Source organism: Nocardia speluncae NBRC 108251, from assembly GCF_001613245.1.
Lineage (GTDB): Bacteria > Actinomycetota > Actinomycetes > Mycobacteriales > Mycobacteriaceae > Nocardia > Nocardia speluncae.
This window is the reverse complement of the sequence record NZ_BDBZ01000013.1, coordinates 115343-172610: the sequence shown is the minus strand read 5'-3', so window position 1 is coordinate 172610 and position 57268 is coordinate 115343. Positions and strand designations below refer to the sequence as shown.

General features: G+C 67.1%; 53 protein-coding genes (2 of these 53 cut by a window edge). 23 read left to right on the top strand and 30 right to left on the bottom strand.

Annotation, left to right across the window (positions count from 1 at the left end; translation table 11 throughout):
- A protein-coding gene (locus NS6_RS14975) for a zinc-dependent alcohol dehydrogenase family protein (RefSeq protein ID WP_068042072.1) crosses the window boundary here: on the top strand, positions 1–463 show its 3' portion. Its footprint begins 560 nt before the window's first position; only the last 463 of its 1023 coding nucleotides appear in the window; the start codon falls outside the window, past its left edge; its stop codon occupies positions 461–463.
- Between the two features lie 105 nt (positions 464–568).
- Here the strand turns inward: NS6_RS14975 and NS6_RS14970 are convergent, their stop codons facing one another.
- Both NS6_RS14970 and NS6_RS14965 read right to left on the bottom strand, forming a co-directional pair.
- Positions 569–835, bottom strand: a complete 267-nt coding sequence (locus NS6_RS14970) for a DUF5984 family protein (RefSeq protein WP_247610716.1) — start codon at positions 833–835, stop codon at positions 569–571.
- Positions 836–902: 67 nt separating this feature from the next.
- Positions 903–1508 carry a TetR/AcrR family transcriptional regulator gene (locus NS6_RS14965; protein WP_068042066.1) on the bottom strand — a complete coding sequence of 202 codons (606 nt, stop codon included), beginning with the start codon at positions 1506–1508 and terminating at the stop codon, positions 903–905.
- Positions 1509–1660: 152 nt separating this feature from the next.
- Between NS6_RS14965 and NS6_RS35860 the strand changes: the two genes are divergently transcribed.
- The 4 genes from NS6_RS35860 to NS6_RS14940 all read left to right on the top strand — a co-directional run bounded on the left by NS6_RS35860 (position 1661) and on the right by NS6_RS14940 (position 6025).
- Positions 1661–3496, top strand: a complete 1836-nt coding sequence (locus NS6_RS35860; RefSeq protein ID WP_245669349.1) for an ABC-F family ATP-binding cassette domain-containing protein — start codon at positions 1661–1663, stop codon at positions 3494–3496.
- 110 nt (positions 3497–3606) lie between these two features.
- A complete protein-coding gene (locus tag NS6_RS14950) occupies positions 3607–4212 on the top strand; it encodes a CatB-related O-acetyltransferase (protein ID WP_068042293.1) in 606 nt (201 codons plus the stop codon).
- Between the two features lie 48 nt (positions 4213–4260).
- A complete protein-coding gene (locus NS6_RS14945) occupies positions 4261–5037 on the top strand; it encodes an MFS transporter (RefSeq protein ID WP_157112766.1) in 777 nt (258 codons plus the stop codon).
- Positions 5038–5164: 127 nt separating this feature from the next.
- Positions 5165–6025: a helix-turn-helix transcriptional regulator gene (locus tag NS6_RS14940; protein ID WP_068042060.1), complete on the top strand. Its 861-nt coding sequence runs from the start codon at positions 5165–5167 to the stop codon at positions 6023–6025.
- On the opposite strand, the gene NS6_RS14935 is transcribed toward NS6_RS14940, so the two are convergent.
- The 3 genes from NS6_RS14935 to NS6_RS14925 form a co-directional block, all read right to left on the bottom strand.
- Positions 6006–7199, bottom strand: a complete 1194-nt coding sequence (locus NS6_RS14935; RefSeq protein ID WP_068042057.1) for an MFS transporter — start codon at positions 7197–7199, stop codon at positions 6006–6008. The two genes, NS6_RS14940 and NS6_RS14935, sit on opposite strands and share 20 nt — an antisense overlap.
- Before the next feature lie 251 nt (positions 7200–7450).
- Positions 7451–8599: a methyltransferase gene (locus NS6_RS14930; RefSeq protein WP_068042054.1), complete on the bottom strand. Its 1149-nt coding sequence runs from the start codon at positions 8597–8599 to the stop codon at positions 7451–7453.
- Between the two features lie 96 nt (positions 8600–8695).
- Positions 8696–9343, bottom strand: a complete 648-nt coding sequence (locus NS6_RS14925; protein WP_068042052.1) for a MerR family transcriptional regulator — start codon at positions 9341–9343, stop codon at positions 8696–8698.
- A 117-nt stretch (positions 9344–9460) separates the two neighbouring features.
- Between NS6_RS14925 and NS6_RS14920 the strand changes: the two genes are divergently transcribed.
- From NS6_RS14920 to NS6_RS14905, 4 genes are read left to right on the top strand one after another with little or no spacing between them, the layout of a single operon-like run.
- Positions 9461–10282: a class I SAM-dependent methyltransferase gene (locus tag NS6_RS14920; RefSeq protein ID WP_068042048.1), complete on the top strand. Its 822-nt coding sequence runs from the start codon at positions 9461–9463 to the stop codon at positions 10280–10282.
- A 15-nt stretch (positions 10283–10297) separates the two neighbouring features.
- Positions 10298–11242 (top strand): hypothetical protein, encoded by a 945-nt coding sequence (locus NS6_RS14915; RefSeq protein ID WP_068042045.1) that lies wholly within the window; start codon positions 10298–10300, stop codon positions 11240–11242.
- Positions 11239–11685, top strand: a complete 447-nt coding sequence (locus NS6_RS14910; RefSeq protein ID WP_068042042.1) for an ABA4-like family protein — start codon at positions 11239–11241, stop codon at positions 11683–11685. Before NS6_RS14915 ends, NS6_RS14910 begins: the two co-directional genes overlap by 4 nt.
- Before the next feature lie 40 nt (positions 11686–11725).
- Positions 11726–12115 (top strand): VOC family protein, encoded by a 390-nt coding sequence (locus tag NS6_RS14905; RefSeq protein ID WP_068042291.1) that lies wholly within the window; start codon positions 11726–11728, stop codon positions 12113–12115.
- 174 nt (positions 12116–12289) lie between these two features.
- Here NS6_RS14905 and NS6_RS14900 read toward each other — a convergent pair whose 3' ends face one another.
- Complete coding sequence (locus NS6_RS14900; RefSeq protein ID WP_084471061.1) at positions 12290–12511, bottom strand: glycine zipper domain-containing protein; 222 nt, start codon at positions 12509–12511, stop codon at positions 12290–12292.
- A gap of 10 nt (positions 12512–12521) precedes the next feature.
- Positions 12522–13499 carry a GlxA family transcriptional regulator gene (locus tag NS6_RS14895; RefSeq protein ID WP_068042038.1) on the bottom strand — a complete coding sequence of 326 codons (978 nt, stop codon included), beginning with the start codon at positions 13497–13499 and terminating at the stop codon, positions 12522–12524.
- Positions 13500–13634: 135 nt separating this feature from the next.
- Here NS6_RS14895 and NS6_RS14890 point away from each other — a divergent pair, with 135 nt between their 5' ends.
- Positions 13635–14282, top strand: coding sequence for an isochorismatase family protein (locus NS6_RS14890; protein WP_068042036.1), 648 nt, complete (start codon positions 13635–13637; stop codon positions 14280–14282).
- Positions 14283–14336: 54 nt separating this feature from the next.
- Here NS6_RS14890 and NS6_RS14885 read toward each other — a convergent pair whose 3' ends face one another.
- Positions 14337–15038: a DUF6882 domain-containing protein gene (locus NS6_RS14885; RefSeq protein WP_218024269.1), complete on the bottom strand. Its 702-nt coding sequence runs from the start codon at positions 15036–15038 to the stop codon at positions 14337–14339.
- A 211-nt stretch (positions 15039–15249) separates the two neighbouring features.
- Between NS6_RS14885 and NS6_RS14880 the strand changes: the two genes are divergently transcribed.
- The 4 genes from NS6_RS14880 to NS6_RS14865 all read left to right on the top strand — a co-directional run bounded on the left by NS6_RS14880 (position 15250) and on the right by NS6_RS14865 (position 18549).
- The gene (locus tag NS6_RS14880) at positions 15250–16071 is read left to right on the top strand and encodes an SH3-like domain-containing protein (protein ID WP_157112765.1); all 822 of its coding nucleotides are present in this window, start codon (positions 15250–15252) and stop codon (positions 16069–16071) included.
- Between the two features lie 30 nt (positions 16072–16101).
- Complete coding sequence (gene scnC / locus NS6_RS14875; RefSeq protein WP_068042027.1) at positions 16102–16824, top strand: thiocyanate hydrolase subunit gamma; 723 nt, start codon at positions 16102–16104, stop codon at positions 16822–16824.
- Positions 16825–16842: 18 nt separating this feature from the next.
- Positions 16843–17238, top strand: a complete 396-nt coding sequence (locus NS6_RS14870; protein ID WP_068042024.1) for a thiocyanate hydrolase — start codon at positions 16843–16845, stop codon at positions 17236–17238.
- Between the two features lie 183 nt (positions 17239–17421).
- The gene (locus NS6_RS14865) at positions 17422–18549 is read left to right on the top strand and encodes a serine hydrolase domain-containing protein (protein WP_068042022.1); all 1128 of its coding nucleotides are present in this window, start codon (positions 17422–17424) and stop codon (positions 18547–18549) included.
- A 127-nt stretch (positions 18550–18676) separates the two neighbouring features.
- Here the strand turns inward: NS6_RS14865 and NS6_RS14860 are convergent, their stop codons facing one another.
- From NS6_RS14860 to NS6_RS14845, 4 genes are all read right to left on the bottom strand, one after another.
- A complete protein-coding gene (locus NS6_RS14860) occupies positions 18677–19774 on the bottom strand; it encodes an RDD family protein (RefSeq protein ID WP_068042016.1) in 1098 nt (365 codons plus the stop codon).
- Positions 19771–20031, bottom strand: a complete 261-nt coding sequence (locus tag NS6_RS14855; RefSeq protein ID WP_157112764.1) for a hypothetical protein — start codon at positions 20029–20031, stop codon at positions 19771–19773. Before NS6_RS14855 ends, NS6_RS14860 begins: the two co-directional genes overlap by 4 nt.
- Positions 20032–20338: 307 nt before the next feature.
- The gene (locus NS6_RS14850) at positions 20339–20674 is read right to left on the bottom strand and encodes a hypothetical protein (protein WP_068042010.1); all 336 of its coding nucleotides are present in this window, start codon (positions 20672–20674) and stop codon (positions 20339–20341) included.
- Positions 20675–20982: 308 nt separating this feature from the next.
- A complete protein-coding gene (locus NS6_RS14845; protein WP_068042007.1) occupies positions 20983–21855 on the bottom strand; it encodes an oxidoreductase in 873 nt (290 codons plus the stop codon).
- Positions 21856–22015: 160 nt separating this feature from the next.
- Between NS6_RS14845 and NS6_RS14840 the strand changes: the two genes are divergently transcribed.
- Positions 22016–22897: a phosphotransferase enzyme family protein gene (locus NS6_RS14840; RefSeq protein WP_068042005.1), complete on the top strand. Its 882-nt coding sequence runs from the start codon at positions 22016–22018 to the stop codon at positions 22895–22897.
- A 168-nt stretch (positions 22898–23065) separates the two neighbouring features.
- Here the strand turns inward: NS6_RS14840 and NS6_RS14835 are convergent, their stop codons facing one another.
- From NS6_RS14835 to NS6_RS14815, 5 genes are all read right to left on the bottom strand, one after another.
- Positions 23066–24202: a Fic family protein gene (locus NS6_RS14835; protein WP_068042002.1), complete on the bottom strand. Its 1137-nt coding sequence runs from the start codon at positions 24200–24202 to the stop codon at positions 23066–23068.
- Between the two features lie 98 nt (positions 24203–24300).
- Positions 24301–25665 carry a magnesium transporter gene (gene mgtE, locus NS6_RS14830; protein WP_068042000.1) on the bottom strand — a complete coding sequence of 455 codons (1365 nt, stop codon included), beginning with the start codon at positions 25663–25665 and terminating at the stop codon, positions 24301–24303.
- 298 nt (positions 25666–25963) lie between these two features.
- Positions 25964–26497, bottom strand: a complete 534-nt coding sequence (locus NS6_RS14825; protein WP_068042288.1) for a hypothetical protein — start codon at positions 26495–26497, stop codon at positions 25964–25966.
- Positions 26498–26551: 54 nt separating this feature from the next.
- Positions 26552–27175, bottom strand: coding sequence for a hypothetical protein (locus tag NS6_RS14820; RefSeq protein ID WP_068041997.1), 624 nt, complete (start codon positions 27173–27175; stop codon positions 26552–26554).
- Entirely contained in the window at positions 27172–27969 is a 798-nt protein-coding gene (locus NS6_RS14815; RefSeq protein ID WP_068041994.1) for a MerR family transcriptional regulator, read from the bottom strand. The genes NS6_RS14820 and NS6_RS14815 overlap by 4 nt, the downstream gene beginning before the upstream one ends.
- A gap of 231 nt (positions 27970–28200) precedes the next feature.
- On the opposite strand from NS6_RS14815, the gene NS6_RS14810 reads away from it, so the two are divergent.
- On the top strand, positions 28201–29193 hold the full coding sequence (locus NS6_RS14810) for an LLM class F420-dependent oxidoreductase (protein WP_068041990.1): 993 nt from the start codon (positions 28201–28203) through the stop codon (positions 29191–29193).
- Positions 29194–29209: 16 nt separating this feature from the next.
- Here the strand turns inward: NS6_RS14810 and NS6_RS14805 are convergent, their stop codons facing one another.
- Complete coding sequence (locus NS6_RS14805) at positions 29210–39484, bottom strand: non-ribosomal peptide synthetase (RefSeq protein ID WP_084471060.1); 10275 nt, start codon at positions 39482–39484, stop codon at positions 29210–29212.
- 175 nt (positions 39485–39659) lie between these two features.
- The gene (locus NS6_RS14795; RefSeq protein WP_068041979.1) at positions 39660–40169 is read right to left on the bottom strand and encodes a carboxymuconolactone decarboxylase family protein; all 510 of its coding nucleotides are present in this window, start codon (positions 40167–40169) and stop codon (positions 39660–39662) included.
- A gap of 76 nt (positions 40170–40245) precedes the next feature.
- On the opposite strand from NS6_RS14795, the gene NS6_RS14790 reads away from it, so the two are divergent.
- Positions 40246–40728, top strand: a complete 483-nt coding sequence (locus NS6_RS14790; protein WP_068041976.1) for a MarR family winged helix-turn-helix transcriptional regulator — start codon at positions 40246–40248, stop codon at positions 40726–40728.
- A gap of 115 nt (positions 40729–40843) precedes the next feature.
- Here the strand turns inward: NS6_RS14790 and nrdE are convergent, their stop codons facing one another.
- From nrdE to NS6_RS14770, 4 genes are all read right to left on the bottom strand, one after another.
- Entirely contained in the window at positions 40844–44230 is a 3387-nt protein-coding gene (nrdE, locus tag NS6_RS14785) for a class 1b ribonucleoside-diphosphate reductase subunit alpha (protein WP_084471059.1), read from the bottom strand.
- A complete protein-coding gene (nrdI, locus tag NS6_RS14780) occupies positions 44227–44679 on the bottom strand; it encodes a class Ib ribonucleoside-diphosphate reductase assembly flavoprotein NrdI (RefSeq protein ID WP_068041973.1) in 453 nt (150 codons plus the stop codon). The genes nrdE and nrdI overlap by 4 nt, the downstream gene beginning before the upstream one ends.
- 114 nt (positions 44680–44793) lie before the next feature.
- Positions 44794–45024 carry a glutaredoxin-like protein NrdH gene (gene nrdH, locus NS6_RS14775; RefSeq protein ID WP_068041970.1) on the bottom strand — a complete coding sequence of 77 codons (231 nt, stop codon included), beginning with the start codon at positions 45022–45024 and terminating at the stop codon, positions 44794–44796.
- Positions 45025–45638: 614 nt separating this feature from the next.
- Positions 45639–46208 (bottom strand): NAD(P)H-dependent oxidoreductase, encoded by a 570-nt coding sequence (locus tag NS6_RS14770; RefSeq protein ID WP_068042281.1) that lies wholly within the window; start codon positions 46206–46208, stop codon positions 45639–45641.
- Positions 46209–46399: 191 nt separating this feature from the next.
- Between NS6_RS14770 and NS6_RS14765 the strand changes: the two genes are divergently transcribed.
- Positions 46400–47023, top strand: a complete 624-nt coding sequence (locus tag NS6_RS14765) for a TetR/AcrR family transcriptional regulator (RefSeq protein ID WP_068042279.1) — start codon at positions 46400–46402, stop codon at positions 47021–47023.
- A gap of 11 nt (positions 47024–47034) precedes the next feature.
- The gene (nadE, locus tag NS6_RS14760; protein WP_068041967.1) at positions 47035–47859 is read left to right on the top strand and encodes an NAD(+) synthase; all 825 of its coding nucleotides are present in this window, start codon (positions 47035–47037) and stop codon (positions 47857–47859) included.
- 36 nt (positions 47860–47895) lie between these two features.
- On the opposite strand, the gene NS6_RS14755 is transcribed toward nadE, so the two are convergent.
- From NS6_RS14755 to moaA, 4 genes are all read right to left on the bottom strand, one after another.
- Entirely contained in the window at positions 47896–49179 is a 1284-nt protein-coding gene (locus NS6_RS14755) for an RNA polymerase sigma factor (RefSeq protein ID WP_068041964.1), read from the bottom strand.
- A gap of 191 nt (positions 49180–49370) precedes the next feature.
- The gene (locus NS6_RS14750; RefSeq protein WP_068041961.1) at positions 49371–50084 is read right to left on the bottom strand and encodes a YciI family protein; all 714 of its coding nucleotides are present in this window, start codon (positions 50082–50084) and stop codon (positions 49371–49373) included.
- 232 nt (positions 50085–50316) lie between these two features.
- Positions 50317–50559 (bottom strand): MoaD/ThiS family protein, encoded by a 243-nt coding sequence (locus NS6_RS14745; RefSeq protein ID WP_068041958.1) that lies wholly within the window; start codon positions 50557–50559, stop codon positions 50317–50319.
- Entirely contained in the window at positions 50552–51610 is a 1059-nt protein-coding gene (gene moaA / locus NS6_RS14740; RefSeq protein WP_068041956.1) for a GTP 3',8-cyclase MoaA, read from the bottom strand. Before moaA ends, NS6_RS14745 begins: the two co-directional genes overlap by 8 nt.
- 154 nt (positions 51611–51764) lie before the next feature.
- On the opposite strand from moaA, the gene NS6_RS14735 reads away from it, so the two are divergent.
- The 3 genes from NS6_RS14735 to NS6_RS14720 are packed head-to-tail and all read left to right on the top strand — an operon-like array spanning position 51765 to position 54782.
- Positions 51765–52988 carry a molybdopterin molybdotransferase MoeA gene (locus tag NS6_RS14735; RefSeq protein ID WP_068041953.1) on the top strand — a complete coding sequence of 408 codons (1224 nt, stop codon included), beginning with the start codon at positions 51765–51767 and terminating at the stop codon, positions 52986–52988.
- Positions 52985–54334 carry a bifunctional molybdenum cofactor biosynthesis protein MoaC/MoaB gene (moaCB, locus tag NS6_RS33890; protein ID WP_084471056.1) on the top strand — a complete coding sequence of 450 codons (1350 nt, stop codon included), beginning with the start codon at positions 52985–52987 and terminating at the stop codon, positions 54332–54334. Before NS6_RS14735 ends, moaCB begins: the two co-directional genes overlap by 4 nt.
- A complete protein-coding gene (locus NS6_RS14720) occupies positions 54327–54782 on the top strand; it encodes a molybdenum cofactor biosynthesis protein MoaE (protein ID WP_068041950.1) in 456 nt (151 codons plus the stop codon). Before moaCB ends, NS6_RS14720 begins: the two co-directional genes overlap by 8 nt.
- A gap of 7 nt (positions 54783–54789) precedes the next feature.
- Here the strand turns inward: NS6_RS14720 and NS6_RS14715 are convergent, their stop codons facing one another.
- A complete protein-coding gene (locus NS6_RS14715) occupies positions 54790–55833 on the bottom strand; it encodes a CobW family GTP-binding protein (protein WP_068041946.1) in 1044 nt (347 codons plus the stop codon).
- 236 nt (positions 55834–56069) lie between these two features.
- Here NS6_RS14715 and NS6_RS14710 point away from each other — a divergent pair, with 236 nt between their 5' ends.
- Positions 56070–56438 (top strand): Rv1352/Rv1906c domain-containing protein, encoded by a 369-nt coding sequence (locus tag NS6_RS14710; protein ID WP_068041943.1) that lies wholly within the window; start codon positions 56070–56072, stop codon positions 56436–56438.
- 64 nt (positions 56439–56502) lie between these two features.
- On the opposite strand, the gene NS6_RS14705 is transcribed toward NS6_RS14710, so the two are convergent.
- Positions 56503–56964, bottom strand: a complete 462-nt coding sequence (locus tag NS6_RS14705; RefSeq protein WP_084471055.1) for a PaaI family thioesterase — start codon at positions 56962–56964, stop codon at positions 56503–56505.
- A 21-nt stretch (positions 56965–56985) separates the two neighbouring features.
- On the bottom strand, positions 56986–57268 hold the end of the coding sequence (locus NS6_RS14700; RefSeq protein WP_168443488.1) for an MFS transporter. Its footprint extends 1025 nt past the window's final position; only the last 283 of its 1308 coding nucleotides appear in the window; its start codon lies off the right edge, out of view; it ends in the stop codon at positions 56986–56988.

Below are 57268 nucleotides of genomic sequence, written 5' to 3'. Positions count from 1 at the left end.
CGGCGCCGACCGGATCATCGCCATGAGCCGCCACGCCGACCGGCAAGCACTGGCTCGCAGGTTCGGCGCCACCGATATCGTCGAGGAACGCGGTAAAGCGGGAGTCGCGAAGATCAAGGAACTCACCGGCGGGCTCGGTGCGCATTCGACCATCGAGGCGGTGGGCACCCAGGAGTCGATGATGCAGGCCATCCGCGCGACCCGCCCCGGCGGGCACGTCGGTTATGTCGGCGTCGCCCACGATGTACAACTCGACGGAATGCAGTTGTTCTTCTCCAGCGTGCACCTGCACGGCGGCCCCGCCCCGGTACGCCGTTTCCTACCCGAACTGATCGATCTCATCGTCCGCGGCGATATCGACCCCGGCGAGGTCTTCGACCTCACGCTCCCGCTGGAGCAGGCCGCCGAGGGCTACCGGGCAATGGATGAACGCCGCGCCATCAAGGTCCTGCTGACCGTCTGACACTTCGGCCGCCCCGGCGGATCCTGTGATACGGCGCATCGGCACGTCGTACAGGTACCGATCGAATACGCGCTTGCCCTTCGCGGTGGGGGCGAGATGCGGGGATCACCCCGAACGCGGAAGCAGCATCGACGCACCGGACCGGACCGCATCCCAATCGGTGCCGACTTCGAGTGCCAGTGCCCGCGACAACCAGGTCCGCCGTTCGGCGTGCTCGCGGTACAGGCCGGGAAGATCGATCGAGACCCCGGTAGGCGGGCCGGTGGCGGCGATACCGTCCACCCGTTCCTGCATGACTTCGAACAGGCTTCGGTCGAACTCCGTCACCGCGGCGACGAATTCCTCGGTGAGCACCGAGGCTCGGCCGGACAGCGGTGCGGTGAATCACACCATGAGGAAACTCGATCGGCACACAGGTGTCGACCCGGTGTACGAACAGCTACCGCGGTGAGGTGAAGGCTCCGGCGCGGCCGGCAACAGTGGCGGTGTGGGCGGCACGGTCGGGGAGGCCGGGGTCGGGTGGGGTGCGGAGGAGCACGAGCTGGTGGTACAGGGGGGCGGTAGCGGCGATGAGGAGGGCGCGGGGGTCGGTGCGGGGTGGGAGCTCACCGCGGCGCAGAGCTCGTTCGACGATGATCTCGGATTGGGCGTAGCGGTCCTCCCAGAGTTGTTGCAGGGCCCGAGCTGCCTCTTCCGAACGGAACGACACCGCGACCAGCGCCGCCGCGATCGAGGGTTGCTCGGTGAACGATTCCTGGATTTCGGCGTTCAGCACCGCCAGGTCGCCGCGGAGGGAGCCGGTATCGCGGGGGTGCCAGTCGATATCGGCGGCTGCGGCGAAGAGGTCGGCGATGAGGCCGCCGGTATCGCGCCAGCGGCGGTACACCGTGGTGCGGTGCACGCCGGCGCGGGCGGCGACTGTATCGACGGTGAGGGCGTCGTAGCCGTGTTCGGTGAGTTCGGCGCGCACGGCGTCGAGGACCTGTTCGCGGATGCGGGCGGTGCGGCCGCCGGGACGCGGGCGGGGCCTGGCGGGTGGGTTCATCGTCGGTATCCGGTTGCTCGAATGGGTAGTGCCGTGGCATCATCCTAATGCAACTGTTGTCGCACTAGTGAGGGTGCCGATGTTCTTCCGAAGTGTTTCTCCGGTCCTGCGGTCGGTGGTGGCCGTGTCCTCGAATACTTCGGAGTTCCTGTATGCCCACACAGATCACCGCACTCGCGGTCAGCAAATCCTTCCACGGCCGGCTCGTACTCGACGGGGTCACATGCACGCTCGGCGCGGGTGAACGCACCGGGATCATCGGGGAGAACGGGTCCGGTAAATCCACGCTGCTGCGCCTGATCGCCGGGCGGGAACAGCCCGACCACGGTGCAATCGTCGTCGACGCCGAGGGCGGTATCGGCTACCTCGCCCAGGACGAAGAGTTACCGGCACAGCTGACGGTCCAGCAGATCATCGATCGGGCGTTGCACGAGCTGCGCCGGATCGAAGCACGGATGCGCCAGCTGGAAGACGGGATGGCCGCGGGAGACGACTCGGGGTTGGCCGAATACGGCAACCTGTCGACTGTTTTCGAACTGCGTGGTGGTTACGATGCCGACGCCCGGGTGGAACGGGCCCTGCACGGACTCGGCTTGGGACTGGTCTCCCGGGGACGTACCGTCGCCGGGCTGTCCGGCGGCGAACAGGTCCGCTTGCGGCTGGCTGCCCTGCTCGCGGCCGCGCCCGAGGTACTGCTGCTGGACGAGCCGACCAATCACCTCGACGATAACGCCCTGACCTGGCTGGAAGAGCATCTGCGGACCCGCCGGGGCACGACGGTGGCGGTCTCGCACGACCGGGTCTTCCTCGAACGCGTCACCACTACCTTGCTGGAGGTTGACGCGGACCGCCGGTGCGTGATCCGCTACGGCAACGGCTACCAGGGCTTTCGGGCCGAAAAGGCCGCGGCCCGGCAGCGGTGGGTGCAGGCGTATACGCAGTGGCACTCCGATACCGAACGGCTGCGCGAAACCATCGCGACCACGGCCCGCCGGGTTGCCCCGGGGCGGGCAATGAAGGACAACAACAAGATGGCCTACGACCGGGCAGGCGGGCGGGTTCAGCAGTCCCTGGCCGGCCGGGTCCGCAATGCCGAGGAACGACTACGCCGCCTCTTGGATGATCCCGTACCGCCACCTCCGGAACCATTGCGGTTCACCGCCGCCCCGTGGGCAGCGGGGGAACGGGCCACCGTGCCGGGCACGCGGCCCGGCACCACACCCGACAGGACGGACCGCACTGTGCTCGACGGCACACCGGGCACGTCGCTCGGGCGAACCCCGAACGATGTGCCGGACGGAGCGCAAGGCGACACATTCGAAGAGCCGTCGGTCGGCCTACTACCAGAGCGGCCGCACCGCGACCCGCGCGAGAAGCCGCCGAACACCGGGCCGAGGTGGGCGCAAGACGCCGTGCTACAGGCCACCGGTATCGGCATCGCCGGCAGACTGTTCCCCACGAGTGTTGCCGTCGCGGCGGGTGAGCGCGTGCTGATCACCGGACCGAACGGCGCCGGTAAAACCACGCTGCTCCGGGTGCTGGCCGGTGAACTCGAACCGGACAGCGGAACGGTCACGCGGAGCGGCCGTATCGGTTATCTCGCACAGGAACCCCGGACCGGCGATCCCGGCCGTACGTTGCTGGCCGCTTTCGCGCACGACCGCGCGGGCCTGGCCGACGAGCATGCCGAGCGGCTACTCACCCTCGGCCTTTTCACCCGCGCCCAGCTCACGACCCGGGTCGGCGACCTGTCCACCGGCCAGCGGCAGCGGCTGGCGCTGGCCCGGCTGGTCACCGAGCCGGTGGCGGCGCTACTGCTCGACGAACCCACCAACCACCTCTCCCCCGGCCTCGTCGAAGATCTGGAGACCGCCCTGACCGATTACCCGGGCGCGCTCGTGATCGTCAGCCACGACCGCCGGCTACGCGACCGGTGGCGGGGTGCCCACCTGACTCTGCGCGCAGCCTCGCCCGCCGGAGTTTCCTGACCCCGAATCGCCAGCGGTACAACACAGCCCTCGAACACCCTTCCCGAAGGAGTTCCGCATTGACCGACACCCCCGCCCCTGTTCCGGCCGACCCCACCGTCCTGCACCCCATGCCCGGCCAACCGCGGGTCGTGTTGCTGAAACCGCTGGTCGCCTCACCACTGATCGAAGTCGGCGAGTTCTCCTACTACGACGACCCCGACGACCCCACCGCCTTCGAAACCCGTAACGTCCTCTACCACTACGGCCCGGAAAAACTGATCATCGGAAAATTCTGTGCTCTGGGCACCGGGGTCCGGTTCATCATGAACGGCGCCAACCACCGCATGGACGGCCCCTCGACTTTCCCGTTCCCCACCATGGGCGGCTCGTGGTCGCAGCATTTCGACCTGATCACCGATCTGCCGGGCCGCGGGGACACCGTGGTCGGCAATGATGTCTGGTTCGGTAACGGCACGACGGTGATGCCCGGCGCCCGGATCGGCCACGGCGCGATCGTCAGCACCGGCTCGGTGGTGACCGGTGACGTGCCCGATTACGGGATCGTCGGTGGTAATCCGGCCAGGCTCATCCGGAAACGCTTCAGCGACAGCGATATCGCCCGGCTGCTCACGGTCGCCTGGTGGGATTGGCCGCTCGACCACCTCACCGAGCACATCCGCATCATCATGTCGGGCGATATCGCCGGTCTCGAGGCCGCAGCACCACCGGGTTGAGAAGCGCTCACCCCGCGCCGGACGACCGAGGGGGACTATCGTGAACGGATGGCCGCGTTACCGCCTACGGGGAATCACCTGAGCTCCGAGGCAGATCTGCCCTGGTGGATGCTGATCGGACCCGGAATCGGGACGATCACAGGCTTGTTCATGCTCACCTCTGTGTACGAGCCCGGCCGGCTGTCACACATGATGGTGGAATTCGGCTTGCTGCCCCGGGACTTCTTGTTGATGGGCGTCCTTCCGTATCTGATCGCCGCGGCGGTGACGTTCGCGCTCGGTTTCCTTCTCGGCGGCCGCTTTCCGACGGCGCTCGTGCTTCCCGCGCTCGGCGTGATGGTCGTCGGTGTGCTTCTCACGTCGTTCGCCACTGGTGGCGCGATGCTGCTCGCCGGGCGGGCGATCAGCGGACTCGGCGCGGGCGTCGTGGTGGGAGTCACCGTCGCGGTGGTGCGGCGCATTCGGGGACCACGGGCTGCCGGGGCCACTGTGGTGGCAGTTCTCGGCGTCCTGGCCGCGGTCGCCGCACCGTTCGTCAATCGTGCGATATCGGAGATGCTCAGCTTCCGGTTGGCGCACCTGGCGACGGTGCTCTTCCTGCTAGCCGCGATACTCGCCGGTGCCGTCAGCGGAATGGCCCGAGCTGCTGGTGCGGGCCGCACCGCCCGGCCCGCACCGTACGGAATGCCCTACCCGTCGCCTCCGCCGTACCCGGCTCCACAGAATCCGGTAGCCCGGTATCCGGCTCCGCAGTACCCGGCTCCGCAGTACCCGGTAGCCCAGCATCCCGCGGCACAGTATCCGCCCCAGCCCCCGGGCCACTGAACCGCGGCAACGACTCCGGCCACCCACTATCCGCACAGTTCCCTCGGGTCGCTGCCCTTCGCCGATACCGCACAACCGCCCGGCTACCGTGGATCAGGCAAGATCGGCATCGAGAAGGACGTGCACAGTGACACTGGTCGATCCGGGCCCGGGGGGTATCGATGAGGTTCTGGCCGATCTGCGGTGGAAATTCGTCCAACGCGACGTAATCGAGCTGGAGCCGGGTCGATGGCAGTTCCTGCCGGGTGAACCGAGTGCGCTGATCGTCGCCGAGGGCCTGGTCCGGCTCGAAGGGCCGGACGAACCGGAGGACCTCGCGCACGGGGATTTCCTGTTCCTCCCGCACACCGGCCGTTTCGCCCTCAACGCCCTGTCGGAAGCCCGGGTACTGCGGGTTCAGCTCGCACCGGTCATCGCGGGCAGCGCCATGGCGGCACTGCCGCCGCGGGTGTTGCTGACCGGGTTCACCCGGCATGCCCCACTGGCCGCGACGATGATGCAGCACCTCGTCGAGGAATGCCCCGACCCGCACGGCGTACAAGGCGACCGGGTGTCCACCCTGATCGCGTCGATGGCGATCGAATCCTGGCACGATCGCGGCTGCGCCCCGAAGAGATGGCTGCTGCGCGTGAACGAGCCGGGAATTGCGCGGGCGGTGGCTGCCATGCACGCCGCCCCCGGGCAAGACTGGACCGTGGCGGCGCTCGCGCGGGTCGCGTTGGCGTCGAGATCCGGGTTCGCGGCCCGGTTCCAGGCGGCAACCGGCCTCACCCCGGGGCGCTATTTGACAAAACTGCGGATCGAGCGGGCTCAGCGATTCTTGGCCGAACAGGAGATTTCGGTGGGTTCGCTCGCCCGGCAGCTCGGTTACCGGTCCGAAACCGCGTTCGGGCGGGCGTTTCGCCGGCACACGGGCCGCACACCGTCGCAGTGGCGGCGGGCGGCCCGGGGGCCGGAGGTGGAGCCGGCTACCTCGGCGCCCGGCTGAGCGCGATCCGGATCAGGGTGCCGCCGATCACCGCCGCGGCCGCGGCCAGAAGGTAGGTCGCGACGAGTCCGATACCGTCCACACCGCGGCCGCCGACCGCGGAGCCGAGGATGATTGCGAGCTGGAAACCGCCGACTACCAATCCACTTCCGGCCTCCACGCGGTCCGGCAGCATACGGGTAACCCAGACCTGCACAAGGTTCAGGACGCCGCCGAACGCGGCACCCCACAGCACCGTTGCCAGGTAGCCCAGCGGTGGGAAGACATCGGCGACGGTGATCGCGATGAGCGACACCCCGATGGCCGCCGGTATCGTCGGCAGCAGCACACTCAACTGCCGGTCGGCCAGTGCGCCTATTGCGAAGTTTCCGATCACCCCACCGATTCCGAATACTGCGAGCAATACCGCGATCATCGCCGGTCCGGCACCCAGCAGCTCGGCGAATGCCGGACGCACATAGGTGAACCCTGCGACATGTCCGCCGATCGCGGCGACCACACCGACCAGGCCCAGCACCACTCCCGGCGCACGCGATGCGCTTCCCATCACCGACCGGCCGATTCCGGGTGTCGGCGCGATCGGTGGCAGGACCAGGCGGACGGCGACGGCGGTGATCACTGTGAGTCCCGCCGCGACCGCGAAAGCGGTTCGCCATCCGGCCACGGTACTGACCAGCACGCCGAGCGGTACACCGGCCACTGTCGCAATGGTGGTTCCGGCGTTCACGATCATCATCGCCTTGCCGAGCCTGGCCGCGGGCACCAGTTGCGACGCAATCACCAAAGCCATCGACCAGTAGCCGCCGACGGCGACTCCGAGGAGGAGCCGGGCGATCAGCAGCAGGAAAATATTCGGTGCCACGGCGACCACGATGTTGGAGACCGCGGCGGCGACCGTAAGCGCCACCAGCAGCGTGCGCCGGTCGACTCTGGGGAACAGCGAACTCAGCCCGAGGGCCGCTAGGAGGGCGGTCAGCGCGGTAGCGCTCACCGACAGTCCGACGATGCCCTCGGCAACGTTCAAATCGCCGGCGAGCGCGGTCAATACGCCGGGCGGCAGAAATTCGGCGGTTACCAGGGAGAAGCTGCCGAGGAACATGATGAACAGGGCGGGCCACGCCCGCCGGGTCGATTCCGGTGTTGCCGCGCCGGGCGGCACAGTGCTTGTTGTCATGCCCGATGCAACAAGCGAGCAGCGCCGGGCACGCGACCGAAACGCCACAGCAACCGACTCGGACGCCACGGTTGTGCCGTGGAACGTGTGGGGCGGCACCGCGGACCGGCCGATACGCTGGAACGCCGCTGCGCCGTCACCGGCGCCGTGCCGAGGATCCCGGATCCCGGGCAGCTCATCGGCACCGAATCGCCGGTTACGGGAAACGCACGTCGCGCTCGTCTCCGTGCGTGCCGCTCCACGGCACCTGCTCAGTCCGGCACCAGCCTCCACAGGGAGGTGATTTCCTGCCGCCGGGCTTCGTGGAGTGGGTCGGCGGCGTCGGTGGCGCGCGGATGCTGCGGTGACGTGTCGTAGCGGTCGGCGACGCGGAGTCCGGCCTCGGCTATCTGTGTGCGGAGTTCGTCGCGGGTTCGCAGGCCGAGGCGTTCGGCGAGATCGGACAGGATGAGCCAGCCCTCGCCGCCGGGGGTGAGGTGATCCGGGAGTCCGCGCAGGAAGCGTCGCAGCATATCGGAGTTGTGGTCGTAGATGCCCAGTTCGAGGGCGGAGGTCGGCCGGGCGGGGAGCCAGGGCGGGTTACATATGACCAGGTCGGCGCGGCCGTCGGGCCACAGGTCGGCTTCGACGACCCGCGCCCGGTCCGCGACGCCGAGGCGGTGCAGGTTCGCGCGGGCACAGCGCACCGCACGCGGGTTGATATCGGTGGCCACCACCCGGGAACCGCGCTGGGCGAGGACGGCAGCGAGCACACCGGTGCCGGTGCCGAGATCGAATACCCGTGGCTGTCCGGCCCCCGCCGGCAGTGGTGCACGGGCGACCAGGTCGATGTATTCACCGCGGACCGGCGAGAAGACGCCGTAGTCCGGGTGGATGCGTGCGCCCAGCGCAGGTATCTCCACACCTCGTAGATGCCATTGGTGGGCGCTGAGCACGCCGAGCAGTTCCGGTAGCGATACGCAGACCCGTTCGGTGCCACCGGCGGCCGGGCCGTCCGAGGCGGTACCGTACGCGTGCTCGCAGGCCGGCCGAACCTCCGGCGCCCGGCGCAGCCTCAGCTCGTATCCGGGCTCCAGTACCACCAGCACTCTGCCGAGCAGTTCGGCGCGCGCCGACCGTTCAGCGCGTTGGCTCTCGAAGAGCGACGCCAGATCACTTCCGGTCACCGCGGCACGCGGATTGCGTTGCCGGCGACGTTCCAGAGCTCGGATGAGCTGGCGGGCATTGTGGAAATCACCCCGCCACAACAGCCCTGTCTCCGCCTTGGCAAGGCGGTGGGCGGCATTCGCGGTGGTGCGGTCGTCGATGACGACGATGCGGGCGGGTGCGGGGGATGCGTTCTCGGAATGCCAGCGCGCCGAGAATGCCGACTCGTTCTCGGTCCAGTCGATGGTGGTCATGTCGTACTCCTGTGGGAACGAAGGTGCCTCGGGTCGGCATCGTTTCGATGCAGGAGTGGGCGGGGAACTACCGGCGGCTTCGCGCTCGGTTCGGCCCTACTGCGCGACATCACGCCCGGTTTCGGCCAGCAGGTCCTGGGACACATGTTCCTGAGCGAGGCGGCGCAGTGCCGCCAACATCGTATCGCCGAGAATCGTTCCGACGATGGCGGTTTCGGTCATCCGTTCGATGGTCGGCTCGCCGCGCACCAGTCCGATGTCGGTGGTGGCGATCAGTTCGGCGGCCACGGCGTATTCGTCCATCGCGGCGACCACATCGGTGTGGCCGAGTTGGCGGAGTGCGGCGCAGACGTCGATGAGCGTGTGGAGCGCCGGGCTTCCGTCGGTAATCTTCCATTCCCGCCGGCTCAGCAGCGCCGTCACGTCGGCGGCGGCGCCCTGCAACTCGCTTTCCCCCACCGACGAGCGGCGACCACCCATGGCATAGAACACTGCTCCGAGCGATTCGCGGACCGATGTTGTCTCGGCATCGAGCATGGCGAGCAGCTCTTTGGTTGTCTCTATCGAAACCCCGCCGATATCGATGAGTGCCCGGATGAGCCGGAGTCGGGTCACATGGTCTTCGCTGTAATCGACCTGGTTGTGCCGGATGCGGACACCGGCCGGCAGCAGACCTTCGCGCACGTAGTACTTGATCGTCGCGACAGGGACGCCGCTGGTGCGACTGAGTTCGGCGATCCGCATGGGGCTCCTCGGGTCGAGGTATTGACAGCTGGCAACGACGCTGACAATACTAGCGGCTGATAGTGCAACTATCGATAGTGTGACTAACACATACGACACCCTGGGAGCCATGAGCCCGTGACCACAGAACCCACCGCCCTCGACGCCGTCGCCACCACGGCCCGGCTCACAGCCGCGCTGCGTGCCGCCGAATCGGAACGACCCGATCGCCTGTTCCTGGATCCGTTCGCCGCGCGCCTGGCGGGTGCGGCCGGAGCGAAACTGCTCGACGAGCTCGATATGCGGGACAGTCCGATAATCCCCGTCCGCACCCGGTTCTTCGACGATGCCGTCACCGAAATCGCCGCCGGCGGAATACGGCAGTTCGTGATCGCGGCCGCAGGCATGGACACCCGCGCCTACCGGCTCGACTTCCCGGTCGATACAGTGCTTTTCGAACTGGACCGGCCGAACCTGCTGCACCTGAAGGTCGATCTCCTGGACCGAACCGCCGCCGAGGTCACCCTGCGCCCCATCGGCGTCGATCTCGCCGCCGACTTCTCCGGCGCACTCGACGAGGCCGGTTTCCAGGCCGGCGAGCCCACCTGCTGGCTCGCCGAAGGACTCACCCCCTACCTCACCGAACCGGACGTACACCGGCTACTCGACCGGATCTCCGAACTCTCGGCTCCCGGAAGTCGGCTGCTCATCGATTTCGTCGGCACGTCCCTGCTCGAATCGCCGGCGATGCGCCCCATGCTCGACCGTCTCACCGAACGCGATATGACGTGGCAATACGGCACCGAAGAACCAGAAGCGCTCCTCCGCACGCGCGGGTGGGACGCGACGGTGACCCGGCTCGGCACCGCCGGCACCATGCTGGGCCGCTGGCCGTTCCCGGATGCGCCGCGCGGTACACCCGGTGTTCCGCAGGGCTACCTCGTCCACGCCACGTTATAGGTCCCGGAGTCAACCATGAACGTTCTACGGCTGCATCGTCCGCTCATGCTGCTCGCCGCCGTAATGGCCGTGCTCGTAGTGTTCGCACTGGGTGGGATTCTGGTCGACGATCGGATCCTCACCGGCATTCCTGTCTGGGCGAAAGTCGCAAAGTTCGCCCTCTCGGTCCTCATCTACGCACTCACCTGGGCGTGGCTGATCGGCCAGCTCACCCGGTGGCGTCGCACTGCCTGGCGGGCGGCCACAGTCGCGGCGGCAGGGCTCGGAATCGAGCTGATCGTCATCGTCATCCAAGTTGTGCGCGGCACAACCAGCCATTTCAATTTCACCACCCCGCTGAACTCGGCACTGTGGGAATTGATGGGCGCCTCGATCATCGTGGTCTGGATCGCCACGCTCGTTGTCTCCCTGACGTTGTTCCGTAACCCGATACCCGATTCCGCCCGCAATGCCGCGATTCGCTACGGCGCGATGATTTCCTTGCTCGGCGCCGCGCTGGGCTTGCTGATGGTCGCTCCTACCCAGGATCAGCGCGATACGCGAAGCTCCATCCGCGGCGCGCATACCGTCGGTGCGGCCGACGGCGGACCGGGCGTCCCATTACTCGGATGGAGCACCGCGGGAGGCGATCTGCGGATACCGCATTTTCTCGGCATGCACGCGATCCAGCTGCTGCCCTTCGCCGTACTCGCACTGGAGTACGGCGCCCGCAGGTTCGCGGCCCTGAACTCGGAAACCTTGCGAGCCGGCCTGATTCGGATCGGTGCCGCCACCTACATCGCCGGGCTTGCCGTGCTCACCTGGCAGGCACTTCGCGGTCAGTCGGTATTCCGTCCGGATCCGGTCACCCTCGCCGCAGCAGGTTTCGTACTCATCTGCGCCGCGTCCGCCTCCGTATCGATCATCCGGCGGCGCCTTGCCGAACCACGACAACCCATCTCGGTCGGAGCAACACCATGATCCAGCACCTGTTCGACATCACTTTCCTCACCGCGGCTCCTTTTTGGGCCCTGATGATCCTGGCCCCACGCTGGCACAGAACGCGCACCCTCGTCGCTTCACCCCTGATCTGCCTGCCTGCGCTCGCGATCTACGCGATCCTGGCCCTCCCCCGGCTCGCCACGTTCTTCCCCGCCCTCGCCGACCCGAATCTGCCCGGACTCCAGGATTTCCTCGGGAGCAGCGCGGGCGCCGCGGTGGCCTGGGCACATTTCGTCGCGTTCGACTTGTTCATGGGCCGCTGGATCTATTTCGACAGCCGGGAACGCGGCATCCCTCCCGCCCTCATCTCGGTACTACTGGTCGGCACGATCTTCTTCGCGCCCCTCGGTGTACTGATCTATCTGCTCATCCGATACTCGCGATCACCACGGCAGGCACCGGAGCCCGTCCTGGCCGGTTGACCTGGCCCCGTCCCGACCGTTCCATATGAAGGAGCCGAAAATGCTTACTGTTCAACCCATCCGCTATGTCTCCGATGTCGAAGCGTGCCGCAAGTTCTATACCGGTCTCGGCTTGGTCTGCCGACCCGAAGCCCACCTGGATGTATGGGCCCAGCTCGCCGCCGACGCCGGCGCTGTCGGTATCCACGATTTCCGAGTATCCAAGGCGCGTCCCGCGGGTTCGGTGGAGCTGGCCTTCGTCACCGACGAAAAGCTGGAGGTCCTTGCGCAACGATTGCGCGAACTGGACTACGACTACGAGATCTTCGACGAAGACTTCGGGCGCAGCCTGCGCGTCGTGGACCCGGACGGGGTGACGATCCAGATCCAGGAGATAGATATGGGCGTGGCCACCGCGTCCGCCGCCGCTCTCGACGGCCGCCAGGACTGAGTCCCCGGCCCGGCCACACCGGATACCCGCAACGGTCCGGTGGCGCCGGGTTCCCGCTCGGGGCTTTGGATGGCAAATCGGGCGGACCCCCATCGAAACGCCCGATACCGGGTCATCGAATGTGGGGTACCGCCGTTGTTCCGAGCTATGGAAGGACCACTGTACCGAGAACGTTCAGCTGTCGACCTCGGGTTTGTCCCGGTCGCCGGGCGCGTTGTCGCCGGAATCGCCCTGCATCGCCAGGCCGAACGAAATTCCGATCGCGACGCCGATCCCGGCACCGATGGCGAGGTTGCCGAGCGCGACCCCGACGGCCACGCCGATCGCCAGCCCGATCGCCAGCCCGGCGCCCATACCGCCCCTCAGGGGACCATTGCGCTTCGCAGGACCGACCATGGCCCCGATGCTACGTGCCGGGTTCACGAGGACGAACCGCCGTACCGGCGGTGAAGCGCCGACGGTAGGCGGTGGGGGTCGTGCCGAACGCGGCATCGAAGTTCTGCCGGAAGGTGACCGCACTGCCGAATCCACATGCTGTAGCGAGGTTTTCGATACTCCAGTCGGTGGTTTCCAGGAGCGTGCGCGCTTCGTCGAGGCGGCGTTCGAGGATCCAGCGGGCCGGTGTTGTGCCGGTGGCCTGCCGGAATTGCCGGACAAAACTGCGCCGGCTCATTCGTGCCTGTTCTGCCAGCTTGTCGACGGTGAGCGGCTGGTCCAGCCTGGCCAGGGCCCAGTCCAGCACCTCCCCGAGCGCATTCCCGGTGGCGGGCCGGGCCAGCGGTCGTTCGATGTACTGCGCCTGCCCGCCTTCGCGGTGCGGTGCCACGACCAGCGACCGCGCCACCCGGGTCGCGGCGGCGGCGCCGAGGTGGGTGCGGACCAGGTGCAGGCAGGCGTCGAGGGCGGCCGCGGTGCCGGCCGAGGTGAGGACATCGCCGTGATCGATGTAGAGGACCGAGGTATCCACCCGGACCCCGGGGCGGCGCTCGGCCAGCAGCGGCATCGCCGTCCAATGGGTGACGGCCGCGCGCCCGTCGAGCAGGCCCGCGTCGGCGAGCGGGAACGCACCCAGGCACAGACCGGCGATCGTCGCACCGCGCCCGTGCGCCGCCGCGAGCTGTTCACGCAGTTCGGGAGCGGCCGGCGCGGGCGGTAGCGACCAGGACGGAACGATCACGATATCGGCGTCGGCGACGATCTCGGGGCCGGCGATATTGCCGATCGGATATCCCTCGACCGTACGGATCGAATCACCGTCCGCCGACCACAGCCGGGTTTCCCAGTCGGTGGCGAGTCCGAGGCGGGTCACCTCGCCGAACACCATCAACGGCACGGACAGGTGGAACATGGTGATGTCGTCGAAGGTGTGGACAGCGATTCGCATACCGGCTCCCGTTGTGGCCTGATCTCATCGAAAGTATGCATTCGTGCCACTCACGGATCATCGCCGGGGGGCGAACAATCGAGTAGGACGCCCTCCCGGCGTACGAGTCCCGATCTTCCGAGGAGCACAATCCCCATGACGAACCCCCGCCGCGCCCTCATCGTCGTCGATGTCCAGCAGGAATACTTCGCGGGACCGCTCGAGATCCAATTCCCGCCGCGCGACGAATCACTCGCCAATATCGTCGGCGCGATGGACGCCGCCGGTGCCCATGACATTCCCGTGGTCGTAGTCCAGCACCGGAGCCCCGCCGGCGCCCCGGCCTTCGTGGAGGGCACCCCCGGCTGGGCCCTGCATCCCGCCATCGAGGAACGCACCGCAACGGCGAGCAAACATCTTCACAAGCAGTACAGCAGCGTTTTCGCCGGCACCGACCTCGTGGAATGGCTGCGCGCCCGCGAGGTCGATACCGTCACCATCGTCGGCTACATGACCAACAACTGCGATCTCGGGACCGCGGTGGAAGCGGAGGGGCACGGCTTCACCGCGGAGATCCTTTCGGACGCCACCGGCGCTGTCCACCTGGCCAACGAGGCCGGGCGGGTTTCGGCAGCGGATCTGCATTCGACGCTGATGGTGCTGTTGCAATCGAACTACGCGGCGGTCGGCACGACGGCCGAATGGATCGAAAGCCTGCGCTCCGGCACCCCCTCGAGCAGAAGCGACCTGGTCACTTCGGCGATCGCGGGCCGCTCGGCCGCCACACCCGTGACCAGCGCCTGACCCCGACGCCGCCGTGGACGAAATATTCCGCGCCCGGTTACGCCACTGGCGCTATCAGGATCCTCGCACGCTCAATTCGAGCGAGGCCGCCACACCGTGCTCGTCGAATCCGATCGTCCCGGCGAGGACGGGCGAGTCGACCATCAACCGGCTTTCGTCGGGCGAGAACGCCGGATTCAGGCCGCGTAGCGAAAGGTAACTGTTCAGCGCGCGGCGGTGGTCGTGCAGCGCCAGGCCGGACAGTCCCTCGGTCAGGGTCCGCATGACCCGCGGCCCCTCGACCGGCGGGACCCGGAAATCAGGATGCTCGACGAGAAAAGCGGCGCGGGTCCCGTCGTCGCCGGCCGGGCCCTGATAGCCGGTCCAACGGCCGGTGACGGCCTTGGCCGCTTCGGTCTGCACAGCCGCGACCTGAAACGGCTCCGGCTGGTCGAAGGGGAGGCTGTCGAAGGGGAGTTCCGGGGCGGACAGTTCGCCGATCTCGTGCTCGACACCGAACTCCCGGACGGTCGCCGCAAGCGCGGCCACCGATTCCGGGAACCCGGACCGATTCGCCCACGACCACAGCCACGAATCCGGGCCGGGTGCCGCGGTCCCCAGAAAATGGAAGTCGGTGCATTCGATGCTGCCGTGCTCGGTATCGAATGTGAAAGCCCGGGTTTGCAGGTTCACCTGCCACGAGTGCTCGCCGAGCACGTCGGCCAGATGCAACTGGTGTTCGAGAGAGAGGAAGGCGGCGTCGTCCAGGAGGTTCACAAAGGCAGGTGTAGGGCGCACCTCGAGCAGCCTAGTTTGTTGCGGGGCATGAGGTCGGCGACCGCCGGGGACGCCGTTCCCGAGGACGTCCGGGCGAACGTCGATACCGCATAACGACGGAGTCGGAGATTTGATGGATTCGAAACCGGGAAACCCGGCCTGCCCCCATTAAGGTTGGTGTCGGCCTACCCACCTCAGGGAGATGGTTAACATGGCAAATTCGGTCATGGACGACTACGTCAGCCAATTGCGCGTAGCGCTACATCAGCTCCGCGATTGGCCCTACCCCGATCAGATAGATCACGAACTCTTCCGCGCATTCATGAAAACCCCGCACGATGTGGGCGGCGAACCCGACGCACCGGCTGTCTTCGAGGACAAAGAAGAAGAGGTCTGGGAGCTCAATACGTTCGTCACCTGCGAAGTGCTCGGCTGGCGAGGTATCTGGACGTCCGAGGAACGCCGGCGGATCGGGAACGTCGATATCGGGCGGACACAGTATCTCGGATTTCCCTATTACGGCCGCTGGGTGCTCGCCATTGCCCGCTGTCTCATCGACAAACGGCATATCACGCTGCGCGAACTGCTCGAACGCACCCAGGAGGTCCGGGAGCGGTACGCAGGCCGGCCCGGCCCGTTGGAAGCGGCACCACGTAGCACCGGGGACGGCACCGGCGTCACCCGCAATATCCATCACCGGGATGCGGTCGGTTTCGGCGACCCCCAATGCTTCGCCGGGAAAGCGGATACTCCCCGGTTCGCGGTCGGTGACCAGGTCTCGGTGCGTGAACTTCCGACAATCTTCTACACCCGCACCCAGGAGTATCTGCGCGGAAAAACGGGCACCGTCGTCAAAGTGTCCTACGAAAGCCCGATACCAGAGGACGAGGCGTTCGACCGCGAGGATCGGCGGCCCGAATGGTTCTACATCGTGCGCTTCGATATGACAGAGCTGTGGGACCCGTACCGCGGGTGCGCCGACGACACTTTGCAAGCGGAAATATCGGAACCCTGGCTTCGGCCGATCTCGTAGACCCCGCGGCACCTCGATGAAAGGAACACGATGAGCGGGATATCGAACGAAGGTGAAAACGACGCAGCTCCCCGGCACGCAGCACCGATGGTCGAGGAGGTCACCGATTTCGAAGTGCTCGAAATCGCGCTACGCGAGCTGGCGATCGAGAAGGGATTGTTCACCGCCGAGGATCACCGCCGGTACACGGAGTATTTCGAGCAACTGGGACCGGCGCCGGGCGCCCGGTTCGTCGCCAAGGCGTGGTCGGACCCCGATTTCAAGCAGCTCGCGCTGGAAGACCCCATCACCGCCTGCCACGAAGTCGGCATCGACTGGCTGAAGCCGACCGGGTTCGGGACGCCCAGCGATTTCACCGCGCTACACATCCTCGAGAACACACCCACGCTGCATCACGTGGTCTGTTGCAGCCTGTGCTCCTGCTACCCCCGCCCGCTGCTCGGAAATTCACCCGAGTGGTATCGGACGCCGAACTACCGCCGCCGGCTCGTCCGCTGGCCGCGTCAGGTGCTCGCCGAGTTCGGCCTCTACCTCACCGAGGACGTCCGGATCCGAGTCGAGGATTCCAATTCCAAGCACCGGTTCATGGTGCTACCGGTGCGGCCGGACGGTACGCAAGGATGGAACGAGGAGCAGCTCACGGAGATCGTGACCCGTGACTGCCTGATCGGGGTCGCCCTGCCCAAGCCCGGAAGAACCGCGGATCTGGATCGCCCGGTCCATGCCGCGGTCCATCCGGCGCAGAACTACTGACCGACCGGAGGACAACAGATGCCAATGGACCAGGACGTCACGCGGATCCGAGTTCGGCTGCTGGAGCAGATGATCACCCGGGGGCAGGTGTGGTCACGGATGGCCGATAAGTACGGTGTCGAGAACCCCTCTCCTCCTTGGAAATCGAGCCTGGACGGCGTGTGCGATGCCCTCGATCGGGAAGGAAACGCGCTACCGCTACTCACCCGGCGTGACGAGGAGGATCGTCTCACCGGGGAGGTGTATCCGGCGCTGCCCTTCCCGGAGAATCAGCTCGTCGCGCTGGCACATTCGTTGATCGCCAGGAATGTCATCGACGAAGCCGAGCTGGCCGACCATATCGCGGAGGTCCGGGCCCGGCTGGAAGCCGACGGTACCGCCGTAGCCGCGAGCGCCGGTTCGGCACGCAGATAGGTGACCGGGCCGGCGTCGGAACCCCCGGTGGTGGAATCCGCCGGTAGCGGCCCGACGCCGGCCGGGCACACCAGCGAGCGACTTCGTTCCTGCAGACATCCGCTCCTGTCGTACTCTGGTGCCACCCCCATGCCGTACTCCGGTCCGGTGCGCGCGCCGGTTGCTGGTTTCTACTGTCCATTCATGCGTATACAGGCTGTCGCCGCCTCGATCTGTGCCGCCGCCGTGTTGCTCACCGCCTGCGGCACGTCCGGGGATCACTCCACTGCACCCGTGGTATCCGCCGCACGCGTGCACAGTGTGCAAGCAGACCTTGATTCAGCAGTCGATTCAGGTGCTGTAGGTGCCATTGCCACACTCACCGAAGGTGACTCCGAAACGGTATCGGCCTCAGGAGTCGCCGATATCAGTACCCGATCACCGATGCCTGCCGACCGGCCGCAGCATGTCCGGGTCGGCAGCGTCACCAAAACATTTACCGCCGCAATCGTTTTGCAACTCGCGGCGGAACACAGAGTCGAGCTCGATCGTCCGATCGCCGCTTACCTGCCCGGCCTGTTCAGCGGCGACAGCGTGAACGGACAGGCCATCACCGTCCGCCAGATCCTGGGCCACCGAAGTGGACTGCCCGAACTGACCGGTTCTCCTGGAGACAGTGAGTACCGTGCCGCGCACGATGGCCGCACGTTCGACCCGGACCAGGTGATTGCAGAGGCGTTGCGCAATCCCGCGCAGTTCGCGCCCGGCACACGGTTCGAATACACCAACACCAATTATCTCGTCGCCGGCCGGCTGATCGAAATGGTGACGGGCCACCGCTACTCCGATGAGCTACGCGACCGTATCACCGCGCCGCTCAACCTGTCCGGCACCTATCTGCCGGCTACCGGTGAAACCGGTCTGCGCGCACCACACCCCATCGGATACCGGGCCATCGACGGCGTAATCACAGACGTCACCCGCATAGAACCGTCGCTGCCGTGGAGTGCGGGCGCGCTCGTCAGCACCGGTGCCGACCTGAACCGCTTCTACACCGCCCTGTCGGCCGGGCAGGTGGTCCCGCAACCTCAGCTGGAACAGATGCTGGACGGTGTGGACATGGGCAACGGGGACGGCATGTTCTACGGTCTCGGCCTCGGATACACCGAGCTACCGTGCGGGGCGCAATTCATCGGGCACAACGGCGGGATCTTCGGCTTTTCCGCGCTCACCGGCGCCACCTCGGCAGGGCGGGCTGTCACCCTCTCCTACACCGGGACACCCGCCGAATCCGATAGCCGCAGCCGGCTCACCCACGCCCTGTGCGACTGATTCGCAAGCGGCACTCTGGCCGATCACCACAGACGGGGCTACGGCGGTGCCATCACACACTCGCAGCACTCCGGACGGCCCGCGAGGGCCTGGCAACGCTGCCGCGCCGGTGGCATCCAGAAACCCGTCATTCCCGTCCTTCACGGCCGGTTCCGTCGAGTCGAGTGTCGATCGACCCCACCGATCCCGCGATCGCCATCCCACCCGGAACGCCGTGCCGAATCGCCGGAAGCAGATATCTCTTCGGCTCGTCCGGGCCGGGTACATCCGAGAATGTCACCACGCACAGCGGTAACGCGGCAGACAGGTAGAGCCCCATGAACCACGCTCCTGTCAGCCTCCCGAACGTAGGGAACCCGAGTGTCTCCGGGTCGATCGCGCACAGGCCGAATACCGCCTTACCGAGCGTGGTGTGGGCCACGGATTGGAGCAATACCCGGTTGATGAACGAGGCACCGGCCCAGGCTCCGAGAAACGGGAGTACTACTCGGCCGATATCGAAATCGAGAGCGATCAGCGCTTGTGCCGACGTCGGCTTTGCCGCAGCGATGCCAACAGCCACTCCGCATCCGAGATGGACCAGTAGATCCAGGCAGAATGCGGCCGTTCGTCTGGTACGTCCTGGTCGGAGGTGCGGAGGTAGGTCCAGCGGAAGTTGGGGCTTCTTCGGTTTCGGCACGACCCCAGAACTTCTTATGGGCGAGCCGAAGACATAGAGCGGATATGAGCCACCGGGGCGAGCGATCACACCTCGGCGCAGCGGATCGCCCGCGAACCACACATGGGTCGCTTTCTCGTCCACGACCGCGCGGCGCTGCGAACCCGAACTGCTGATGGTGAGCCGGGAGATCGGTGTGTCCTGCGCGTCGCGCAATACGATCGTCTCCGTCGGGTTGCACTCGTAATCGACTCGCCACACGACCCATGGATGGGTTCGCAGAATGCGCTCGATCCGGCGTTTGCGCCACATGTAGAACGAGAGCACGGGGCCGAGGCAGAACAGCAGGATACAGAGCATCACCCCGAAATCGGCCGTGCGGCGCATCAGGGCCGGATACTCGGGATCGCCGAGTTCTATGCAGAGAACGACGCCGGGAACAGCGAACACTGCGCCGAGCAGCCCGAACCAGAGCAAGACAAGCCGACCGAACCCATTGCCGCCCACCGCAGCTGATGTGTCGGGGTACGAGATCGCCGGCGCCGGCGTATCAGTCGAAGCGTTCATAGTCTCAGGGAGGTGTTCGTGACACCGTTGACGGTGCCGGGCCGGAAAGCAACAGAACGGGCCGCATCGAAGACCATCCGCCTGTATTGCGGGCCTTCGGTGACGAAACTCGTCGAGAGTTGGATCGCGGCGAGGGCCTCCCCCTTATCGGATGGCACCAGCGCTTCCAGTTGATAAACCTCGGCCGGACCGCCGGATGAAGGCAGCCCTTCGATCGCGGGAGCCGGTAACTCCGCCACACGCTCGGTGACCAGCATCGGCCTACCGTCCACATCGCCGAACCAAGAATCGCTTTTCTCCTCGGAAGCGGATCTCGACTCGATCAGATGAGCGAGCATCAGGCGAGGGTTTCCTTTCTCGCCGTCGGTTACGCATACCGCGAGTGTGGAGGTGACCGTCGCTCCACCGGTGGACAGATGGCGGCCGATACCGCAGTTCTGGTCAGGACCGCGTTCGTATCTCGAATAGCCGTAGCCGCCGCATCGATCCGTGTACGCAGCTGATCGACATCCGTCGGGAGACCGGGAACTGGGTTGAAACCTAGTTTGGGATAAGGGTTTTCGGTCACAGATCGGTAATCTGGACGGTCGGCCGGCTGGAAATGGCATTGCCCGTCTCTCCGAGTGCCGCGGCCACCGCATCATCGAGCTGCCGGTAGGCATTCGCGCAGGCCGTGATGCCATCGGCTGTTACCGCGGCCGCGTCACCGATCCGCTCGATACCGAACTTCCATCGTGTCCGAAAGCTGTCTGCGGCATCGTTGAGCTCGGTCGTACCGATATCACCATGCCCGTCTTCGGCCATCGATGCCATCGCGTCCGTGAGTACCTGCTCGGCACCACGCACCGACTGGGCTGCCTTGTCGAGCAGGTCGATGTCCACCTGCAGCGGCGAAGTCATATCTCCCCTTCCCCCTACCGCCAGATCGCCCAGACGCTACCGGCGCTGAATAACCCTTGCAAGCCATTCGCTTGTCCGCGGATGCTGCCGTCTCCGATACCCGGTGTATGACGGTCGATCCTGGTCGACTTCACCGCACAACTCCTCGCCGGACTCGTCCGGCGAGGAGTTCAGAAGATGGTGCATGCCAGAGGCACTCCCCTGGACGGTGTTCCTGCCCCTGCACCGGCAGGTCCCGGAGGATAAGACCGAATCGGGGCAAGCGGACAGCACCACCGCGGCCGCAGCCGGTAATCGATGCCCGAGCTCTACTCGGCGATCCCATCCAGGGCAGCGAGATCGGCAGCGGAAAGCGCGATAGCCGCGCCGGCGACGTTCTCCCGGAGATGAGCCACCGACGAAGTCCCGGGAATCAACAGGATATTCGGGGACCGCTGGAGCAACCAGGCCAGAGCGACCGCCATCGGCGTCGTATTCAAGCGAGTTGCGACGGCGGAAAGCGCCGAGGATTGCAGTGGGTTGAAGCCGCCGAGCGGGAAGAACGGAACGTAGGCGATGTTCTCGCGTGCCAGACGGTCGATCAGCGCATCGTCGTGCCGGTGCGCGAGATTGTACATGTTCTGCACACAGACGATCGGGGCGATCTGCTGCGCCTCGGCCACCTGCTCGGCAGTCGCGTTGCTCACGCCCAAGTGACGAATCACGCCTTCGCGCTGGAGATCGGCCAACGTCTCGAAGGCTTCGGCGATCGAACCCGGCACCGTCCCTTCGGCGTCGCCGAGCCGGAGGTTCACCAAGTCCAGAACATCGAGCCCCAGGGTTTCCAGGTTTTCCCCGACCTGGCGGCGCAGCTCGTTCGGTTGCCGTGCCGGCGGCCATCCGCCCTGCTCGTCGCGGTTCGCGCCGACCTTCGTCGCGATGTGCAAGCCGTCCGGATACGGTTGCAGGGCTTCACGAATCAGCTGGTTGGTGATGGCGGGTCCGTAAGCGGCGCTCGTATCGATGTGGGTGATCCCGAGATCGGCCACTTCACGCAGCACCGCCAGCGCCCCATCACGATCTGCCGGTGGACCCATCGCCCAGGGGCCTGCCAATTGCATCGCCCCATACCCGAACCTCGCGACGGTGAGATCCCCCGATGTCCAGGTTCCGCCGGGCAGTGTTGCCGGTTTGACGGTCACGCGTATCAACCTTCCTCGTGGTGTCCGGGGCGTTTCCGCCCCCTGGCCAGTGTCGGGCAGCGGGCGCCTGGAAAGAAGAAGGCACCTCGAGGTGCCTAACGCACCACCGCGGGTGACAAATCGGTTGCCCCCGGTCATCGGTGTCTGTACTGGTTGCTGTGTGGTGTACACCGATATTCCGCTGACCGACAATATTCTGGACACCGTCGCCGCCGAGTGGGGGCATCGTGGCGCCGGCGAGCGGCTGCACGGCGGCGAGGAGTCGGCGGCCTACCGGATCGGCGAGGTCGTGGTACGGATCGGCTCGCTCGGCCGCGATCCGGCCGAGATCGAATGGTGCAACACGGTCGCCGCGACCGCAGCGCGTTCGGTCCCCGAGGCCATCGCGCCGCTGCCCCGCGCCGATGGCTCCACGGTCACCGTGGTGGCCGGCCACCCGATCACTGTGTGGCCGCTGGCCCGCGGGCAGTGGGTCGACAGCGAAGACCCTATCCAGTCCGCCGAGGCCGCGCGTCTCCTCGCCCGGCTACACCGCGCGCTCGCCACATACCGGCCACCACCCCGGCCGGTGCGATCGTTCCTCGAGATCGGGCTCGACGGCACCCCGTCGGCGCATCTGCCCGACCCCGATCTCGACCGCTGGCTCGCGGAGTTCACCCGCACCACCCGACATCAGCCCCTGCACGGCGACTACTACGCGGGTAATCTCCTGTGCCACAACGGACACGTAACCACCGTGCTCGACTGGGACGAGGCGCTGATCGGCCCTCCTGAACTCGAACTCGCCTCGGCAGCATTGGAATTCACCGACGAAGTCCGAGGCGACCTCACTCGCGCCCGGACCTTCGTCGCCGCATATCACGCCGAGAGCGGCACGGCAGGTGAACTCGACGACCTGACCATCAGCCAGCTCATGCGGCATCGGCTACGCCGCGAGGCCGCCTACTTCGACATCGCCGTCGCGCGCGGAGTCGAACACGACGAAGACGATCACGAATACCATCGCCGGCGACTGGCGGCGTTCCACCACTTCCGGCCCTGACCGAAACCTACCGGTCGGCCGCGAGCGCGGTAGCAATGATTTCCGCGCTGCCGGCGTGCAGAGCCTGGGCCGCGGTCTTGCCGGTCGCCGCCAGATAGGCGTCGACCAGCCTGTTGCCGGTCGAGTATCCCCGCTCCGGCCCGCGTTCCCGGCCGTCCTGCTGCTCTTCTATGACCTGACCGCCGTGACGCGACCGGCCAGGTCATAGGAGGTACTGCGGCCGCCCGAATTCGAACGTTCCAGCACACCGAGCTCTACCAGTTCGTTGATATCTCGCAGCGCGGTGTCCTGTGAGCATTTGGTGATGACCGCCCATTTACGAGTGGTGAGCTTGCCGTCGAACCCTTCCAGCAGCCGGTTCAGCATCGCGGTCTGGCGGTCGTTCAGCTGTGCCGGTTGTTGCTGCCGCCAGAAACGGGATTTCAGGAGAACCTTGTCGACCGTTCCGTCCGAATGGTGAATGGCGCGACGCAAAGTCTCCAGGAACCAGAGGAGCCACGCCGTCACATCGAGAGTGCCCTTTTGGGTGCGCTCCAGGATTCGGTAGTACGCCGCGCGATCACGTTGGATCTGGGCGGAGAGGCTGTAGAAACGCCGCGAACTGTGGTCTGCGCGGGCCAACCACAGATCACCGAGGGCTCGGGCGATGCGTCCGTTTCCGTCGTCGAACGGATGCACGGTCACGAACCACAGATGCGCCAAACCTGCTTTGACGAGCGCGGGTTCGGCGGCATCGGCATCCACCCACGCCAGGAATCCCCGCATCTCGGCATCCAGCCGGGCGGCGGGCGGGGCTTCGAAATGTACGCGCTCCCGGCCGTAACCGCCGGACACCACCTGCATCGGACCGGCGGAGTCGGTGCGCCAGGCGCCGATGGTGAGCCGGGTTCTGCCGGAGTATCCGGTCGGGAAAAGCGCGGCATGCCAGCTGAACAACCGTTCCGCCGTGATCGGGCGGTCGCGGTGGGTGGTGGCGTCGAGGACCATCTCGACGACACCGTCCACATGCCGGTCGGCAGGAGCAAGCGCCCCGATATCCACACCCAGGTGCCGCGCCAGCGAAGAACGGACAGAAGCGGCGTCCAGTAACTCCCCCTCGATCTCGCTGGTCTTGATGACATCCTGGGTCAGCACGGACAAGCTCGCTTCGTCCTGAACAGCTTCGGGGGTCTCGGCCAGGCGCCCCAGCAGGCGCCCCTGCAGGTGAGCGACCTCGGCAAGTGGGCCTACCAGCCGCTCGGCGTCATATTCGAAGGCCGGCCAATCGGCATGCTGCCAGATGTACCTGCGGTATCCGGGTGCCATGCGGTGATAATACCGTCTATTCACCGCATATTATGCGGCGAATAGACGATCGCGGTATCCGAAGGCAAGTTTGTGGGTTCGACGAGCGAACCCTCCGCTCAAATCCCCAGGACGAGTTTCGCGGTGGTGAAGTAGATGATCAGCCCGGTCGCGTCCACCAGGGTGGTGACCATCGGCGCCGATACCACTGCCGGGTCGATACGCAACCGCTTGGCCAGCAGCGGCATGGTGCCGCCGATGGTGGCGGCCCAGGCGCAGATCAGGATCAGCGTGATCCCGACGACCACCGCGACCTTCGGGCCCACGAACAGACCCCCGATCACCAGACCGACAACCGACAGCATCCCGCCCAGCACCAGGCCCACCCGGCATTCGCGCCAGATCACCTGGAGCAAGTCGCCGCCGCGGACCTCCCCCACCGCGACCGCGCGCACACAGGCGGTGGCGGCCTGGGCGCCGGCGTTACCGCCGGCACCGATCAACAGCGGAATGAACAGTGCCAGCTGGGCCGCCTGCTCGAGTGTGGCCTCGAAGAAACCGGTCACGCTGACCGTGAGGGTCGCGGCGACCAGCAGCAGCATGAGCCACAGCGCGCGGTAGCGGGCGAGCTGGAAAACGCCCGCCGCCATGTAGTGGCCCTCCCACGGCGCCGAACCGGCCTGCTTGGCGACGTCCTCGCTGTCGGCCGCTTCGATGACCTCGACGGCGTCGTCGATGGTGAGCAGCCCCACCAGCCGGTCCTCGCTGTCGACGACCGGCAGGTTGATGTCGTTGGTCTCCCGCATCAGGCGCGCGGCCTTCTCCGCCGAATCGGTGGCGCGGACGAACGCGGGTTCGGTGACCACCAGGTCTGCGACCATCGTGTCGGGGCCGGTGAGCACCAGTTCCCGCAGTTCGACGATGCCTTGCAGCCGGCGGCCGGAATCGACCACGGGCAGGGTGTACACGGTTTCGGCGTTCTCGCCTTTGAGCCGCACGATCCGCAGCGCATCGGCGACGGAGAGGGTGCCCGGGATCGCCACGACCTCGGGCGACATGTACCGCCCGACCGACCCCTCCGGGTAGCCCAGCAGCGCGGCGGTCATCCGCCGGTCGCGGGGGGTCAGCCCGGCCAGGACCTTCTTCGCCACCTTGGCGGGGGCCTCGCGGAGCATGCGGGCGCGGTCGTCGGGGGCCATTCCCTCGACGAGTTCGCGGAAACTCTGATCACGCAATCCCTGCAGAATCTGCTGCTGATCGACGGGTTCGAGTTCCTCGAACACCGCGAGCGCCAGGTCCTTGTCCAGCAGGCGGAACGCCACACCGGCCTCGACCGCGTCCATACGCGCGAGCTCGTCGGCGATGACATGCGGCGGATGATTGTCCAGCCAGTGCAGCGCGGCATCGACACGATGGCTTTCGACCACGTTCTGGAGGGATTCCGACAGCGTCGTCGGCGCTTCGATGAGTTCGGTCTGCGACATGAGAAGTCCTCGGCACAGCGTTGATTTGCGAGTGATTCGAAAGGAGTCACACCGCGAGGCGCCGAACCGGGCCGCTCCGCCGACAGAGATCGCTAGCGGAAATGCGGGAGGACGGCGCCGCGCGGCAATCGACTGGGAGGTTCGCTACGCATTGCAACACCACCTCCTTCTCGGCCGCCGCTGCGCGCAGGAGCACGCCGCTCATCGGGATCATCAGCCTATGAATGCGAACGCATTCCTATGCAGGATACATCCCCTGGCCGGGATACCCGCATCGCAACACTCGTCACACGGCGTTTCACACTCCCGGGCGTGTCTGCGGGATCACCGGCGCCGAGGTGGCCACGACCGCGGCTTCGGCGGCGGGCCACGACGGGGTGTGGTGGACCCAAGGCGGTATCGGCCCGGACTGGACTCCGAACAGGAACAGATACGGCACCAGGCCGCGCAACGCTTCATGCACTTCGAGACGGTCGTCGACCATGTGGGTGATGCGCAGTTCAGCGCAGTGCCCCGCTTTGTCTGCGCGTTTACGGCAGAAGCGCACATTCTCCCGGGGCACACCGGTGCGCCGGTAGAAATCGTGGTAGTCGAGCCATTGCCGCGTACGCTGCTGGACGCGGGGCCCACATTTGGATATCACCCAGGCCCGACCGCCGAAGTACGGCACCAATCGTGTCAGCGCCTCGAAAGCGCCGTCGCTGGGCGGAGTTCGCATCGCCTCCGCATCCCCACCCGCCAGGAAAGCCGTGTCTCCCCCGCCGTCCGGAAGCGCCGCCCCCTGGATAACGCGGCCGAAATCTATTCCGAGTCTGTGTTTTTCTGTATTCATCGTCACTTCAGTGTCCGCCGCCGGACGTTGTCCGGCGAGTTGTTTTCGTAAGCCTCACGGCCTGTGGCGGCGATCCGGCCGAAGGTCTGCGGGTGCGTTCAGCGCGGTGCGCAGGACGGTGGGATCATCGAGTATGAGGCTGATCCGGGTCGTGTCGGCAGCGATGCGGCCGCTGGGTAGCAGCGAGTCGATCTGCACGGTGACGGGGTCGCGCAGGGTCAGGTCGGCGGTGGTGCCGTCGGGGCCCGCGAGGAACAGCCTGCCGTCCTCGAACGCGGTCGCGGTCTGGTTGTAGCGGCGGCATACGGCGACCGCCGCGATCCGGTCGAGCGGTACTCGGGCGATCACCCGGCCGGATCGGCGCAGCACCGCTTCCTGCCCGGTCAGATAGTGCGGATAAGCGATATCGGCGACGACCACGGCGAACAGCAGCACCAGCGACCACACGGAAACCGCAGCCAGCGTGAGGCTGAGCCACGCCCACGGGATCACCAGGTGTAATACGGCAACTTCGATCAGGGTCGCCGCAAGGAAGGCCATCGGCAGGGCGAGGACGCCACGGGTGGCGGTGAGCGGCCGGTTTTCGCGGCTGTCGCGATCGGTGGTGCGGCGCAGCCACAGCCACAGGCCCGTATACAGCCGAGCCTGATTGCGGAGGAGTCGCGAGAACCCGGTCACGACGGGCCCCCGCCGGTGTCTGTCAGCAGTTCCATCGCGCGGCGGACCGCCCGGCGCTGTGCGGGATCGGGGACAAGGGTGTCCTCGGACAGCGCCGGGGCGCCGTCCGGGATATCCGCCGTTGCCGCAACCACGCTGTCGAAATCGAGTTGCCGCAACTGTCCCGCGATATCCTGCGCCAACTGCTCGATCAGTGCGGCGGACTGCGCCACGGGGCGGCCGTGCAATCGTTGCCAGCCACGCAACAGCCGGCCGTAACCGGTGCGGGTGGCCGGGTCGGCGAGGGCGCGGGTGAACCAGGCGAACATTTCGGCCGGTGTGTTACCGGAGAGGGCGAAGACCTCCAGCATGTCGCGTTCCTGGTCGAGTGCGGCGCGTTCCGGCTCGTCGGCCTGTGCACGGGCCTGGTCGAAGGCGTCGGCGACCTCGTCCGGGAGTGCGGTCAGGCGGCGGCCGGCAGCGACCGCGGCCAGCATCCGTTCCACACCGGCCTGTTTGCGGGTGAGCTGGGTGATGCGCTGGGTGATCTCGTCGTGCAGCGCGGCGAGATCGGCCCGCAGGTCCTCGGTATCGGAGGCGCCGTGCTCGTTGGCGAATACGGCGGCCACCGCGCCGAGCGGCAGACCGTTGTCGGCCAGCCAGCGGATCCGCATGAGCCGTGTCAGTTCGGCCATGCCGTAGTCGCGGTAGCCGTTGTCGGGGCGGACGGGTTCCGGGAGCAGGCCCAACCGGTGATAGTGGCGGACGGCACGCGGGGTGGTTCCGGCGGCCTCGGCTATTTCACTGATCCTCATACCGTCGAGTCTGGGGTGTGACGCTACGTCGCAGTCAAGTGCCGAGCAGCCCGCACCGAGGACCGGGTCCGGACGCGTTTCCGGATCGCTTCGAGCTCGGGTACCGGGCGGCAGTGACCCGATTCCGCGCGCCGGGAGCGCAAGCGTTGCCCGGACACCGGTCGGCAGACAGAGTGGAGTCCGAGGTATGTCTCGTGCGGCCTGCGGGCCCGGACAACGGAGGAGAGTGTTGTGCGCTTCGGAATCTTCATCCCCCAGGGTTGGCGGCTGGATCTGGTCGGTATCGAACCCGCCGCGCAGTGGCAGGTGATGCGGGGCCTCGCGGCACGCGCCGACGCGAATCCGGTATGGGAATCGCTGTGGGTGTACGACCACTTCCACACCGTGCCCGAACCCACCGAGGAAGCCACCCATGAGGCATGGAGCCTGATGTCGGCCTTCGCGGCGACCACCGCACGGGTGCGGCTGGGGCAGATGTGTACCGCGATGAGCTACCGCAACCCGGGCTACCTGGCGAAGGTCGCGGCGACCGTCGACCTGATCTCCGGCGGCCGCACGGAGATGGGGATCGGCGGCGGCTGGTACGAACACGAATGGCGCGCCTACGGGTACGGCTTCCCCACCGCTGGGGAACGGCTGGGCCGGCTGGACGAAGGCGTACAGATCTTCCGGCAGGCCTGGCGCTCGGGCACCGCCACCCTGGACGGCAAGTACTACCGAGTGGACAACGCGATCGTGCGACCGCTGCCGGTGCAGGAGGACGGGATCCCGCTGTGGATCGCCGGCGGTGGCGAGAAGAAAACCCTGCGTATCGCCGCGAAATACGCGAACTACACGAACTTCGCCGGCAACCTGGAAGAGTTCACCCACAAATCGGAGATCCTGCGTGACCACTGTGCCGATGTCGGCACCGATTTCGACGCCATCGTGCGCAGCGCCAACTTCAACGTCGTCATCGGCGGCACCGAAGCCGAGGTCGAGCAGCGTAAATCCGAGAACGCTGCGCGGCTCGCCCCGGTCCTGGGCGAGGAGAAGGCCCGCGCCTATATCGACAATCTGACCACCGGCGGTGCCGCCGTCGGCACCCCGGAACAGATCGTCGAGAAGCTGTCGGCCGTCCGCGATCGCGGCCTGGGTTACGCCATCTTCAATTTCCCGGAGGCGGCTTACGACACGAGCGGTATCGAACTCCTGGAACGGGAAGTACTTCCGGCGCTGTCCTGACCGCCACCGCAGCGGCCTACGAGACCAGGGAAACCGTCCCGTCCGGACGGGACGGCGTATCCGCCCGGTCCGGACGGGGCCCGGCCATCCCTGTAGCGGAATCGAGTAGCGGTGCCAGCACCCTCCCGATCGTCCGTAGCGACCGCGGTGACGCGATCTCCCAGTGAGTGGCATCGACCGCGGTCTCGTGCACCCGGCCGGAGATATGGCGACGCCAGGCTCCGGCGGCGCGGCCGGACCCGCGGTCGTCCCGGTCGGCGGTGAAAAATATGAGGTCGCCCCGGTAGATCCCCGGGCGGTGCCGCGGGCCGATCTGCTGCGCGTTCAGTACACCGGCGAATATCCGCTGCATCCTCTCCTCGGTGAGCGCCCCGAACGGCCCGGGGAGCGTGGACAGCAGCTGCATCGCCTGGTCGAGGGTGAACTCGCCGGCCGGGATATCGACCAGCTGATCGGTTCCCAGCTGGCCGATCAGATTGCCGACCGTCACCGGCTGCTCGCCGAGGTATCCGACGTCGCCGGCGAAGGAGTCGAGCATGCCCAGCAACTCGACCCGCTCGCCCTGCTGCTGTAGCTGTACCGCCATCGCGTGCGCGATGAGCCCGCCGTAGCACCAGCCGAGCAGGCGGTAAGGACCGCGGGCCTGCACCGCGCGGATGCGGCGGAGGTAGTCGGCAGCGAGATCGTCGATCGACTCCGGCGCGGCGGTGGTCTCGGTGATCGCCGGCGACTGGATCCCGTACAGCGGGCAGGCCACCTCCGCACTGAGGCCGGCGAAACTCCACGACAGCCCCATCACCGGATGGATGCAGAACAGCGGTAGCCCGGTCCCTGTCGCCCTGATCGGCAGGACCGGCGCGAGTGCGGTTTCGGCTGTCGAGGTGGAATCTGCGTGCGAATCGGTGATCCGCCGGGCGAGGCCCGCGGGGGTGGGGTCGGCGAACAGCCACGGCAGGGCCGTGTCCACACCGGTCTCGTCGCGTAGGCGGGCGAGCAGGGTGGTGGCGACCATCGAGTTCCCGCCGAGATCGAAGAAGGAGTCGTCGGCCCCGACCCGCGCCACGTCCAATACGTCGGCGAAGACACCCGCAATCCGCTGTTCCAGATCGCTGCTGGGTGCGCGATACCCGCGGCCGGAATCGAAACGCGGCCGGGGCAGGGCCGCGGCATCCAGTTTCCCGGTCCCGGTGAGCGGCAGTTCGGCGACGACGACCACGGCGTCGGGAACCATATGTGCGGGTACCTGCGTGCGCAGCACATCCCGCAACGCGTGCCCGTCCGCAGGTGCGGTAGCCGTGGCACCGACGGCGGCGTAACCGAGCAGCCGGGATCCTGTGCTCGCATCGTGGTCGACGATTACCGCCGCGGCGTGCACACCCGGGCAGGTCCGCAGTGCTGTTTCGATTTCGGCGGGCTCGATGCGGAACCCCCGTAACTGCACCTGCCGGTCGGCGCGGCCGTGATGCTCCAGCTCACCGGATTCGTTCCACCGGCCGAGATCGCCGGAACGGTAGAGCACGCCGCCGCGGGCGAAGGGATCGGCGACGAAACGGGTCGCGGTGAGTCCCGGCCGCTCGGCGTAACCGCGGGAGACCTGGGCTCCCGCCAGGTAGATCTCACCGACGATCCCGGCCGGGACGGGATGGAGCCGGGAATCGAGTACGCGGATCCCCACGCCGTCGAGTGGCCGGCCCACCGGAGTTCCCGCGGCCCGCGGCCCCGCTGCGGTGGGGCCCAGCTCGGCATGGGTCAGATGGACGGTGGTCTCGGTGATTCCGAACATATTGCTGATCCGGGGGGCGTTGTCCCCGTATCGGCGGAACAGCGGCATCAGGCTGCTCGGTTCGAGCGGCTCACCGCCGAAGACGATACGACGCAACGCCAGTGGCGCATCCGCTGCCGTATCGGCCGCGTCGAGCGCGGCGAATGCGCTCGGTGTCTGGTTCAGGATGCTGACCCGCTCCCGCGACAACAGCTCGTGCAGGTGCCGAGGGGAGCGCACCGTGTGCTGGTCGGCGACCACGAGACTCGCGCCTGTGGTCAGCGCACCCCACATCTCCCACACCGAGAAGTCGAACGCGGAAGAATGCACCATCGACCAGACGTCGGTGCTGTTCAGCTCGAGCAGGGTCCCGGCCTGCCGCAGCAGCGCCACGATATTCGCGTGGGTCACCGCCACACCTTTCGGGCGGCCGGTCGACCCCGAGGTATAGACGATGTAGGCGACGTTGCCGGGACGGGCCCGCGGCAGCGCGCTCGAAGGAGGCTCGGATTCGCTGTTCTCCCACTGGGCCGGGTCGAGTACCGGCACCCCGGCGGGGGCCTCGATGGCAGAGTCCACCGTCGCGAGGACACAGCGCGGCGCTACTTCCCCGAGTACGTACCGGATACGTTCGGGCGGGTACGCGGGGTCGATCGGCACATAGGCGGCACCCGCCCGGATCACCGCGACGATCGCGACGATCAGCCCCACACCGCGCGGTAGCGCCACCGCAACGCGGGCTTCCGGCCCGGCCCCCAGCCGCACCAGCCGCTGTGCCAGCGTGCGGGAGTCGGTGTCGAGCTCCCGGTAGGTCAGCGATATTGCGCCGAAGCGCACGGCAACCGCGTCCGGGTCGAGGCGTACTGCCGCCTCGAAGAGATCGGCGAGTGTCGTGTCATCTCGCTGTTCCCGCTGTACCGGGCGCACGAGCCGCGCGTATTCCGCAGCACCGAGCAGGGCGATATCCCCCACCGGCGTCGCGGTACCGGAGGCGACGGCACGCAGCACCCGCCGCAGGGCGTCACCGATGCGCCGGACCGTGGCTTCATCGAAAAGGTCTGTCGCATAGGTGAAATACCCGCTGATACCGGCCGCGGTATCGCTGAGGGTGAGTTGCAGATCGAACTCGGCGGTGCGGATATCGGGTTCTACGAGTTGCATCGTGATCCCCGCGGCCGCCGCCACCGATCGTGTCTCGACCTCCTCGGTGAGTACGACCTGGAACAGCGGATGGTGATCGCGCCGGCGGGCCGGGTCGAGTTCCTGGACCACTCGTTCGAAGGGGATATCGGCATGGGCGAAGGCCTCGAGATCGGTATCGCGAACCGTTGCCAGCAGATCCGTGAACGAGGCCGCGAGATCGACCGGGGTGCGCAGTACCACCATATTGACGAACATGCCGACCACGTCGTCGAGTTCGGCTGCCCCACGCCCGGCGACCGGTGTCCCGATGGCGATATCGGCGCAACCGGTGAGCCGGGCCAAGGTCACCGCGAGCGCGGCGTGCACCACCATGAACCGGGAGGCACCGGACGTCACCGCCGTTCGGCTCAGCGCAGCGACGGTCTCCGGATCGAACTCGATCCGCAGCGCCGCGCCCGCTCCCGAAGCGACCGCGGGCGCAGGTCGGTCGAACGGCAGCGGAAGCCGCCCGGGTAGCCCGGCCAGGCGCTCCCGCCAGTACGCCGACTGTCGTCCCATCGGCGTGTCCGGGTCCGCGGCGTCACCCAGCCATTCCACCTGCCGGATCGCGTAGTCGGCGTAGGTCACCGGCTGGGCCGGGAACTGCGGGGCAGCTCCGGCGGCGCGCGCCGAATACGCGGTCAGCAGGTCGATCGACAGCGGCCGGGCCGACCAGCCGTCCGCGCTGATGTGGTGGATTACCACGGCGAGTACGTGATGCTGCCTATCCAACCGGAACAGCCGGACCCGCACCGGCAGATCGCGGACGAGGTCGAATCCCATAGCCGCGAAGGTCGCCAGCCGGTCCCGGAGGTCGGCGGGCTCGACCGGCACCGCCGAAAGTCCGAGCTCCGGCTCGGCGATCCCCGAGATCGATTGCCAGGGGCCACCGCGGACATCTTCGGGATACACCGTTCGCAACGGTTCGTGGCGCGCGAGGACGTCGGCGATCGCGGCCCGCAGCGCGGCGATATCGAGTGGCCCCCGGATATGTGCGGCGATCGGGATGTTGTCCACCGCGGACGCGGGATCGAAACGGTTCTGGAACCAGAGGCGCTGTTGCGCCGGGGCGAGCGGCACCCGGGCCGGCCGCTCGGGCACGGGGGTCACCCGCCGCCCTCCCGAACCTGCGAGCTCCCGGATCCGCGCGGCCAGCCCGGCCACGGTCGGCGATTCGAAAATCGTCCGCATCGGCACCTCGGCGGCGAAGACGGCACCGAGCCGCGCGCACAGCCGGGCGGCGGCCAGCGAATTACCGCCCAGTTCGAAGAAATCGGCATCCGGACCGGCCACTTCGACGCCGAGCAGTTCGGCGAACACCTCCCGCACCGCCCGCTCGACCGCATCCGCCGGAGCCGCGGACGCCACATCACCGAGCACAGGTTCGGGCAGGGCGGCACGGTCGACCTTGCCGGCCGTGGTGAGCGGAAACCGGTCGAGGACGACGATACGGGCGGGCACGGCGTGGGCGGCGAGCACGCCGCGCGCAAAAACACGCAGCTGCGCTGTATCGATCGGAAAGCCCGGTGCGGCAACGACATAAGAGACCAGCATCAGGTCCCCGGAAGGCGCCGCGCTCCCCACTGTGACCGAAGCGCGCACCGTCTCGTGCCGCGACAGCACCGCGTCCACCTCCCCGGGTTCGAGGCGGATCCCGCGAATTTTCAACTGGAAGTCCGTGCGCCCGAGATACTCGAGCCCTGTCGGCGTCCCGTGCGCCCGGATCCGGACCAGATCACCGGTCCGGTACATCCGGGCTCCGGTAGCCGACCACGGATCGGCCACGAAACTCCCGGCGGTGCGGCCGGGCGCCCCCAGATATCCGCGGGCGAGCCCGGTACCGGTGACGTAGAGCTCGCCGGTCACCCCGGGCGGGACCGGCCGCAGGCGCCGGTCGAGAACTCGGACAGCGTTACCCGGGGTGGCGTCCCCGATCAGCACCGGCCGGCCGGGCTCCAGAGCCTCGGCCACCGAAATGACCGTCGCCTCGGTCGGGCCGTACCCGTTGAGATAGACCTGGTCCACCGCCCAGCGGTCCACCAGTTCGGGGTCGGAGATATCGCCGCCCACCACGAGCCCGCGCAACCCCGTATGGCGGGCGGGTTCGAGAGTCGCCAGTATCGCGGGCGGGGTCACCGCGTACGTGACGTTCCGGGTGGCGATGAGGTCGTCGAGCGCGGTGCCCCCGACGATATCCGGCGGCACGACCACCAGGGTGGCGCCGTTGCCGAAAGCCAGCATCCATTCGAGCACCGACGGGTCGAAGGTCGGAGCACACACGTGCAGGACACGCGCCCCGGATTTCACCCCGAGCTGTGCGGTGATCGTCTCGAACAACGGGTCGAGCCCGCTATGGGTGACCGCCACCCCTTTCGGCCTGCCGGTCGAACCCGAGGTGTACTGCACGTACGCGAGGTCCGCCGGATATGGGCGGCGGACGGGCACCGGCTCGGTGTAAAACCGGTCCGTGCCGCCGGATTCCTGCCGGGCACGGTCGAGGGATATCCAGTCGATCCGCCCGCACACGTCACCGGCGCAACCACCGGTGGTCAGGCCGAGGGCCGCCGCGGAGTCGGCCAGTATCCAGTCGATCCGGTCCTTCGGGAAAGCGGGATCGACCGGGAGGTACGCCGCACCGGATTTCGCCACCGCCCAAACACCCACCAGGAGCTCGGCGGACCGCGGGGCGTGGATGGCGACCACATCCCCCGGCCCGATACCTCGCTCGATCAACTGCCCGGCCACACGGCCGGACCAGGTATCGAGCTCGCCGTAGCCGATCTCGCGGTCACCGTCCACGACCGCGATACGGTCCCGGGCCCAGGGCAACGCCGCGGTGAGGATTTCGCCGAGCGTGCGCCCGGCCGACTCGGATACGGACGGCCCGGTGGGCGTGGTCTCGTGGAAATCGATATCCCCCACCGGTGTTCGCGGGCCGGCCACCACTCCGGCGGCCAGCCGCAGCCAACTCGCGGCCCAGAAACGTATCGTCTTCTCGTCGAACAGGTCTCTCGCGTAGGTGAACTCGGCCTCCAACTGCGCGCGGCCCCGGGTATCGACTGCCGGCCGCATGATCAGCGCGAGGTCGAACCTGGCCACTCCGGGATCGATATCGATCGAACGCACCGCCAGGCCCGGTAACTCGAGTTCGCCGGTGGGCTGGTTCTCGAAAGAGAATGCCACGCGGAACAACGGAGGCCGCCCGGTGGGCCCGGCGACCGTCTGCACCACTTCTTCGAACGGCAGGTCCGCGTGCTCGAAGGCCGCCAGGTCGGTGCGGCGCACCTCGGTCAGGGCATCCGCGAAACCCCGATTACCATCGATCACGCTGCGCAGGATGAGGGTATTGACGAACATCCCGACCACACCGTCGAACTCCGCCACCGGCCGGCCCGCGACCGGGGTGCCCACGCAGATATCGTCGCTACCCGTCATCCGGGCCAGTAGCACCGCGAACACCGCGTGGGCCGCCATGAACACTGTTGCCTGGTGATTCCGGGCCAATGCCGTCAACCTCTCGGTGAGGTTCGAGTCGACCACGAATCGGCATCGCCCGCCCTCCCACGACGGCGCCGTCGACCGCGGACGGTCGACGGGTAACGGCAGTTCCTCCGGGACCCCGGCCAGCGTTTCCCGCCAGAAACGGGACTGGCGTGCCCGCAGACTCCGCGGATCCGCGGCCGCTCCGAGCCGGTCCGACTGCCACCGCGCCGCCTCCGCGAACTGCACAGGAAGGGGCTGCCATTCCGGTTCGCTCCCCTGTGCCCGGGCGGCGTAAGCGGTCATGAGGTCGGCCGTGAACGGCCGTGCCGACCAGCCGTCCGCGCTGATGTGGTGCACCACGTAGGCGAATACGTGTTCGCCGGGACTCAGCGCAAAAAGTGCTGCCCGAAGAGGTACCTCGGCGGTGACGTCGAAGCCGCGGCGGGCCAACGCGATGATCTCGCGATCGAGATCCGCAGCCGGGACGGTGACCGGATCGGGAAGTACCATGACCTCGCCGGGCACGCAGATCAATTGCGCGGGAGAGCCATCCACCACCGGATACCGGGTGCGCAGCGATTCGTGCCGTCCGGCGATATCGCCGAGCGCGGTGCGCAGAGCCGCGATATCGAGGGAACCCGAGATACGCACCGCGGCACACATATTGTCCACGGGCGACTCCGGATCGGCCTGGTTGCGCAACCACATCCGCTGCTGGGCAGGCGAGAGGGGGATTCGGTCCGGGCGTGGCCCCGCACCGATTCGCGCCCCATCGGTCACGGACCGTCCGGAAACAACGTCTGCGAGAGCGGCGACCGTCGGCGCATCGAAGATTTCCCGCACCGACACCGTGACCCGCAGCGCGCCCGCCAGCCGGGCCGCGAGTTGCGCCGCGTCCATGGAGTTCGCGCCCAGAGCGAAGAAGTCGTCGTTGCGGCCCACATCCGGCACAGCCAGAATGTCGGAGAAGCAGGCGGCGATCAGTTGTTCGGTGATGCCGGCAGGCTCTTCGTAGGTCGAACCGGAGACAAGTGGTGCAGGCAGCGCCTCCCGGTCCAGCTTGCCGTTCGCGTTCACCGGCAGCTCCGGCAGCACCACCACGGTCACGGGCACCATGGCGCGCGGCAGGCGCCGGGCGAGGTCGTGCAGAACTTCACCCGATCCCACCGTCGCGCCCGCAGCGGTGACCACGTAGCCGACCAGCCGCCGTTCCCCTGCGACCTCGCGCACCGCCGCGGCCGCCCGGACCACGCCCTGGCAGGCACGCAACCCCGCGGCGATCTCGTCGAGTTCCATACGGACACCGTGCAGTTTGACCTGCCGGTCGGTACGACCCAGATACTCCAGCGCGCCCGCGGTATTCCAGCGCACCGCGTCCCCGGTCCGGTACAGGCGCGACCCGGCAGGCCCGAACGGGTCGGCCACGAAACGCGCCGCCGTCGCACCTGCGCCGGACACATAGCCGCGCGCGATTTGCGCGCCGGCCACGTACAGTTCCCCGCGGACTCCCACCGGCACCGGTCGCAATCGGCTGTCCAGCACATAGACCCGCATATTCCACACCGGCGCACCAATCGGCACCCCGGTCGCGCTGCGGATCGGCGCTGCCGTCACCACCTGCGCTTCGGCGGGCCCGTACCAGTTGAACAACGCCGCGGTCGTCCATTTCTCGAACTCCGTGACCAGCGCGGCCGGTAGTTCTTCGCCCGCCGCGAACACCCGGCGCAAAGAAGTCGCCGGCGCCGGTCCGGTGGCCAGATAGTTCGCCAGCACGGTCGGCACCAGATGCAGGGTCGTCACCCGGTACTCGGTGATCGCCCGGTCCAGTTCCGCGAGATCGCGGTGCGCCTCCGGTGCGGCGACGGCGACACACGCTCCGGCCTGCAGCGGCCAGAACACTTCCCACATCGCGATATCGAAGGTGAGCGGGGTCTTGTAGAGCACCACATCGGAGTCGCCCAACCGGTACTCGTCCTGTGCCCAGCGGAACTGGTGGTCGATAGCGGCGTGGGTGGTCACCACCCCCTTCGGCAGACCGGTCGAGCCGGAGGTGAAGAGTACGGAGGCGGCATGCCCCGGTCGCAACGGTGCTATCCGGTCACCGTCTTCGATTTCCGTGTCGGCCCAGGCGGTCGTATCCATATCGGAGACTGCGACGACAGTGGTCTGCGCGGGCGCACCGAGGTCCTCGCCGCCCGCGGTGAGCAGCACCGACGGTTGCACCGATCGCAGCATATGCGCGATACGCAACCGCGGATGCTCCGGATCCACCGGAACATAGGCGCCACCGGCGACGGTGACGGCGCACAACCAGCACACCTGGTCCGCAGACCGGTGCAGCGCCACCGCGACCCGTACCTCGGGTCCGACACCGAGCCCGATCAGATACCGCGCCCGTCGATTCACCTCACTGTGGAACCGGGCGTAGGTCCACGATCGTGCACCGTCTCGCAGCGCCGGCGCATCCGGCGTGCTGCGCGCCCGGGCCACGAACCGCGCCGCCAGGGTGGTCGCCGTCACGGGGTGGCCGGTGGCGTTGCGGTCACGGCAGAGCGCGGTGCGTTCGGTCTCGTCGAGCAGCTCGATATCGGCGAGCCGGGTCGTTACCGTTGCCATCACCAGCTCGTCCAGCACCCGTAGGAAAAGCCGCCGGCGCACGGCGAGCTCGGTCTCGGTGTAACTGTGCGGGTTGCCCTGGAAGTCGGCGCGCAGCCCGTCTTCGTGCCCGTCGGTGTACAGGTTGATGAGCAGATCGTCGATCGGACCGGAGCTGAGCACCCGCAGCCGGCCGGCCCGCCCGCCCAGCCGGATGGTGTCCTCGAACAGCATGACGTTCACGATCGGCCCGAACTGCCCGCCGGCCGCGCTCGTCCTACCGGCATCACGCCGGATGTTCTCGTGCCGATACCGCTGGTGGCGTAGCGCACCCGTAATCGCCCGCTGGGCCCGCGCGACGAGATCGGCGATATCGGAATCCGGTAACACCTCGATCCGCAGCGGCACGAGATTCGCGAGCATGCCACCGGACCGCTTCGCCACCGCACTGGTCCGGCCCGAGACCGGCAGGGTCAGCACGATATCGGTCCGATCCAGCATCCGGGCACAGAACAGCGCCGCCGCGGCCACCGCGAACGTCGCGACACTGCAGTTGTGCCGTTGGGCGGCGGCTCGTAGTGCGCCGACCGTCCCCGAGCCGGCGGCAACCACCGGATGTGCCGCGTACCTCGTATGCCGCTCGGACAGAACCGAATCGGCAAGGCCCAGCGTGCGTTCGCGCCAGTACTCCCGGTCCCGGTCGTGGCGCGGAGATTCGAGATAGGCGATCTCCTCGTCGTACAGTTCGACCGGCGAACCCGTCCGGCACGACGGCGGCCGGTCTCCCGATATCAGGGCCCCATAGATTTCGGCCACCCTGAGCAGGAAATTCATCGCGCCCAGGCCGTCGAGCACCACGTGGTGCGCCCGCGCATACCAGTACCACCGGTGCTCGTCCAACCGCAGCAACGCGGAATGCACCAGCTGGTTGCCGATGAGTTCCCGCGGCGTCTCGAAATCGCGGCGCATCCACGCGTGCGCGGCCGATTCGGGGTCGGATTCGGCGCGCAGATCCACCAGCGCCAGACCGGCCTCCGCCGTATCGACCACGTGCTGCCACGGCTGCCCGCCGATCTCCACTATGCGGACAAAGGCCGACCCGATCTCTCGTCCCGCGCGCCGGCAGGCCGCATCGAGCAGTTCGGGGTCGAGCTCTCCCCGCACCTCGACGTACTGCGCGACGACGAAGGGCACTTCCGGCGCCAGCTGCTGGGCGAACCATATTCCCAGCTGCCCGGGTGAGAGAGGGAAAATCGAACCGTTGTCCACCGGGCAATACTCACAGCGGCCCGAATCGCCCCACAGACCCTATTTCCCCCGGCATCAACGACAGGGGCTCGTGGATACAGGCGCGCATGTGTCGGCCGGGGTCCGGACCGGGAGGCCGCCATCACCGATTCCGCCAGGGAGGTGAACCGGCGGAACTGTCCACGGACAGAGTCGCCTACGCAGCTCTGACCAGCCGGTTGGCGAATGTCGAGAGCGTGTACGTCCCGACGCCCAGTACGACCTCGAGCGCGTTGCGCTCGGTGTATCCGTGCGCCGAGAATGCCTCGACCGCCCGAGTATCCACGGCGCCGGCGGTGGCCATGACCTCGCGGGTGAATACCCGGACCGCTTCGAGGCGCTCATCGGCGAGTGGCTGCTGCCCGCGCAGGGCCGCGGCCAGTTCCGGCGGGGCACCGAGTTTCCGCAGCTTGCCGGCGTGCATTGCAATACATATGTGGCAGTCGTTGTGTACCGCCACCGTCATGATGACCACCTCCCGCGCGATCGGATCCAGCGTGCACCGGTCGAATCGCGCGGTCATATCCAGGAACCCGGTCAGTAGTTCCGGTGAGGCGGCCAGCCTGGCGACAGCGTCGGGCACCACTCCGCCCCCGGCGCCGGCCATGGCAGCCATCGTTGCGCGCGATCCCTCGGGAGCGGTTTCGACTGTATGCGGGGCGAACATCACGGCCTCCTAATATGGACAACATGGTTGACGAACTGATAGTAAACCAGGTTGTCTATATAGCCAAGGGGGTGCGATGACCCGGGAAAACACAGACTCCCACCGGGCAGGTTACGAACTTCCGTTGCTCCTGCTGGCGGGATTCCGCACCCTCATCGACGAGCTACACGACCAACTCGCCCGCCAGGGCCACCCCCATGCGCGACCCGCCCACGGCTTCGCCATGCAGGCAATCGGCCCGGACGGAGCGACCGCCAGCGATATCGGCCGCCGGCTCGGAATCTCCAAACAGGCCGCGGGCAAAACCGTCGATCGCCTCATCGACCTCGGCTACGCCGAACGCGCCACCGACCCCACCGACGCGCGCCGCCGGCTGGTGCGCCCCACCGCGCACGGATACGACATGCTCACCCGCTCGGCCGCGATCCTCGACCGGCTGCGCGCGCAGTGGTCGCACACACTGGGCGAGCAACAATTGCGTGCACTGGAGGACAGTCTGCACACCGTGGCCGCACCGAGCGCTTTCCGGCTCGATGCCACGCAGTGGCTGGGTGATTGATCACGCAACAGTGGTGGATACCGGCCCCCGCAGGCCGCGACCTCACCACTCCCGGAAGAGCACCGGCGCGGGCCGGCTTCGATGCCTGCCCGCGCCGGGTACGAAGTTTCCGCTGTCAGAGCATGCAGCTCACGCAGCCCTCGACCTCGGTGCCTTCCAGCGCCATCTGCCGCAGGCGGATGTAGTAGAGGGTTTTGATGCCCTTGCGCCAGGCGTAGATCTGGGCGCGGTTCAGGTCGCGAGTGCTGGCGGTGTCCTTGAAGAACAGTGTCAGCGACAGGCCCTGGTCCACATGCTGGGTGGCGGCGGCGTAGGTGTCGATGATCTTCTCGTAGCCGATCTCATACGCGTCCTGGTAGTAGTCCAGGTTGTCGTTGGTCATGTACGGGGCCGGATAGTAGACGCGGCCGATCTTGCCTTCCTTGCGAATCTCGATCTTCGACGCCACCGGGTGAATGGAACTGGTGGAGTGGTTGATGTAGGAGATCGAACCGGTCGGCGGAACAGCCTGCAGATTCTGGTTGTAGAGGCCGTGTTCCATGACCGCGGCCTTCAGCTGCCGCCAATCGTCCTGGGTGGGGAGGTGGATATCGGCGCCGGCGAACAGTTGCGCGACCCGATCGGTTTTCGGCTCCCACACCTGATCGGTGTACTTGTCGAAGTATTCACCGCTGGCGTACTTCGACTCCGGGAACCCACCGAAGTATGTACCACGTTCCTGCGCAAGCAGATTCGAGGCGCGCAGGGCGTGGTAGACCACGGTGTAGAAGTAGATGTTGGTGAAATCCAGGCCCTCTTCGGACCCGTAGTGGATCCGTTCCCGCGCCAGGAAGCCGTGCAAGTTCATCTGCCCCAGGCCGATGGCGTGCGAAGAGTTGTTGCCCTGTTCGATGGAGGGCACCGAGTAGATATGCGTCTGATCCGACACCGCGGTGAGCGCCCGGATCGCTGTCTCGATGGTCTGCGCGAAGTCCGGGGAGTCCATGGCCTTGGCGATGTTCAGCGACCCCAGATTGCAGGAGATGTCCTTGCCCACCTCGGCGTAGGTGAGATCGTCGTTGTACACCGAAGGGGTGGAGACCTGCAGGATCTCCGAGCACAGGTTCGAATGGGTGATCTTGCCGGCGATCGGGTTGGCCCGGTTCACCGTGTCCTCGAACATGATGTAGGGGTAGCCGGATTCGAACTGCAGCTCGGCGATGGTCTGGAAGAACTCGCGCGCCTTGATCTTCGACTTGCGGATCCGCTTGTCGTCGACCATCTCGTAGTACTTCTCGGTGACGTCGATATCGGCGAACGGCTTACCGTAGATCCGTTCCACGTCATACGGCGAGAACAGGTACATGTCCTCGTTCTTCTTCGCCAGTTCGAAGGTGATATCGGGGATCACCACACCGAGCGAGAGGGTCTTGATGCGAATCTTCTCGTCCGCGTTCTCCCGTTTGGTATCGAGGAACCGGTAGATATCGGGGTGGTGGGCGTGCAGGTACACCGCCCCCGCCCCCTGCCGCGCCCCGAGCTGGTTGGCGTAGGAGAACGAATCCTCGAGCAGTTTCATGATCGGGATAACACCCGAGGACTGGTTCTCGATCTTCTTGATCGGCGCCCCGTGCTCACGAATATTGCTGAGCAGCAACGCAACCCCGCCACCACGCTTGGACAACTGCAGCGCGGAGTTGATCGATCGCCCGATGGACTCCATGTTGTCCTCGATGCGAAGCAAAAAGCAGTTGTGGACCACCGCGCCGCGAATTGTGTAAGTGTGCGTCCCCTCGACGTGCAGGTTGTACACCTTGTCCGGCGCTTCGCTGGTGTGCTCTATCGCCCGGATGCCGTACACGTGACGTCCGTGCACAACCTGGTAGGTCGACCGCTTTGTCCCCTTACGGCCGGTGTAGTTGTGTAGGTTCTTGCCGATGTCGAAGATGAATTCTTCGTTCGTGCCGGGCAGGCCAGGCACGAATACCTGCCCGGTCCGGTTGCCGGCCTGGTTGATATAAGTGCGGACAACCGACATGATGCCGAGTCGCCTGAGCAGTAGCTGCACCTGGTCTACCAGCTCTGGATTCACCAGATCGAGCACCATTCCACCGGTGGTGCTGCACCCGTCACCCCGGAACAAACCGGCGAGCAGACCGCGCTGGAAGTCTTCGTCCGCGGTCATCACCTCATGGGCCAACCGTTTCGTGCTGTAGCCGGTTCCAGCCATCGACAGCAGGAATGACGCCACCACCTTGCTGTTGCACACCATCTTGGTGGAGTGATCGGAATGATTCGTGTGCAGAGAAAGATCGACCCCGAAAACCTGCTTGAATGCCATGCCGAGTTCGACGTGATACTCGGCTTCATACGCTCCGAGTGTGAAGTGGACGCCATTCGGCTGGACGCCCTCGACACCGGCTCGCTTCGACACATACCCCTCGGAGAGGTACCAACCGAGGATCAGGCCGAGTTCATAGCACTCTTCGACGTAGCGATCGACAGCAACAAAGCGCTGATGGTGACGCTGCTTGTTCCTGTGCTTGGCGTCCGCGTTGACCTTACGGATCTGGCCGTCCGCCTCTTCGTAGACGCCTTCACCGACGAAGTCCATCAGATCGAACATACGGCGCTCTCGCGTTTTCAGCGGCGCCGCCGTGACGATGAAATCGCTCGGCCGAACATCCTGGGCAGCCAGCCATACAAAGCCGTTGAACGGATCGGCACCGTCGCCGTCTATGAGGGTCTCGACATCACGATCGGTCCAGACCAGGATCGGATGCTCGGGGGTGCAGCGAATCGGCTCTTTGTGCCCGAAATGCGAAAGGGAGACCAGGGTTTGGTTGTTGGGATTCTCGATCAGCTCCTCGACCACCGAGTACGAGCCGTCGTGCGAAAGTACTCGATCCCCCGCACGTAGCGTCTCGATGGCCCGCGGGCCGTCGACCGTATCCACCGGGGTACCCGCCGGGAAGCAGGACACCGGTTCGCCACGCTGCTTCTTACCCGAATTGAGGAAGGTGGGAGTGGCCGGCTGGAAGCGGCCGTCGATGATCTCCTCGACCAGTTGCCGCGCCAGCACCTCGTCACCGGCGGCCAGGGTGAGCGCGACCATGCACACCCGGTCTTCGAATCGCTCGAGGAAACGCTTCCCGTCGAAGGTTTTCAGGGTGTAGGAGGTGTAGTACTTGAACGCCCCGAGGAAGGTCGGGAACCGGAACTTCTTGTCGTAGGCCTGCTGGAACAGCTTCTTCACGAACGCTCGGCCGTACTGCTCGAGCACCTCGGGCTCGTAGTACTTCTCCTCGACGAGGTAGTCGAGCTTCTCGTCGAGGTTGTGGAAGAAGACGGTGTTCTGGTTGACGTGCTGCAGGAAGTACTGGTTGGCGGCCTCGCGATCCTTCTCGAACTGGATCTCGCCGTTCGGCCCGTACAGGTTCAGCATCGCGTTGAGGGCGTGGTAGTCCAAGACCTCACCGGGAACGCTTTCGCGTTGCGGGGGCTGCTCCAGCCGGGCCGTCATACCTGCTGGTGCTGTCGTTGTTGCTGCCAAAACAATCCCAATCCCTCTCGGACGCGGGCGACGTCCTCAGCGGTTCCCATGAGTTCGAAGCGGTACAGGTAGGGCACCCCGCATTTGCGGGAAATCACATCACCTGCGAAGCAGAAGGTGTCGCCGAAGTTCGTGTTCCCGGCGGCGATCACGCCACGCAACAGAGCGCGGTTGTGCCGATCGTTGAGGAACTTGGCGACCTGGCGCGGTACGAATTCCTTATCGGAGCGAGCCGAACCCAAGACGTGCCGACCGCCCCCGTAGGTGGGGACGATCAGCACGTAGGGTTCGTCGACGTGCAGCGTTTCGGCGGTGGTGTGCAGGGGGATCCGGAGGGCCGGGATATCCAGCTTCTCGACGAATCGGTGAGTGTTCTCCGAAGCGCTGGAGAAGTACACCAAGGTATGCGATTCGGACATTTCACCTCCCCTGTTCCCCAACCGAATCGGGCGCGGTTCGCTAGGCGGTGTCTATTGCGCCCGAGCGCGGGCCCTTCGCGGTCACGCTTCGCTGCCGCCTCCGGCCTGACGCACTCAGGCGGCGACGGTGGCCAGCGCCTTGATGCGGTCGGGCCGGAAGCCGGACCAGTGCTCGTCACCGGAGACGACAACGGGGGCCTGTAGATAGCCGAGAGCCATCACATAGTCGCGAGCATCGTGATTTTCGGAGATATCGATGACCTCGTACTCCACCCCGACCTTGTCGAGAGCCTTGTAGGTGGCATTGCACTGGACGCAAGCGGGCTTGGTGTACACGGTAATCATTCGAGTCCCTCTCCTGTGCCAATGTGTGGTGTCTCGCGGTCTCGTGGTGACGGACCGCCGCCTCCGGGTCGAGCCCTCCGCGTGACTGATCCGCAGCCGGTTGTGTTCGGTCTGCGGAGCGCGGTGCCGGCACGATCCGATGATCCTGCGCAAACTCCGAGGACCAGCCCTGAAATACCATGTCCGGGCCGGTTCCACCCGCCTTCGCCGGGTTCTTCACACCGCCGCCTTCGGGTATCGATGACACTACACCTAGTGGCCGACATTCCGAAACAACACGAGATGTTGCGAGTCACAAGCATGTGATTTCACGGCTGTAAGCCGCAGGACAGCGTTGCAACACGCCGGATCAACCGTGGTCCACATCACAATGCGCGGGGCCCAGCTCCTTTTCAGCAAACGCAATGACACCGCCTGTCACACCAGTCGCCGGAACCTCAACAGCACCTCGTGACCCGGACGGAACGGCCGCGGCGACGACACCCCGGAACCCAGACAGCAGCAGGCCGCCCCATCCACGATGGGGCGGCCTGCTACAGCGTCAGGAGTGCCGACTTCACGACCCGAGAGCGAGGGCCGTGCAATCACCCGCACCGGGCCCGATACTCGTGCGATCAGGCGTCGACGAGTTCTCCGCTCGCCGCATTGACCAGCGCGCGCAGCGCCTCACCCAATTCGCGCAGGGTCTCGGCATCCTCACGCGGATGGTTCGCACCGAAACGGTCGCCCCAGACGGCGAAGTGCAGATGCGCCTCGTCGACAATCTTGCCGCCGGCGATACCCACCGACTTGACCGCGTCGGCGTGCGCCCACTTGGCGGCATTCGGACTGATCGAACCGCTCACGATCGCGACCGGCTTGTCTTTGATCGCACCCGCACCGAAGGGCCTCGACAGCCAATCGATCGCGTTCTTCAATACGGCGGGCAGCGTCCCGTTGTATTCGGGGGTGATCAACAGCAGGCCGTCACCCGCCCCCACCGCGTCACGCAACGCCTCTGCGGCAGCCGGAACCGAACCCGGTACATCGATATCCTCGTTGTAGAACGGGATATCGCCGATACCCTCGTAGACCGAGACCTCAGCGCCCTCCGGCGCGGTGGCGACAGCAGCCTCGGCGACCTGCTTACTGAAGGAGGCGCTGCGAAGGCTGCCGAAGAGGACGACGATACGGGTCTGGCTCATATTCACTCCTGCGGTACTAGTTGTGTGATGATCGCACTGCCCACAGAGCAACCGGACCATGGTCCGCTACATTCCCCGGAGGCCCCTCCCCCGCCGTGAACTACGACACACCCCTCCCAGGCCCGGCGGACGCCCCACGCCCCGGCGAAACGCCCCGGCCGTACCCGGCGGACGAATTCTCCACCGCGCCGATCCGGCCGGCCCATCGGGTCGGCCCCCAGCTACCCGGCACCACCGAACCCGCCGAACGCGCCGATGCCGCCCGCAACCGGCGGCGACTGCTCGACGCCGCTCGCGAACTCGTGCGCGAACACGGCGTGGACGCGCTCACCATGGACGCCCTGGCCAAACGTGCAGGCGTCGGAAAAGGCACGGTGTTCCGCCGCTTCGGCAGCCGCACCGGCCTCATGTACGCACTGCTGGACCATTCCGAAACCCTGGCGCAGGAAGCGTTCATCTTCGGCCCGCCACCGCTGGGCCCCGGAGCCGCGCCGGTGGACCGGCTCATCGCCTTCGGGCAGGCCCGGCTGCTCGATATCGAAGTGGAGGGCGAACTCCATCGGGCGGCCGAACTGGGATCCCCGGAACGGCACTACTCGAGCCAGCCCTATCGGGTGCTGAAAACCCATGTGGCGATGCTGCTCCGTGAGGCAGATACGCCCGGCGACAGCGGTCTGTCGGCCGACGCGCTACTGGGCGTACTGGCCGCCGGACTCGTCCTGCACCAACTGCGCACTCTCGGCTACACCCGCGAGCAGATCGCGAGCAACTGGGAAGCCCTGGTTCGCCGGGTCGCCGGACCGGCGGCGCAGTAGAGTGGTCCGGCATGGGAAACGTGCGTGATCAGATCATCGCAGAGCTGGGTGCACAGCCGAGTATCGAACCCAAGGACGAGGTGCGGCGCCGCGTCGATTTCCTGAAAGACTATCTGCGCGCCACGCCCGCAAAGGGTTTCGTACTGGGTATCAGCGGTGGTCAGGACAGCGCGCTCGCCGGACGCCTGTGCCAGCTGGCCGCCGAGGAACTCCGCGCCGACGGCGCCGAAGCGCGTTTCGTCGCGGTACGCCTGCCCTACGGTGTGCAGGCCGACGAGTCCGATGCCCGGGTCGCCATGACCTTCGTCGCGCCCGACGAATCCGTGGTGGTCAATGTCCGGCCCGGCGCGAACGCGGTGGCGGCCGAAGTGGCTTCGGCACTGAAGGTCGGCAAATTACGCGATTTCGTGCGCGGCAATATCAAAGCGCGGGAACGGATGGTGATCCAATACGCCCTCGCCGGCCAGGAGAACCTACTGGTGGTCGGCACCGATCACGCCGCCGAAGCAGTCACCGGCTTCTTCACGAAATACGGTGACGGCGGCGTGGACCTGACCCCACTCACCGGCCTGACCAAACGCCAGGGCGCCGCCCTGCTGCAAGAACTGGGCGCACCGTCGCGACTGTGGTCGAAGGTGCCGACCGCCGACCTCGAGGACGACCGCCCGGCCCTACCCGACGAGGAAGCACTCGGGCTGCGCTACAGCGAAATCGACGACTACCTCGAAGGCAAGGATGTGACGGCCGAGGTTGCCGAGCGGATCGAATCGGTCTTCCGTAACACCCGGCACAAGCGGACGGTGCCGGTGACCCCGCTCGACGACTGGTGGCGCTGACGGGCTTCGCTCAGCACACCCGGCCGCCGGGCCCGCTCACCTCTGCACGCCGGGCGGCTGCCGTGGTTCCGTACAGCTCTGCTCGACTTCGTCCAGCCGGCGGCGCAGATATCGGCGTGCGCCGTCGTTGCCGGCGGCAGCCAGCGCAATCCGGTAGTTCTGTGCGGCCTCGGTGAAACGCCCGGCCCGGCGGTACAGATCGGCCCGCGCGGCCGCCATCGGCTGCCCACCGGCTACTCGGCTGTCGTCCGCGATCTCCGCCAGCGCTCGCAGACCCACCTCCGGGCCGTCGCGAAAACCCAGCGCGACCGCACGGTTCACCCCCGCCGCGGGTGACGGCATGTAGTCGAGCAGATCGTCGTAGGCCGCGACAATCGCGCCCCAGTCGGTGGCCGCCCAAGTCGGGGCGACGGCATGCGCGGCGGCGATCCGGGCCTGCGCCAGATACGGCCCGGCGCCCTCGGCCGCGACCAACAGGCAGTTCAGCCCGGCTCGGATCACCTGGCGATCCCACCGGCTGCGGTCCTGCTCCTCCAGCGAGACCAGTTCGCCGACGCTGTTGCGGCGCTGCGAGCGGCGGCTGTCGGTCAGCAGCATGAGGGCCAGTAGCCCGTGCGCCTCCGCTCGAACGGCCCGCTCCTCGATCGGTAGCAGGGCGCACAGCAGCCGCCCGACCCGCAGCGCCTCGTCGCACAGCTCGTCGCGCACCGCATCGGGGCCGGCTGTCGCGAAATAACCCTCGGTGAACAGGAGATACACCACCGCGAGCACTGTCGGCGCCCGTTCCGGCAGCAGATGCGCAGGTGGGACGCGTAACGGTATCCCGGCATGCCTGATCTTGGCCTTCGCGCGGCTGATCCGCTGCGCCACCGTCGCCTCCGATTGCAGGAACATCCGGGCGATCTCCGCGGTCCGCAAACCGCACACCAGCCGCAGAGTCAACGCCACCCGCGATTCGGGGCCCAGCGCCGGATGGCAGCAGGTGAAGATCATCCGCAACTGGTCGTCCGGCAATTCGCTCATCTCGATATCCGCGGGGATCGGTGCCGACAGGACGGCCTCGTGTTCCTTATGGTGGCGCGCGGACTCCCGGCGCAGCCGGTCCAGGGCGCGCCGGCGGGCGGTCGTGGTGATCCAGGCACCCGGATTCGCCGGGACACCGTCGCGGTCCCAGGTACGCAACGCGATCGCGAACGCCTCCTGTACCGCGTCCTCTGCCAGATCGATATCACCGGTGTACCGAGCGAGAGTGGCCACAGCGCGGCCGAACTCGGCCCGGTACACACCGTCGAGATCGACCGCCGGCCGCGCCGCGCTCATCCGCTGTCCCTCGGGCATGAGCGGAGCCCTGCCGGGCTGCTCCCCGGCCCCCGTCCACCTGGCAGCAACGGAGCCACCATCCGGTGGCGTTCCGCTATCACTTCCGGACCTGCCCACCCATGCTTCGTACATCCGGCATGAGCAAAGGTCCTGCCTGGTTACGCTCGGCTACCGCCACCGTGCCCGCCTGCTCAGGTCCCGAGGTCCACCACCCGGCGGACCTCCGTGCCGCCGCCCGGCCCGATCGGGATCCTTGCGGCGATTTCCGTCGCGGCGCGGCGGTCCGGTGCGGTGAACAGGTACAGCCCCGCCACGACCTCCGCTGTTTCGGTGAACGGTCCGTCGGTGAGCAGCGGTGGCCCGTCGGTGCCGCGCACGGTGGTCGCGGTGGACGGCGGTCGCAGGACACCACCACCACGCATCGCCGACCCGAACCGCTCACCGAACCGCTGGTGCTCGGCGACTGCGCTGTCCCACTCCGGCGTACCCGGCGTGAGTGTCGTATCCGCCTGCTCCCACAGCAGCGCCATCCACCAGTCCGGTCCGGGCTCGTCGTGTGGCAGCCACTGGATCAGCGGACGGAGTTCGACCGAACCCGTCGCCACCGCCGGCAGCTGCCGGGCGAGATCTGTCGCCGCGTCCAGGTCGGGCACATCGAACACGTAGAACCCGCCGACCACCTCGGCGTGCTCGGCGAACGGGCCATCGGTGACCAAGGTGCCCGGTCCGGCCCGGCGGACGGTGACGGCGTCCGCCGACGGATACAGCGCGGCCCCGCCGGCGATGACCTCGGCCACCCTGGCGTCGAACGCCGCATACTGTTCGACCTCCGCATCGAACTCCGCCGTGTCCGGTTGTGCCACTGAGTCGCCTTCGTCGCCGGTCAGCAATGCCAGGTAGTACATATCGTCTTCCTTCCGCGTCGGTGAGGAGCCCGACACCCCTCTCACCGAAACGACGAGCGAGGATGTGGATCTTCGACAGGTCGCGCAAGATCTCGGCGGAAAGCACCGCCCGCCGGACCGCTACCGCTCCTTCGAGTTCGGCGACAACCGGCAACATCGTCCGGTTCGACGTACCGCAGGCGAAGCGCTCGGGCACCGCGAACTGCCAGTGAGGGCGCACCCCGGCTGTGCACTAACCGCCGGCGAAAGGCGGTAGGACGTCTACGCGAGCGGGAAGGGTGACCGTGGTGTCGCGGGTCAGTTCGTCGCCCACCAGGTAGGCACAGACAGCGAGCATCTTGTCGAGGTCCGGACCGTAGACAGCGGTCAGGCGGGTGCGCAGATCGGCGACGGTCGCGCCGGGCGGAAGGTCCAAGGTTTCGGCATCCTTGCCGACCGCGTCGGCGATGGCGGCGAAATAGCGGACCTCAACCACCTATTGCTCCCATCGTGCGTTCCGGTGGGACGAAGTCCGCGGCATCGATACCGTGACCCGCCCATTTCTGCCACATCGCGCCGCGCCACAGCTGCGCCAGCTCCTCGTCGCTCGCGCCCGCGCGTAGCACGCCGCGCAGATCGAACTCCTGATCACTGAACAGGCAGGATCGGAGCATACCGTCGGCGGTGAGGCGGGTGCGGTCGCAGGTATCGCAGAATTTGCGGGTGACCGAGGCGATGATGCCGACGGTGGCGGGGCCGCCGTCGACCAGCCAGGTTTCGGCGGGGGCAGCCGGATCTTCACGGCCGACGGCGGTGAGCCGGTAACGGGTGCCGAGCACATCGAGCAGTTCCGCGGCGGTGACCATATTCGCCCGCGCCCATTCGTGATCGGCGTCCAGCGGCATCTCCTCGATGAACCGCAGTTCGCAGCCCTCGTCGAGACACCAGCGCAACAGGTCGGGGGCACCGTCGAGGGTTTCCCGCATGAGCACCGCATTCACTTTGACCGGCGCCAATCCGGCCGCGCCCGCGGCCCGGATCCCGGACAGCGCCGATTCCAGCCGGTCGCGGCGGGTGAGCCGGGCGAAACCGGCGCGGTCGACGGTGTCCAGGGAGATATTGACCCGGCTCAGGCCCGCCTCGGCGAGCCCGGCCGCGCGATGGCGCAACCCGATTCCGTTCGAGGTCATCGCCAGGGGGACAGCCGGGGCGGCGATATGGCAGCCGGCCACGATCTCCTCGAGATCACGCCGCATCAGCGGTTCGCCGCCGGTGAAGCGGACCTCGCGAATCCCCAGCTCACGCACCGCGAGGGTGACCAGCCTGGCGATCTCACCCGCGGTGAGCAGCTCCTGCGGCGGTATCGGGGGCAGCCCCTCCTCGGGCATGCAGTACGTACAGCGCAGCGAACACTTCTCCGTAATGGAAACCCGCAGGTCACGCGCGGTGCGGCCGAAGCGATCCACCAGCAGCGGTGTTTCCGGACGCCCGTCCAGCGACGGGCGCCCGGACCGCACAGTGGGTATCCCCATATCGACCAGCGTCACCCCACCATTATGGACGCCGGGCCGCCACATGCACCGCTCCTCTGCCGGATCGCTGCATAATGCCCGGCCTACCTGCCGCGCGGGCGTGGCGTACAACAGCGGACGCCAGGCGATACGGCGGCGCCGGCCCGGCCGCCGCCATTAGTCTGAGCGCATGATCTCTCGGCCCGCCAGTCCCCCGGTCCGGTCGGCGGACGACTACCGCGACACCATCGAACAACTGTTGCGCCCACTCGCCGCCCGGCCGGTCGACACCGTGCCGGTGGCCGAAGCGCTCGACCGGCAACTGGCCGCGGATATGCATGCGCCGATCGATCTGCCGGTATTCCGGAATTCGGCGATGGACGGCTATGCGGTGCGCGCCCAGGATATGACCGCACCGCCGGTCGATCTGCCGCTCACCGGCGTCGTAGCCGCCGGTGACGCGGGTCTGCAACCGCTCGCCCCGGGGACGGCACGCAAAGTGATGACCGGAGCACCGCTGCCGCCGGGCGCGGACTGTGTGGTTCCGGTGGAGGATACGGCCGCCGGCGCCGATACCGTCCGGATCGAACGCGGGCGCTCGGCAGGCGAATTCGTCCGGGAACCCGGTAGTGATGTGCGTGCAGGCGCCGAACTGGTCACCACCGGGACGACACTCGCGCCGCGGCATATTGCGGCATGCGCCGCGGCCGGGATCGCCCAGCTGCCGGTTTTCGCGCCCGTACGGGCGGTGGTCATCAGCACCGGCGACGAACTCGTCGCCCCGGGTAACCCGCTGCGGCCGGGGCAGATCTACAACTCGAACGGAATCGCGCTGGCCGCGGCCCTCACCGCCAACGGTGTCGAGGTCACCGCCATCCAGCACAGCGGCGACGACCCCGAGCAGTTCCGGCATCTGCTGCGCACCGCCACCTCGACGGCTGATCTGGTGATCACCACCGGAGGCGTCTCCCAGGGCGATTTCGAAGTGGTGCGGGAGGTGTTGATCCCGCTGGGCGGCGAGTTCGGTGCGGTGGCCATGCAGCCCGGCGGACCGCAGGGACTGACCGTGGTGGACGGCGTACCCGTGCTCAGTTTTCCGGGGAACCCGGTGAGCGCGGTGGTGTCGTTCGAGGTGCTCGCCCGCCCGATCCTGCGCCGGGTCGCGGGGCTGGGGCCGGTACCGGAATACGAACTTCCGCTGCTCGGCGCTGTCCGCCGCTCACCGGAGGGGCGGCGGCAGTTCCTACGCGGCAAACTGGTGTGGAAGGGTTCGCAGCCGCGTGCGGTGGAAGTGGTTTCCGGACCCGGATCGCATCTGGTGGCGAGTATGGCGGCGGCCGATGTACTGATCGATATTCCGGCGGCAGTTACCGAACTTCCGGCCGGAGCGACTGTGCGAGTGTGGACATTATGAGCGAATTGTCGCATGTGGATTCCGCGGGCCGGGCCCGGATGGTGGACGTGAGCGCCAAGCCCGACACCACCCGGATCGCGGTGGCGGGCGGCGAACTGCTGACCACGCCCGAAGTGGTCGCGCTGGTCCGTGCCGACGGTATGCCGAAGGCCGATGTGCTGGCCACCGCCCGGCTGGCCGGGATCGCGGCGGCGAAGAAAACCTCCGATCTGATTCCGCTGTGCCATCAGCTCGCGCTCTCCTCGGTGAAGGTCGAATTCGGTTTCACCGACTCCGCGATCACGATCGAGGCAGCGGCCAAGACCACCGGCCCGACCGGGGTGGAGATGGAGGCGCTGACAGCGGTCGCGGTCGCCGGGCTCACCTTGCACGACATGGTGAAGGCGGTGGATCCGGCGGCAGTGCTGAACGGCGTCCGGCTGCTCACCAAGGAGGGCGGTAAGAGGGGCCAGTGGAGGCGCCCCGATACAGCCGCCGCTCCTGTACCGCAGCCCGGCACATTCACCGCACCCGGCGCCGACACCGTCCCGGCCGGCACCCCACGCTCATCCGCCGCCGGCAGCGATGCCGCTACGCGCACCGCAGGCGGCAGCTCCGCCACGTACGCACCGGACGGTCGGGGCCACGCGGAAGGACCTGACGACAGGGCACCCGAGCAAGCCACGGACAGCGCGGCCCGCACACAGGCTCCGGGCGGCACCCACAGCGCGGGTCACGACGAGCACGCACGCATGCATGGCGCCGACACCCGCGATTCCGGTGCGGACGGCGGAGCACTTGCGTCCGGGGGCACCCCCGCACGCCCATCCGGTGGCGAAACCAGCGGCACGGCCGTCGTGGTGGTCGCGTCCACCGGGGCGGCGGCAGGGACACGGACCGATACCACCGGACCGCATCTGGTGGCGTGGCTGCGGGGACTCGGGTATTCCACGCGCGGCCCACTGGTCTACGCGGACGCCGATATCGCCGGCGGGCTCACCGAAGCGCTGCGGACCGGGCCGGATCTGGTGGTGACCACCGGCGGAACCGGCGCGGCACCTTCGGACCGGACACCGGAAGCGACCGCGGCAGTGCTGGATCGGGAACTGCCCGGAGTCGCCGAGGCCATCCGCCGGCGCGGCACCGCGAAGTTCCCGCTCGCGGCGTTGAGCCGGGGTGTCGCGGGGCTGGCCGGACAGTCGGTGGTGGTGAATCTGCCCGGGTCACCGGGTGGTGTGAAAGACGGTATCGCGGTGCTCGAACCGCTGCTGGGGCATCTGCTCGCGCAGGTGGCGGGCGGCGGGGCACACGAGGGCGGCCAGGGGGCATCGCGGGCCGAGAGGGGAAACGAGAGCGCTCATGCCTGAAAAATCTGCACAGCATCCTGGCGGGTCCGGCGAGGTCCGGCTTGCCGAAATCAGCGACCGGCCGTTGGAACCCGCCGTGGTGGACGCCGCCGTGCGCGGGCCGAGTTTCGGCGCGGTCGTCGTGTTCACCGGGTTGGTCCGCGATCACGACAGCGGGCAGGCGGTTTCGGCGCTGGAGTATTCGGCGCATCCGCAGGCGACCCGGTTCCTGCGCGAATGCTGCGCCGCGATAGCGGAATCCACGGGCCTGCCGGTGGCGGCCGTACATCGGGTCGGGGAGCTGGCGGTGGGTGATCTGGCCATCGTCACGGCGGTGGCGGCGCCGCATCGCGCGCAGGCGTTCGCGGCGTGTTCGGCGCTGGTGGACCGGATCAAACACGAGGTGCCGATCTGGAAACGGCAGATGTTCACCGACGGTATGTCCGAATGGGTGAACGCCTGCGGTTGACCGCCGTTCAGACGGTACTTTCCACAGGAATGTAGCGCCAGATGCCGAGCATGTCCTGTTCGGCGAGCGATTCCGGGCCGGTGTGCACGGTTTCGCGTAACCGTTCGTGTACCGCGCCGGTGTCCAGGCCGGTACCGATCAGCACCAGTTCGGTGGTCCCGGCGCGGGAGCGGCGAGCCGGCTCGAGGGTGATGGCCCGGCCCACCAAGTGCACCACGTATCGCCCGGTGTCCGGCACCGCGAACGACACGAACCCCTTGGCGCGGAACACACCCGGTGGCGGGTTCTCCAGGAATTCGATGAGGCGGCGAGGATGCAGCCCGGCGGCGGTGGTGAACACCGTGCTGGTGTAGTCGTCGTGCAGGTGGCGGTGTTCGTCGCCGCCCGGGTCCTCTACGTCGTGGTCGTGCAGGAGTTCGTCCAGGCTCAGTTGTTCACCTATCCGCGGAGTGTCACGGTGGCGGGGGTCGAACAGCAGGCCGGAGTCGATACGGCCGCGGGTGGTGGCGTACACCGGCGCGCCTCCGGTGATCGTCGTGATCTCCGACCGCAATCGCGCTGTTTCGCCGGCACCGAGCCGATCGACCTTGTTGAGTACCACCAGATCCGCCAGCCGCAGGTGGTTCGCCAGTTCCGGATGCCGGTCGCGGGTGGTCGCGAATTCGGCGGCGTCGACCACTTCGAGTAGGCCGCCGTACCGGATACGGGGGTTCTCACTGCCGACCACCATTCGCACCAGGTTGCGCGGTTCGGCCAACCCGCTGGCCTCCACCACGATCACATCGATACCGGCCCGGGGGTCGGTCAACCGGGTGAACAGTTCGTCGAGTTCGGCGACGTCCACGGCGCAGCACACGCAGCCGCTACCCACCGAAACCATCGCGTCGACCTGCCCGGCGACCAGCATCGCGTCGATATTGACGGCACCGAAATCGTTGACCACCACACCGATCCGGGTGCCCCGGTTGTTGTGCAGCAGACCGTTGAGCAGGGTGGTCTTCCCGGCGCCCAGGAATCCGGCCACGATCACCACGGGTATGCGCTCAGCCACCCGACCACCTTACTGACTCGCTCGGGCAACCGGCAGCCCGGCAGCTGCGAGGAGAATTGATTATGTTTCACATTCCCCGTTGTCCGGATTTCCCGTTCACCGGACTTTCTTTCGTGGAATTCGGGAGAACATTCCGCAATCCCCGAAACCGGTATGGGGATTCTGGTAATTGTGCCGGGGAGATCGGGGGGAATCTCGGAATAGATACCGTAACAGGATTTACCGAGGAGTACCGAATGCGTGCAGGTACGTTGCCGACCGCCGCGGCAATGCTGTCGGCGGCGATCATGCTGGGCAGCGGTAGCGCGGCGGCCCAACCCGCCGACTTCATCCCGAACGACGGCGTCTATCGGGTCGGCGTGGATATGCGGCCCGGCGTCTGGGAATCACCCGGGCCCGTGGATCCGGCCCGGGGCTGCGATTGGCGGCGACTGTGGCGGATCGAGGGCGACAACACGAATATGCAGTACATCATCGAGAACAACTACACGAGGCTGGGCCCGGTCCGGGTCACCGTGAAAACGTCCGACGCCGGTTTCCGCACCCACAATTGCGGACCGTGGCGGATGGTGCCGCCCTCCCCCACGGGCTCGGCCGGCTTCTGAACCCGGATACGACCGAGCCCGGCCCCCTGCTGCGGGAGCCGGGCCCGGTCGGTGTTCGCTCGATTCAGGCATGTGCGCGCAGCTGATACAACCCCTCGGTTTCGGCGACGACGACGCCGTCGATATCGGTGAGCACCGCGCGCAGCGTGAAATCGGCTTTACCGTTCGCCGCGGCCTCCGTACTGACCCGCTCGATCTCGGTGTCCGCCAGCGTCGCCTCCGCCCGCACCGCCGTAGTGGCGGGCCGGCGGAAAGCGATCCGCAGATCCTTCACCAGCGGATAGAACTTCGCGGTATCGAAACTGGCCACGGCAATCGCACCACCCAGGATCTCACCCACGGTGAACAGCACCCCCGCGTACATGACGCCGAAATGATTACCGTTGCCTTCGGCAGGCACGGTGGCCGCGGCATAGCCGGCCCGGACCTCCTCGGCGTGCACACCCATCCGGTGGGCGACCGGGATGGTGTGCTCCAGCGCCGAGTTCACGATCTCGGCGACGGCCGGGTTGCGGGTATCGCTCATGGCAGGACGGCCCTTCCGAGGTCACGCGACGGATTGTTTCTCCGCGGCCGAGTGGTGCGGATCGGCGTCGGGTACTTCGGTCCCGCGTAGCGACGTACCGGCGGTCTCCCGCAAGAAGGCCCAGGCGACCAGGCCGACGAGCGAGGCACCCACCATGTAGACGGCGGGGAACAAGCTCCAGCCGGTGCCCTCGATCACTGCCTCGTTCACCAGCGGTGCGGTTCCACCGAAGATGGCCGTGGACAGGTTGTAGCCGAGGGCGAAGCCCGCATATCGGACGTGGGTCGGGAAGATGGCGGGGAAG

What these genes read in the sequence shown, in the direction of transcription:
- NS6_RS14850 (WP_068042010.1), bottom strand. Translation starts at nt 20,674, where the DNA reads ATGACTTCGCCGCTGCAGGTGGACATCGACCTGCTCGACAAGGCAGCC.
- NS6_RS14835 (WP_068042002.1), bottom strand. Translation starts at nt 24,202, where the DNA reads ATGGCACCCGGATACCGCAGGTACATCTGGCAGCATGCCGATTGGCCG.
- NS6_RS14895 (WP_068042038.1), bottom strand. Translation starts at nt 13,499, where the DNA reads ATGCGAATCGCTGTCCACACCTTCGACGACATCACCATGTTCCACCTG.
- NS6_RS14860 (WP_068042016.1), bottom strand. Translation starts at nt 19,774, where the DNA reads ATGAACGCTTCGACTGATACGCCGGCGCCGGCGATCTCGTACCCCGAC.
- NS6_RS14815 (WP_068041994.1), bottom strand. Translation starts at nt 27,969, where the DNA reads ATGAGGATCAGTGAAATAGCCGAGGCCGCCGGAACCACCCCGCGTGCC.
- NS6_RS14750 (WP_068041961.1), bottom strand. Translation starts at nt 50,084, where the DNA reads ATGTACTACCTGGCATTGCTGACCGGCGACGAAGGCGACTCAGTGGCA.
- NS6_RS14915 (WP_068042045.1), top strand. Translation starts at nt 10,298, where the DNA reads ATGAACGTTCTACGGCTGCATCGTCCGCTCATGCTGCTCGCCGCCGTA.
- NS6_RS14720 (WP_068041950.1), top strand. Translation starts at nt 54,327, where the DNA reads ATGCCTGAAAAATCTGCACAGCATCCTGGCGGGTCCGGCGAGGTCCGG.
- NS6_RS14790 (WP_068041976.1), top strand. Translation starts at nt 40,246, where the DNA reads ATGACCCGGGAAAACACAGACTCCCACCGGGCAGGTTACGAACTTCCG.
- nrdH (WP_068041970.1), bottom strand. Translation starts at nt 45,024, where the DNA reads ATGATTACCGTGTACACCAAGCCCGCTTGCGTCCAGTGCAATGCCACC.
- moaCB (WP_084471056.1), top strand. Translation starts at nt 52,985, where the DNA reads ATGAGCGAATTGTCGCATGTGGATTCCGCGGGCCGGGCCCGGATGGTG.
- NS6_RS14925 (WP_068042052.1), bottom strand. Translation starts at nt 9,343, where the DNA reads ATGCGGATCGCCGAACTCAGTCGCACCAGCGGCGTCCCTGTCGCGACG.
- NS6_RS14710 (WP_068041943.1), top strand. Translation starts at nt 56,070, where the DNA reads ATGCGTGCAGGTACGTTGCCGACCGCCGCGGCAATGCTGTCGGCGGCG.
- NS6_RS14890 (WP_068042036.1), top strand. Translation starts at nt 13,635, where the DNA reads ATGACGAACCCCCGCCGCGCCCTCATCGTCGTCGATGTCCAGCAGGAA.
- NS6_RS14870 (WP_068042024.1), top strand. Translation starts at nt 16,843, where the DNA reads ATGCCAATGGACCAGGACGTCACGCGGATCCGAGTTCGGCTGCTGGAG.
- NS6_RS14950 (WP_068042293.1), top strand. Translation starts at nt 3,607, where the DNA reads ATGCCCGGCCAACCGCGGGTCGTGTTGCTGAAACCGCTGGTCGCCTCA.
- NS6_RS14825 (WP_068042288.1), bottom strand. Translation starts at nt 26,497, where the DNA reads ATGAATACAGAAAAACACAGACTCGGAATAGATTTCGGCCGCGTTATC.
- NS6_RS14930 (WP_068042054.1), bottom strand. Translation starts at nt 8,599, where the DNA reads ATGACCACCATCGACTGGACCGAGAACGAGTCGGCATTCTCGGCGCGC.
- NS6_RS14945 (WP_157112766.1), top strand. Translation starts at nt 4,261, where the DNA reads ATGGCCGCGTTACCGCCTACGGGGAATCACCTGAGCTCCGAGGCAGAT.
- mgtE (WP_068042000.1), bottom strand. Translation starts at nt 25,665, where the DNA reads ATGTCGCAGACCGAACTCATCGAAGCGCCGACGACGCTGTCGGAATCC.
- NS6_RS14905 (WP_068042291.1), top strand. Translation starts at nt 11,726, where the DNA reads ATGCTTACTGTTCAACCCATCCGCTATGTCTCCGATGTCGAAGCGTGC.
- NS6_RS35860 (WP_245669349.1), top strand. Translation starts at nt 1,661, where the DNA reads ATGCCCACACAGATCACCGCACTCGCGGTCAGCAAATCCTTCCACGGC.
- NS6_RS14735 (WP_068041953.1), top strand. Translation starts at nt 51,765, where the DNA reads ATGATCTCTCGGCCCGCCAGTCCCCCGGTCCGGTCGGCGGACGACTAC.
- nadE (WP_068041967.1), top strand. Translation starts at nt 47,035, where the DNA reads ATGGGAAACGTGCGTGATCAGATCATCGCAGAGCTGGGTGCACAGCCG.
- NS6_RS14965 (WP_068042066.1), bottom strand. Translation starts at nt 1,508, where the DNA reads ATGAACCCACCCGCCAGGCCCCGCCCGCGTCCCGGCGGCCGCACCGCC.
- NS6_RS14795 (WP_068041979.1), bottom strand. Translation starts at nt 40,169, where the DNA reads ATGTTCGCCCCGCATACAGTCGAAACCGCTCCCGAGGGATCGCGCGCA.
- NS6_RS14900 (WP_084471061.1), bottom strand. Translation starts at nt 12,511, where the DNA reads ATGGTCGGTCCTGCGAAGCGCAATGGTCCCCTGAGGGGCGGTATGGGC.
- NS6_RS14935 (WP_068042057.1), bottom strand. Translation starts at nt 7,199, where the DNA reads ATGACAACAAGCACTGTGCCGCCCGGCGCGGCAACACCGGAATCGACC.
- NS6_RS14855 (WP_157112764.1), bottom strand. Translation starts at nt 20,031, where the DNA reads ATGCTGGTCACCGAGCGTGTGGCGGAGTTACCGGCTCCCGCGATCGAA.
- NS6_RS14910 (WP_068042042.1), top strand. Translation starts at nt 11,239, where the DNA reads ATGATCCAGCACCTGTTCGACATCACTTTCCTCACCGCGGCTCCTTTT.
- nrdE (WP_084471059.1), bottom strand. Translation starts at nt 44,230, where the DNA reads ATGACGGCCCGGCTGGAGCAGCCCCCGCAACGCGAAAGCGTTCCCGGT.
- NS6_RS14755 (WP_068041964.1), bottom strand. Translation starts at nt 49,179, where the DNA reads ATGAGCGCGGCGCGGCCGGCGGTCGATCTCGACGGTGTGTACCGGGCC.
- scnC (WP_068042027.1), top strand. Translation starts at nt 16,102, where the DNA reads ATGAGCGGGATATCGAACGAAGGTGAAAACGACGCAGCTCCCCGGCAC.
- nrdI (WP_068041973.1), bottom strand. Translation starts at nt 44,679, where the DNA reads ATGTCCGAATCGCATACCTTGGTGTACTTCTCCAGCGCTTCGGAGAAC.
- NS6_RS14705 (WP_084471055.1), bottom strand. Translation starts at nt 56,964, where the DNA reads ATGAGCGATACCCGCAACCCGGCCGTCGCCGAGATCGTGAACTCGGCG.
- NS6_RS14865 (WP_068042022.1), top strand. Translation starts at nt 17,422, where the DNA reads ATGCGTATACAGGCTGTCGCCGCCTCGATCTGTGCCGCCGCCGTGTTG.
- NS6_RS14770 (WP_068042281.1), bottom strand. Translation starts at nt 46,208, where the DNA reads ATGAGCCAGACCCGTATCGTCGTCCTCTTCGGCAGCCTTCGCAGCGCC.
- NS6_RS14880 (WP_157112765.1), top strand. Translation starts at nt 15,250, where the DNA reads ATGGCAAATTCGGTCATGGACGACTACGTCAGCCAATTGCGCGTAGCG.